This window comes from Escherichia marmotae, from assembly GCF_002900365.1.
In the GTDB taxonomy this organism is placed as follows: Bacteria; Pseudomonadota; Gammaproteobacteria; order Enterobacterales; family Enterobacteriaceae; genus Escherichia; species Escherichia marmotae.
Genome location: NZ_CP025979.1, coordinates 2,756,098 through 2,809,652, shown reverse-complemented (window position 1 = coordinate 2,809,652; position 53,555 = coordinate 2,756,098). Strand labels below are relative to the sequence as shown.

71 protein-coding genes, 1 tRNA gene and 3 rRNA genes (2 of these 75 only partly in view) are annotated in these 53,555 nt (G+C 50.2%); 57 read left to right on the top strand and 18 right to left on the bottom strand.

Translation table 11 applies throughout. The annotated features are described in order from the left end of the window. On the top strand, positions 1 to 101 hold the final stretch of the coding sequence (locus tag C1192_RS14640) for an OsmC family protein (RefSeq protein WP_001148907.1). Its footprint begins 304 nt before the window's first position; only the last 101 of its 405 coding nucleotides appear in the window; its start codon lies off the left edge, out of view; its stop codon occupies positions 99 to 101. Positions 102 to 155: 54 nt separating this feature from the next. Here the strand turns inward: C1192_RS14640 and C1192_RS14635 are convergent, their stop codons facing one another. The 4 genes from C1192_RS14635 to C1192_RS14620 are packed head-to-tail and all read right to left on the bottom strand — an operon-like array spanning position 156 to position 4,226. Then, complete coding sequence (locus C1192_RS14635) at positions 156 to 1,025, bottom strand: phosphoribulokinase (protein WP_001274686.1); 870 nt, start codon at positions 1,023 to 1,025, stop codon at positions 156 to 158. Between the two features lie 53 nt (positions 1,026 to 1,078). Further along, entirely contained in the window at positions 1,079 to 1,297 is a 219-nt protein-coding gene (locus C1192_RS14630) for a YheU family protein (RefSeq protein ID WP_000907082.1), read from the bottom strand. After that, positions 1,291 to 2,313, bottom strand: coding sequence for a hydrolase (locus tag C1192_RS14625; protein WP_038355357.1), 1,023 nt, complete (start codon positions 2,311 to 2,313; stop codon positions 1,291 to 1,293). Before C1192_RS14625 ends, C1192_RS14630 begins: the two co-directional genes overlap by 7 nt. After that, the gene (locus tag C1192_RS14620; protein ID WP_000634831.1) at positions 2,313 to 4,226 is read right to left on the bottom strand and encodes an ABC transporter ATP-binding protein; all 1,914 of its coding nucleotides are present in this window, start codon (positions 4,224 to 4,226) and stop codon (positions 2,313 to 2,315) included. Before C1192_RS14620 ends, C1192_RS14625 begins: the two co-directional genes overlap by 1 nt. A gap of 129 nt (positions 4,227 to 4,355) precedes the next feature. Here C1192_RS14620 and kefG point away from each other — a divergent pair, with 129 nt between their 5' ends. From kefG to slyD, 4 genes are all read left to right on the top strand, one after another. After that, the gene (gene kefG / locus C1192_RS14610; protein WP_001517205.1) at positions 4,356 to 4,907 is read left to right on the top strand and encodes a glutathione-regulated potassium-efflux system ancillary protein KefG; all 552 of its coding nucleotides are present in this window, start codon (positions 4,356 to 4,358) and stop codon (positions 4,905 to 4,907) included. Next, complete coding sequence (gene kefB, locus C1192_RS14605) at positions 4,907 to 6,712, top strand: glutathione-regulated potassium-efflux system protein KefB (protein WP_038355358.1); 1,806 nt, start codon at positions 4,907 to 4,909, stop codon at positions 6,710 to 6,712. The genes kefG and kefB overlap by 1 nt, the downstream gene beginning before the upstream one ends. A gap of 9 nt (positions 6,713 to 6,721) precedes the next feature. Next, positions 6,722 to 6,922, top strand: coding sequence for a YheV family putative zinc ribbon protein (locus tag C1192_RS14600; protein ID WP_001007731.1), 201 nt, complete (start codon positions 6,722 to 6,724; stop codon positions 6,920 to 6,922). A gap of 94 nt (positions 6,923 to 7,016) precedes the next feature. After that, complete coding sequence (slyD, locus tag C1192_RS14595; RefSeq protein WP_000861334.1) at positions 7,017 to 7,607, top strand: peptidylprolyl isomerase; 591 nt, start codon at positions 7,017 to 7,019, stop codon at positions 7,605 to 7,607. Positions 7,608 to 7,655: 48 nt separating this feature from the next. Here slyD and C1192_RS14590 read toward each other — a convergent pair whose 3' ends face one another. Further along, on the bottom strand, positions 7,656 to 7,874 hold the full coding sequence (locus C1192_RS14590; RefSeq protein WP_001153620.1) for a protein SlyX: 219 nt from the start codon (positions 7,872 to 7,874) through the stop codon (positions 7,656 to 7,658). A 219-nt stretch (positions 7,875 to 8,093) separates the two neighbouring features. On the opposite strand from C1192_RS14590, the gene fkpA reads away from it, so the two are divergent. The 11 genes from fkpA (at position 8,094) to bfr (ending at position 16,294) form a co-directional block, all read left to right on the top strand. Continuing rightward, positions 8,094 to 8,906, top strand: a complete 813-nt coding sequence (gene fkpA / locus C1192_RS14585; protein WP_000838277.1) for an FKBP-type peptidyl-prolyl cis-trans isomerase — start codon at positions 8,094 to 8,096, stop codon at positions 8,904 to 8,906. 166 nt (positions 8,907 to 9,072) lie between these two features. Continuing rightward, positions 9,073 to 9,795, top strand: coding sequence for a helix-turn-helix transcriptional regulator (locus C1192_RS14580; RefSeq protein ID WP_000091466.1), 723 nt, complete (start codon positions 9,073 to 9,075; stop codon positions 9,793 to 9,795). After that, a complete protein-coding gene (gene tusD, locus C1192_RS14575) occupies positions 9,795 to 10,181 on the top strand; it encodes a sulfurtransferase complex subunit TusD (RefSeq protein ID WP_001209699.1) in 387 nt (128 codons plus the stop codon). The genes C1192_RS14580 and tusD overlap by 1 nt, the downstream gene beginning before the upstream one ends. Then, positions 10,181 to 10,540: a sulfurtransferase complex subunit TusC gene (gene tusC / locus C1192_RS14570; protein WP_001517204.1), complete on the top strand. Its 360-nt coding sequence runs from the start codon at positions 10,181 to 10,183 to the stop codon at positions 10,538 to 10,540. Before tusD ends, tusC begins: the two co-directional genes overlap by 1 nt. A gap of 7 nt (positions 10,541 to 10,547) precedes the next feature. Then, positions 10,548 to 10,835 (top strand): sulfurtransferase complex subunit TusB, encoded by a 288-nt coding sequence (gene tusB, locus C1192_RS14565; RefSeq protein WP_000903393.1) that lies wholly within the window; start codon positions 10,548 to 10,550, stop codon positions 10,833 to 10,835. A gap of 125 nt (positions 10,836 to 10,960) precedes the next feature. After that, a complete protein-coding gene (gene rpsL, locus C1192_RS14560) occupies positions 10,961 to 11,335 on the top strand; it encodes a 30S ribosomal protein S12 (RefSeq protein ID WP_000246815.1) in 375 nt (124 codons plus the stop codon). A 95-nt stretch (positions 11,336 to 11,430) separates the two neighbouring features. After that, positions 11,431 to 11,901, top strand: coding sequence for a 30S ribosomal protein S7 (gene rpsG, locus C1192_RS14555; protein WP_001138043.1), 471 nt, complete (start codon positions 11,431 to 11,433; stop codon positions 11,899 to 11,901). A gap of 96 nt (positions 11,902 to 11,997) precedes the next feature. Beyond that, on the top strand, positions 11,998 to 14,112 hold the full coding sequence (fusA, locus tag C1192_RS14550; protein WP_000124700.1) for an elongation factor G: 2,115 nt from the start codon (positions 11,998 to 12,000) through the stop codon (positions 14,110 to 14,112). Between the two features lie 70 nt (positions 14,113 to 14,182). After that, positions 14,183 to 15,367, top strand: coding sequence for an elongation factor Tu (gene tuf / locus C1192_RS14545; protein ID WP_000031784.1), 1,185 nt, complete (start codon positions 14,183 to 14,185; stop codon positions 15,365 to 15,367). A gap of 183 nt (positions 15,368 to 15,550) precedes the next feature. Next, on the top strand, positions 15,551 to 15,745 hold the full coding sequence (bfd, locus tag C1192_RS14535; protein ID WP_000289090.1) for a bacterioferritin-associated ferredoxin: 195 nt from the start codon (positions 15,551 to 15,553) through the stop codon (positions 15,743 to 15,745). Between the two features lie 72 nt (positions 15,746 to 15,817). Next, a complete protein-coding gene (gene bfr / locus C1192_RS14530; protein ID WP_001517203.1) occupies positions 15,818 to 16,294 on the top strand; it encodes a bacterioferritin in 477 nt (158 codons plus the stop codon). On the opposite strand, the gene C1192_RS14525 is transcribed toward bfr, so the two are convergent. Then, positions 16,291 to 16,758, bottom strand: a complete 468-nt coding sequence (locus tag C1192_RS14525) for a prepilin peptidase (RefSeq protein ID WP_038354719.1) — start codon at positions 16,756 to 16,758, stop codon at positions 16,291 to 16,293. The two genes, bfr and C1192_RS14525, sit on opposite strands and share 4 nt — an antisense overlap. A gap of 378 nt (positions 16,759 to 17,136) precedes the next feature. Here C1192_RS14525 and rpsJ point away from each other — a divergent pair, with 378 nt between their 5' ends. The 31 genes from rpsJ to arfA all read left to right on the top strand — a co-directional run bounded on the left by rpsJ (position 17,137) and on the right by arfA (position 31,979). Further along, a complete protein-coding gene (gene rpsJ / locus C1192_RS14515) occupies positions 17,137 to 17,448 on the top strand; it encodes a 30S ribosomal protein S10 (protein WP_001181004.1) in 312 nt (103 codons plus the stop codon). 32 nt (positions 17,449 to 17,480) lie between these two features. Then, positions 17,481 to 18,110 carry a 50S ribosomal protein L3 gene (rplC, locus tag C1192_RS14510; protein WP_000579833.1) on the top strand — a complete coding sequence of 210 codons (630 nt, stop codon included), beginning with the start codon at positions 17,481 to 17,483 and terminating at the stop codon, positions 18,108 to 18,110. Between the two features lie 10 nt (positions 18,111 to 18,120). Next, on the top strand, positions 18,121 to 18,726 hold the full coding sequence (rplD, locus tag C1192_RS14505; protein ID WP_000424395.1) for a 50S ribosomal protein L4: 606 nt from the start codon (positions 18,121 to 18,123) through the stop codon (positions 18,724 to 18,726). Next, complete coding sequence (rplW, locus tag C1192_RS14500) at positions 18,723 to 19,025, top strand: 50S ribosomal protein L23 (protein ID WP_000617544.1); 303 nt, start codon at positions 18,723 to 18,725, stop codon at positions 19,023 to 19,025. The genes rplD and rplW overlap by 4 nt, the downstream gene beginning before the upstream one ends. Before the next feature lie 17 nt (positions 19,026 to 19,042). Continuing rightward, the gene (rplB, locus tag C1192_RS14495; protein WP_000301864.1) at positions 19,043 to 19,864 is read left to right on the top strand and encodes a 50S ribosomal protein L2; all 822 of its coding nucleotides are present in this window, start codon (positions 19,043 to 19,045) and stop codon (positions 19,862 to 19,864) included. 16 nt (positions 19,865 to 19,880) lie between these two features. Further along, the gene (rpsS, locus tag C1192_RS14490; protein WP_001138117.1) at positions 19,881 to 20,159 is read left to right on the top strand and encodes a 30S ribosomal protein S19; all 279 of its coding nucleotides are present in this window, start codon (positions 19,881 to 19,883) and stop codon (positions 20,157 to 20,159) included. A gap of 14 nt (positions 20,160 to 20,173) precedes the next feature. Then, positions 20,174 to 20,506, top strand: coding sequence for a 50S ribosomal protein L22 (rplV, locus tag C1192_RS14485; protein ID WP_000447529.1), 333 nt, complete (start codon positions 20,174 to 20,176; stop codon positions 20,504 to 20,506). Positions 20,507 to 20,523: 17 nt separating this feature from the next. Continuing rightward, a complete protein-coding gene (gene rpsC, locus C1192_RS14480) occupies positions 20,524 to 21,225 on the top strand; it encodes a 30S ribosomal protein S3 (RefSeq protein WP_000529945.1) in 702 nt (233 codons plus the stop codon). 12 nt (positions 21,226 to 21,237) lie between these two features. Then, positions 21,238 to 21,648, top strand: a complete 411-nt coding sequence (rplP, locus tag C1192_RS14475) for a 50S ribosomal protein L16 (protein WP_000941212.1) — start codon at positions 21,238 to 21,240, stop codon at positions 21,646 to 21,648. Next, a complete protein-coding gene (gene rpmC, locus C1192_RS14470) occupies positions 21,648 to 21,839 on the top strand; it encodes a 50S ribosomal protein L29 (protein WP_000644742.1) in 192 nt (63 codons plus the stop codon). The genes rplP and rpmC overlap by 1 nt, the downstream gene beginning before the upstream one ends. After that, positions 21,839 to 22,093, top strand: coding sequence for a 30S ribosomal protein S17 (gene rpsQ, locus C1192_RS14465; protein WP_038354718.1), 255 nt, complete (start codon positions 21,839 to 21,841; stop codon positions 22,091 to 22,093). Before rpmC ends, rpsQ begins: the two co-directional genes overlap by 1 nt. Before the next feature lie 164 nt (positions 22,094 to 22,257). After that, positions 22,258 to 22,629, top strand: a complete 372-nt coding sequence (gene rplN / locus C1192_RS14460; protein WP_000613955.1) for a 50S ribosomal protein L14 — start codon at positions 22,258 to 22,260, stop codon at positions 22,627 to 22,629. Between the two features lie 10 nt (positions 22,630 to 22,639). Beyond that, entirely contained in the window at positions 22,640 to 22,954 is a 315-nt protein-coding gene (rplX, locus tag C1192_RS14455; protein ID WP_000729185.1) for a 50S ribosomal protein L24, read from the top strand. 14 nt (positions 22,955 to 22,968) lie between these two features. After that, the gene (gene rplE / locus C1192_RS14450; protein WP_001096200.1) at positions 22,969 to 23,508 is read left to right on the top strand and encodes a 50S ribosomal protein L5; all 540 of its coding nucleotides are present in this window, start codon (positions 22,969 to 22,971) and stop codon (positions 23,506 to 23,508) included. Positions 23,509 to 23,522: 14 nt separating this feature from the next. Further along, on the top strand, positions 23,523 to 23,828 hold the full coding sequence (gene rpsN / locus C1192_RS14445; protein WP_001118930.1) for a 30S ribosomal protein S14: 306 nt from the start codon (positions 23,523 to 23,525) through the stop codon (positions 23,826 to 23,828). Between the two features lie 33 nt (positions 23,829 to 23,861). Further along, positions 23,862 to 24,254, top strand: a complete 393-nt coding sequence (rpsH, locus tag C1192_RS14440) for a 30S ribosomal protein S8 (protein ID WP_000062611.1) — start codon at positions 23,862 to 23,864, stop codon at positions 24,252 to 24,254. Positions 24,255 to 24,266: 12 nt separating this feature from the next. Then, a complete protein-coding gene (rplF, locus tag C1192_RS14435; RefSeq protein WP_000091945.1) occupies positions 24,267 to 24,800 on the top strand; it encodes a 50S ribosomal protein L6 in 534 nt (177 codons plus the stop codon). Positions 24,801 to 24,809: 9 nt separating this feature from the next. Next, the gene (gene rplR / locus C1192_RS14430; protein WP_000358960.1) at positions 24,810 to 25,163 is read left to right on the top strand and encodes a 50S ribosomal protein L18; all 354 of its coding nucleotides are present in this window, start codon (positions 24,810 to 24,812) and stop codon (positions 25,161 to 25,163) included. Positions 25,164 to 25,177: 14 nt separating this feature from the next. After that, positions 25,178 to 25,681 (top strand): 30S ribosomal protein S5, encoded by a 504-nt coding sequence (rpsE, locus tag C1192_RS14425; RefSeq protein ID WP_000940122.1) that lies wholly within the window; start codon positions 25,178 to 25,180, stop codon positions 25,679 to 25,681. Between the two features lie 3 nt (positions 25,682 to 25,684). Next, the gene (gene rpmD / locus C1192_RS14420; RefSeq protein WP_001140433.1) at positions 25,685 to 25,864 is read left to right on the top strand and encodes a 50S ribosomal protein L30; all 180 of its coding nucleotides are present in this window, start codon (positions 25,685 to 25,687) and stop codon (positions 25,862 to 25,864) included. Between the two features lie 3 nt (positions 25,865 to 25,867). After that, positions 25,868 to 26,302: a 50S ribosomal protein L15 gene (gene rplO, locus C1192_RS14415; RefSeq protein WP_001238917.1), complete on the top strand. Its 435-nt coding sequence runs from the start codon at positions 25,868 to 25,870 to the stop codon at positions 26,300 to 26,302. A gap of 7 nt (positions 26,303 to 26,309) precedes the next feature. Beyond that, complete coding sequence (secY, locus tag C1192_RS14410) at positions 26,310 to 27,641, top strand: preprotein translocase subunit SecY (protein ID WP_001118864.1); 1,332 nt, start codon at positions 26,310 to 26,312, stop codon at positions 27,639 to 27,641. A 31-nt stretch (positions 27,642 to 27,672) separates the two neighbouring features. Continuing rightward, entirely contained in the window at positions 27,673 to 27,789 is a 117-nt protein-coding gene (gene rpmJ, locus C1192_RS14405) for a 50S ribosomal protein L36 (protein ID WP_000868187.1), read from the top strand. 146 nt (positions 27,790 to 27,935) lie between these two features. After that, the gene (rpsM, locus tag C1192_RS14400) at positions 27,936 to 28,292 is read left to right on the top strand and encodes a 30S ribosomal protein S13 (protein WP_000090775.1); all 357 of its coding nucleotides are present in this window, start codon (positions 27,936 to 27,938) and stop codon (positions 28,290 to 28,292) included. Positions 28,293 to 28,308: 16 nt separating this feature from the next. Beyond that, a complete protein-coding gene (gene rpsK / locus C1192_RS14395; protein WP_001029684.1) occupies positions 28,309 to 28,698 on the top strand; it encodes a 30S ribosomal protein S11 in 390 nt (129 codons plus the stop codon). A gap of 33 nt (positions 28,699 to 28,731) precedes the next feature. Then, a complete protein-coding gene (rpsD, locus tag C1192_RS14390) occupies positions 28,732 to 29,352 on the top strand; it encodes a 30S ribosomal protein S4 (RefSeq protein WP_000135224.1) in 621 nt (206 codons plus the stop codon). A 25-nt stretch (positions 29,353 to 29,377) separates the two neighbouring features. Continuing rightward, a complete protein-coding gene (locus tag C1192_RS14385) occupies positions 29,378 to 30,367 on the top strand; it encodes a DNA-directed RNA polymerase subunit alpha (RefSeq protein ID WP_038354717.1) in 990 nt (329 codons plus the stop codon). Between the two features lie 40 nt (positions 30,368 to 30,407). Continuing rightward, complete coding sequence (rplQ, locus tag C1192_RS14380; RefSeq protein WP_001216372.1) at positions 30,408 to 30,794, top strand: 50S ribosomal protein L17; 387 nt, start codon at positions 30,408 to 30,410, stop codon at positions 30,792 to 30,794. A 106-nt stretch (positions 30,795 to 30,900) separates the two neighbouring features. Continuing rightward, positions 30,901 to 31,269 carry a DnaJ family domain-containing protein gene (locus C1192_RS14375; protein WP_000266523.1) on the top strand — a complete coding sequence of 123 codons (369 nt, stop codon included), beginning with the start codon at positions 30,901 to 30,903 and terminating at the stop codon, positions 31,267 to 31,269. Between the two features lie 10 nt (positions 31,270 to 31,279). Next, positions 31,280 to 31,705: a Zn(2+)-responsive transcriptional regulator gene (zntR, locus tag C1192_RS14370; protein WP_038354716.1), complete on the top strand. Its 426-nt coding sequence runs from the start codon at positions 31,280 to 31,282 to the stop codon at positions 31,703 to 31,705. A 55-nt stretch (positions 31,706 to 31,760) separates the two neighbouring features. Next, on the top strand, positions 31,761 to 31,979 hold the full coding sequence (arfA, locus tag C1192_RS14365; RefSeq protein ID WP_000092705.1) for an alternative ribosome-rescue factor ArfA: 219 nt from the start codon (positions 31,761 to 31,763) through the stop codon (positions 31,977 to 31,979). Here arfA and mscL read toward each other — a convergent pair. The 5 genes from mscL to def all read right to left on the bottom strand — a co-directional run bounded on the left by mscL (position 31,976) and on the right by def (position 36,726). Next, positions 31,976 to 32,386 (bottom strand): large-conductance mechanosensitive channel protein MscL, encoded by a 411-nt coding sequence (gene mscL / locus C1192_RS14360; RefSeq protein WP_000022446.1) that lies wholly within the window; start codon positions 32,384 to 32,386, stop codon positions 31,976 to 31,978. The two genes, arfA and mscL, sit on opposite strands and share 4 nt — an antisense overlap. Before the next feature lie 129 nt (positions 32,387 to 32,515). After that, the gene (gene trkA, locus C1192_RS14355; protein WP_000691382.1) at positions 32,516 to 33,892 is read right to left on the bottom strand and encodes a Trk system potassium transporter TrkA; all 1,377 of its coding nucleotides are present in this window, start codon (positions 33,890 to 33,892) and stop codon (positions 32,516 to 32,518) included. Positions 33,893 to 33,913: 21 nt separating this feature from the next. Next, positions 33,914 to 35,203 carry a 16S rRNA (cytosine(967)-C(5))-methyltransferase RsmB gene (gene rsmB, locus C1192_RS14350; protein WP_000744787.1) on the bottom strand — a complete coding sequence of 430 codons (1,290 nt, stop codon included), beginning with the start codon at positions 35,201 to 35,203 and terminating at the stop codon, positions 33,914 to 33,916. A 51-nt stretch (positions 35,204 to 35,254) separates the two neighbouring features. Further along, the gene (gene fmt / locus C1192_RS14345) at positions 35,255 to 36,202 is read right to left on the bottom strand and encodes a methionyl-tRNA formyltransferase (RefSeq protein WP_016249270.1); all 948 of its coding nucleotides are present in this window, start codon (positions 36,200 to 36,202) and stop codon (positions 35,255 to 35,257) included. 14 nt (positions 36,203 to 36,216) lie between these two features. Continuing rightward, a complete protein-coding gene (def, locus tag C1192_RS14340) occupies positions 36,217 to 36,726 on the bottom strand; it encodes a peptide deformylase (protein WP_000114984.1) in 510 nt (169 codons plus the stop codon). Positions 36,727 to 36,858: 132 nt separating this feature from the next. Here def and dprA point away from each other — a divergent pair, with 132 nt between their 5' ends. The 6 genes from dprA to C1192_RS14310 are packed head-to-tail and all read left to right on the top strand — an operon-like array spanning position 36,859 to position 40,653. Further along, positions 36,859 to 37,983 (top strand): DNA-protecting protein DprA, encoded by a 1,125-nt coding sequence (gene dprA, locus C1192_RS14335; protein ID WP_000228572.1) that lies wholly within the window; start codon positions 36,859 to 36,861, stop codon positions 37,981 to 37,983. Beyond that, positions 37,955 to 38,428, top strand: a complete 474-nt coding sequence (gene smg, locus C1192_RS14330) for a DUF494 family protein Smg (protein ID WP_000460672.1) — start codon at positions 37,955 to 37,957, stop codon at positions 38,426 to 38,428. The genes dprA and smg overlap by 29 nt, the downstream gene beginning before the upstream one ends. Before the next feature lie 28 nt (positions 38,429 to 38,456). Further along, a complete protein-coding gene (locus C1192_RS14325; protein WP_001517199.1) occupies positions 38,457 to 38,999 on the top strand; it encodes a DNA topoisomerase family protein in 543 nt (180 codons plus the stop codon). 4 nt (positions 39,000 to 39,003) lie between these two features. Continuing rightward, positions 39,004 to 39,576 (top strand): L-threonylcarbamoyladenylate synthase type 1 TsaC, encoded by a 573-nt coding sequence (gene tsaC, locus C1192_RS14320; RefSeq protein WP_001517198.1) that lies wholly within the window; start codon positions 39,004 to 39,006, stop codon positions 39,574 to 39,576. A gap of 4 nt (positions 39,577 to 39,580) precedes the next feature. Next, positions 39,581 to 40,399: a shikimate dehydrogenase gene (gene aroE / locus C1192_RS14315; protein WP_038354720.1), complete on the top strand. Its 819-nt coding sequence runs from the start codon at positions 39,581 to 39,583 to the stop codon at positions 40,397 to 40,399. Then, complete coding sequence (locus C1192_RS14310; RefSeq protein ID WP_001070589.1) at positions 40,396 to 40,653, top strand: DUF1488 family protein; 258 nt, start codon at positions 40,396 to 40,398, stop codon at positions 40,651 to 40,653. Before aroE ends, C1192_RS14310 begins: the two co-directional genes overlap by 4 nt. On the opposite strand, the gene C1192_RS14305 is transcribed toward C1192_RS14310, so the two are convergent. Continuing rightward, complete coding sequence (locus tag C1192_RS14305) at positions 40,629 to 41,183, bottom strand: gamma carbonic anhydrase family protein (protein WP_038354715.1); 555 nt, start codon at positions 41,181 to 41,183, stop codon at positions 40,629 to 40,631. The two genes, C1192_RS14310 and C1192_RS14305, sit on opposite strands and share 25 nt — an antisense overlap. A gap of 471 nt (positions 41,184 to 41,654) precedes the next feature. Here C1192_RS14305 and C1192_RS14295 point away from each other — a divergent pair. The 4 genes from C1192_RS14295 to rrf all read left to right on the top strand — a co-directional run bounded on the left by C1192_RS14295 (position 41,655) and on the right by rrf (position 46,666). Further along, positions 41,655 to 43,196 (top strand): 16S ribosomal RNA (locus tag C1192_RS14295). Positions 43,197 to 43,281: 85 nt separating this feature from the next. Further along, positions 43,282 to 43,357 (top strand) — tRNA-Glu (locus tag C1192_RS14290). Positions 43,358 to 43,552: 195 nt separating this feature from the next. After that, positions 43,553 to 46,457, top strand: a 23S ribosomal RNA gene (locus tag C1192_RS14285). Between the two features lie 93 nt (positions 46,458 to 46,550). Continuing rightward, positions 46,551 to 46,666, top strand: a 5S ribosomal RNA gene (rrf, locus tag C1192_RS14280). Together the 16S, 23S and 5S rRNA genes with 1 tRNA gene alongside form the textbook arrangement of a ribosomal RNA operon. 63 nt (positions 46,667 to 46,729) lie before the next feature. Here rrf and C1192_RS14275 read toward each other — a convergent pair. From C1192_RS14275 to acrF, 6 genes are all read right to left on the bottom strand, one after another. Further along, positions 46,730 to 47,488 carry an amino acid ABC transporter ATP-binding protein gene (locus C1192_RS14275; RefSeq protein WP_000078317.1) on the bottom strand — a complete coding sequence of 253 codons (759 nt, stop codon included), beginning with the start codon at positions 47,486 to 47,488 and terminating at the stop codon, positions 46,730 to 46,732. Positions 47,489 to 47,495: 7 nt separating this feature from the next. Continuing rightward, positions 47,496 to 48,599 (bottom strand): amino acid ABC transporter permease, encoded by a 1,104-nt coding sequence (locus C1192_RS14270; protein ID WP_038355784.1) that lies wholly within the window; start codon positions 48,597 to 48,599, stop codon positions 47,496 to 47,498. A 9-nt stretch (positions 48,600 to 48,608) separates the two neighbouring features. After that, complete coding sequence (locus C1192_RS14265) at positions 48,609 to 49,790, bottom strand: amino acid ABC transporter permease (protein WP_038355785.1); 1,182 nt, start codon at positions 49,788 to 49,790, stop codon at positions 48,609 to 48,611. Between the two features lie 67 nt (positions 49,791 to 49,857). Further along, entirely contained in the window at positions 49,858 to 50,883 is a 1,026-nt protein-coding gene (locus C1192_RS14260; protein WP_038355786.1) for an amino acid ABC transporter substrate-binding protein, read from the bottom strand. 429 nt (positions 50,884 to 51,312) lie between these two features. Next, on the bottom strand, positions 51,313 to 51,534 hold the full coding sequence (locus C1192_RS14250; protein ID WP_000825670.1) for a lipoprotein: 222 nt from the start codon (positions 51,532 to 51,534) through the stop codon (positions 51,313 to 51,315). Positions 51,535 to 51,785: 251 nt separating this feature from the next. Next, a protein-coding gene (gene acrF, locus C1192_RS14245; protein ID WP_038355787.1) for a multidrug efflux RND transporter permease subunit AcrF crosses the window boundary here: on the bottom strand, positions 51,786 to 53,555 show its 3' portion. 1,335 nt of this gene lie beyond the right edge of the window; only the last 1,770 of its 3,105 coding nucleotides appear in the window; its start codon lies beyond the right edge, outside the window; it ends in the stop codon at positions 51,786 to 51,788.

Below are 53,555 nucleotides of genomic sequence, written 5' to 3'. Positions count from 1 at the left end.
CGCGAGCGGTGGATCTCTCTGCCGAGAAGTATTGTTCGGTAGCGCTGATGCTAGAGAAAGCCGTGAATATTACCCACTCCTATGAAGTGATAGCCGCGTGATTTAATGATTAAAATATGATGCCGGATATTATTTTATCCGGCATATAAGAACATTTACTCGATTTTCTTCCCTTCCATCAGTCGTTGTACCAGCGGCAGCATAATTAACTCCATTGCCAGACCCATTTTACCTCCCGGCACCACTAACGTATTGATGTGGGAAATGAATGAGCCTTGTAACATCGCCAGCAGCCAAGGGAAATCGATCCCTTCCAGATTACGAAAATGAATCACCACAAAACTTTCATCCAACGACGGGATGCCTTTTGCAGCGAAAGGGTTAGACGTGTCAACAGTGGGGACGCGCTGGAAGTTGATATGAGTGCGGGAAAACTGCGGCGTGATGTAGTTGATATAGTCTTCCATTGAGCGCACTACCGAGTCCATCACTGCTTCTCGTGAGTGTCCGCGCTCGCCAGTATCGCGGATGAGTTTTTGAATCCACTCCAGGTTAACGATAGGCACGACCCCAACCAATAAATCTACATGCTGCGCGACGTTATGTTGTGGCGTAACCACGCCGCCGTGCAATCCTTCATAAAACAGCACATCGGTCGGTTCTGGCAGCGCCTGCCACGGGGTAAACGTACCGGGCACCTGGTTCCACGGCACGGCTTCATCGTAGGTGTGCAGATATTTGCGCGACTGGCCTTTGCCGCTCAGCCCGTATTCAGTGAAGGTTTGTTCCAGCAGGCCGAAGTCGTTGGCCTCGGGACCGAAGTAGCTGATATGCCGCCCGGCATCGCGCGCTTTGCGGATCGCCATGTCCATTTCCGGGCGGGTGTAACGGTGAAAACTGTCGCCTTCCACCTCGGCTGCATGCAGATTTAACTGCGCGAATATTTTACGAAACGCGAGGCTGGTGGTGGTGGTCCCCGCGCCGCTGGATCCTGTTACTGCAATGACCGGATGTTTGGCAGACATAGTAACTCCATGACCTGGCTATCATTATTATCTTGTCCGCCGACGGTTGCAGGTTATTCGCGAAACTGACTACGCGGCATGATATTGACCGTTTCGTGCAGCTCCGACCATACCAGCACCGCTTCTCCGCATTGTAGCTGGCGTTTGACGTCGGCGGTTTTCTGTTCAAGTGTACGCTCATGTTCACCATAATCTGTGCCTTCGCGTAACACAAAACTTTCAATTAAATTTTCCAGCGTTTCGGGGGAGAGGTCTTGCCAGGGAATCAACATGATTTCGCCTCCAGATACATTGATAACCAGTCAGGAATGCGTGACTCAAGCCACATTTGCGGGTGGAGTAACGTACCGCTAATGAAGCCAACGTGACCGCCATGTTCGGTCAGTTGATACTCCACCTGCGTGGGTAAATTTTCCGGTTTATGGATCACCTGATGATCCATAAACGGATCGTCTTTGGCATGAATAATTAGTGTCGGTTTGGCGATCCGATTGAGCAGCGGCATGGCGCTACACTGACGATAATAGTCGATGGCGTCAGCATAGCCGTGAATTTTGGCGGTGATCAGATCGTCAAATTCGCGGATGCGGCGCACCGATTTCAACTGCGAGAGATCTATCGGCAGTGTTCCGGGGTACGCCTTCAGTTTACGCGCTGCATTGGCTTTTAACAGATTCACCAGGTAACGCTGATAAACGCGGGAGAAGCCTTTATCCATGTGATAGCTACAGGCTTCCAGCATAAACGGCGCGGAGACAATTACCGCCGCCTCAATCGGGACGTTATTGCCTTCTTTAGCCAGCAGACAAGCCAGCATATTACCGCCAAGCGAATAGCCCACGGCAGCCGTTGGCGCATGACCAAATTCGCGTTGCAGCCAGCGTAAAAACCAACTGGCATCTTCCGTCTCACCAGAGTGATAAATGCGGTGCATCCGGTTTGGTTCACCGCTACAACCGCGAAAATGCATCACTACGCCAAGCCAACCACGCTTTTGCGCTGCCTCGACCAGACCATGTGCGTAAGGGCTATTCAGACTGCCTTCGAGACCATGAAAAACCACCAGACGCGGTTTATGTTGCGCTTGTGTGGGATCTTCACTCCACGCGAGATCGACAAAATCACCGTCAGGCAATTCCAGCCGCTGCCAGTGTGGGGTGAATTTCACCTGACGACGAAACAGACGCGGCAGCATGGTTTGCAGATGGCAATTACTGAAGCCACGCATGGGGGTGAATTCAGCACTACTGCTGGCGTCGTTAAGATCGGTCGTCGTTACTTGCGCCATTAGTTGCTTTGGCCTTCCAGCAGCATTTGTTCCAGTTGCTCCTGGGCTTCCAGCCATGCCATTTCGCACTCTTCCAGCCCGGATTTGGCGCTGGCTTGCTGTTGCAGACAAGCGGTCAGTTCTGCTTTACGGCTCTGGTCATATAGCTCGCTGTCGCCCAATTTTTCTTCTGCCTGTGCCAGTTGTGCATTCAGCTTTTCCATCTCTTTTTCCAGACGGGCGATTTCTTTACGTAGCGGCTGGGTTTGCGCACGCAGCTCTGCTTCCCGACGCTTCTGATCTTTACGTGCCTGGGCGCTGTTAGCGTTTTCTTTCGGCGCTTCGTCAGATTGGTTTTCCTGCTTCTGAACGTCGCTCAACCACTGTTGATAATCCTCCAGATCGCCATCGAACGGTTCGACTTTACGATCGTGAACCAGATAGAGATCGTCAGTGGTGGAACGCAGTAAGTGACGGTCGTGCGAAACGACAACCAGTGCGCCTTCAAACTCGATCAACGCTTCGGTTAGTGCCTGGCGCATGTCGAGGTCAAGGTGGTTGGTCGGTTCGTCGAGCAGCAGCAGATTCGGACGCTGCCAGACGATCAGCGCCAGCACCAGCCGTGCTTTTTCCCCACCGGAGAAACGGCGGGTTTCTTCCGTTACTTTATCGCCCTGGAAACCAAAGCCACCGAGGTAGTCTCGCAGTTTTTGTTCCAGCTCTTGCGGTGCTAAACGCGCCAGATGTTGAATGGGCGATTCATCTGCGCGCAGGTATTCCAGTTGATGCTGGGCGAAGTAACCGAGTTTAATCCCTTTCGCCAGGCCAATTTCACCGCTAATCGGCGCAAGTTCACCGGCTAACAATTTGATTAATGTTGATTTACCTGCGCCGTTGCGGCCTAACAGACCAATGCGCGAACCGGGGACCAGATTCAGTTTGATCGAGTCGAGAATAATGCGATCGCCATAACCCGCGCTGACCTTTTCCATCTTCAGCAATGGATTAGGCAGGCTTTCCGGCGCGCGGAAGCTAAAACGGAAAGGGTTATCGACGTGCGCGGGGGCAATCAGCTCCATGCGCTCGAGCATCTTAATGCGGCTCTGGGCTTGCTTCGCCTTGGTGGCTTTGGCGCGGAAACGGTCGATATAACTTTGCAGATGCGCCACGCGCTCCTGCTGGCTTTCGTACATCGCCTGTTGCTGCGCCAGACGGGTGGCGCGCTGCACTTCAAACGAACTGTAGTTGCCGGTGTACTCGAACATGCTTTGTTGTTCGATATGAATGATTTTATCAACGATCGGATCGAGGAAGTCGCGGTCGTGAGAGATAAGGATCAGCGTGCCCTGATAGCTCTTCAGCCATTTTTCCAGCCAGATAACTGCATCGAGATCGAGGTGGTTAGTCGGTTCGTCGAGCAGCAGCAAGTCTGAACGGCAAATCAGTGCCTGGGCGAGGTTAAGGCGCATTCGCCAGCCACCAGAGAAATCGCTCACCGGATACTCCAGTTGCTCATTGCTGAAACCGAGGCCATGCAGCAGGCTGGCGGCGCGGGAGCGAATACTCCACGCGTCGATAGCATCCAGCTTGCCGTGAATGGTCGCAATGGCATGTCCGTCGTTACGTTCGTTAGCATCCTGAAGTTGCGCTTCCAGTTGGCGATATTCGCGGTCGCCATCAATGACATATTCCAGTGCCGCTTGCGGTAGCGCCGGCGTTTCCTGATTCACCCACGCCAGTTGCCAGCTACCAGGAAAGGTGTAGCTGCCGCCGTCGGCGCTGATTTCATTTTTCAGCAATGCCAGTAGGGTAGATTTACCGCAGCCGTTTTTACCCACCAGGCCGACTTTCTGGCCAGGGTTAATAGTGGCGGTGGCATTATCCAGCAGGACGCGCACGCCGCGACGAATTTGTAACGAGGAGAAAACAATCATAAGGCGCCGTATGTTCAGACTATGTTAAATTATCATTATGATAATGTAGTGTATGGGCGAGCTGCCGCTCCGGGCGCAATGGTAGCCCAAAACAGCGACTATACACAAAACCATACCGGGAGGGGGATGATGTCTCAGCCAGCGAAAGTTTTGCTGCTGTATGCCCATCCGGAATCTCAGGACTCGGTGGCAAACCGGGTACTGCTTAAACCGGCCACGCAGCTCAGCAATGTTACCGTGCACGACCTTTACGCGCACTATCCCGATTTTTTTATTGATATTCCCCGTGAGCAGGCATTACTGCGTGAGCACGAGGTGATTGTTTTTCAGCATCCGCTTTATACCTACAGTTGCCCGGCGTTACTGAAAGAGTGGCTTGATCGGGTGTTAAGCCGTGGGTTTGCCAGCGGGCCGGGAGGAAACCAACTGGCGGGAAAGTACTGGCGTAGCGTGATCACCACCGGCGAACCAGAAAGTGCCTACCGTTATGACGCGCTGAATCGTTATCCGATGAGCGATGTTCTGCGCCCCTTTGAACTAGCGGCGGGCATGTGCCGGATGCATTGGTTAAGCCCCATCATTATTTACTGGGCGAGACGGCAAAGCGCACAGGAGCTGGCGAGTCACGCCAGAGCCTACAGCGACTGGCTGGCAAATCCGCTGCCCGTGGGAGGTCGCTGATGGAAGGTTCCGATTTTTTACTTGCAGGAGTGCTGTTTCTCTTCGCGGCGGTGGCTGCGGTGCCACTGGCATCGCGGCTGGGCATTGGTGCGGTGTTGGGATATTTGCTGGCTGGAATTGCGATTGGTCCGTGGGGACTGGGGTTTATTAGCGACGTCGATGAGATCCTCCACTTTTCGGAACTTGGCGTGGTGTTCCTGATGTTTATCATCGGGCTCGAGTTGAATCCTTCCAAGCTCTGGCAATTGCGGCGCTCCATTTTTGGCGTCGGCGCAGCGCAGGTGCTGTTAAGCGCGGCGTTGCTGGCAGGATTATTGATGCTGACGGATTTCGCCTGGCAGGCGGCAGTTGTGGGGGGAATTGGTCTGGCGATGTCTTCAACCGCAATGGCGTTGCAGCTAATGCGCGAGAAAGGGATGAATCGCAGCGAATCCGGTCAGTTAGGTTTCTCGGTGTTGCTGTTTCAGGATCTGGCGGTGATCCCGGCGCTGGCGTTAGTGCCGTTATTGGCGGGATCGGCAGACGAACATTTCAACTGGATGAAGGTCGGCATGAAGGTGCTGGCGTTTGTCGGCATGTTGATCGGCGGGCGCTATTTGCTGCGCCCGGTATTTCGCTTTATTGCGGCTTCAGGTGTGCGGGAAGTATTCACCGCCGCGACGTTACTGCTGGTGCTGGGGTCTGCGTTATTTATGGATGCGCTGGGGCTGTCGATGGCGCTCGGTACGTTTATTGCGGGCGTGTTGCTGGCGGAGAGCGAATATCGCCATGAACTGGAAACGGCTATCGATCCGTTTAAAGGCTTGCTGCTTGGACTGTTTTTTATCTCCGTCGGGATGTCGCTCAACCTTGGGGTGCTTTATACCCATCTTCTGTGGGTGGTGATAAGTGTGGTTGTGCTGGTAGCGGTGAAAATTCTCGTGCTGTATCTGCTGGCGAGGCTGTATGGCGTGCGCAGCTCCGAGCGGATGCAGTTTGCTGGTGTGCTGAGTCAGGGCGGTGAGTTTGCCTTTGTGCTCTTTTCTACAGCCTCTTCACAACGATTGTTTCAGGGCGATCAGATGGCGCTGTTGTTGGTGACAGTTACGCTTTCCATGATAACCACACCGCTGTTGATGAAGCTTGTGGATAAGTGGCTATCCCGCCAGTTCAACGCCCCGGAAGAAGAGGATGAAAAACCGTGGGTAAACGATGATAAACCGCAAGTGATTGTGGTGGGCTTCGGACGTTTTGGTCAGGTGATTGGTCGTTTGCTGATGGCGAATAAAATGCGCATTACCGTGCTGGAGCGGGATATCAGCGCGGTTAACCTGATGCGCAAATATGGCTACAAAGTATATTACGGCGACGCTACGCAAGTTGACCTGTTGCGCTCTGCGGGTGCAGAAGCCGCAGAATCCATCGTCATTACCTGCAATGAACCGGAAGACACCATGAAACTGGTGGAAATATGCCAGCAACACTTCCCGCATTTGCATATTCTTGCGCGAGCGCGCGGACGTGTGGAAGCGCATGAGTTATTACAGGCAGGGGTGACGCAGTTTTCCCGTGAAACATTCTCCAGTGCGTTAGAGCTGGGGCGCAAAACGCTGGTTACGCTTGGGATGCACCCGCATCAGGCACAGCGGGCACAGCTCCATTTTCGTCGCCTGGATATGCGTATGTTGCGGGAGTTAATCCCGATGCATGCCGATACCGTACAAATTTCTCGCGCCAGGGAAGCCCGACGCGAACTGGAAGAGATTTTCCAGCGTGAGATGCAACAAGAACGACGTCAGTTCGACGGCTGGGATGAATTTGAGTAGAGGGTGAATATGGCAATACGAAAACGCTTTATCGCTGGTGCAAAATGTCCAGCCTGTCAGGCGCAGGATTCAATGGCGATGTGGCGCGAAAATAATATTGATATTGTTGAATGCGTTAAGTGCGGACACCAAATGCGGGAAGCGGATAAAGAAGCCCGCGATCACGTTCGCAAAGATGAGCAAGTTATCGGGATTTTTTATCCGGACTAGCGATATGCGCTGAGTTTTTTTAAGCTAGTGAGTACACGGCTGCAGAATTCCGCTACAATCTGCGCCACAATTCTTCCCATGCTCAGGAGATATCATGAAAGTAGCAAAAGACCTGGTGGTCAGCCTGGCCTATCAGGTACGTACAGAAGACGGTGTGTTGGTTGATGAGTCTCCGGTGAGTGCGCCGCTGGACTACCTGCATGGTCACGGTTCCCTGATCTCTGGCCTGGAAACGGCGCTGGAAGGTCATGAAGTTGGCGACAAATTTGATGTAGCTGTTGGCGCGAACGACGCTTACGGTCAGTACGACGAAAACCTGGTTCAGCGCGTTCCTAAAGACGTATTTATGGGCGTTGACGAACTGCAGGTGGGTATGCGCTTCCTGGCTGAAACCGACCAGGGTCCAGTACCGGTTGAAATCACTGCCGTTGAAGACGATCACGTTGTGGTTGACGGTAACCACATGCTGGCTGGTCAGAATCTGAAATTCAACGTTGAAGTTGTGGCGATTCGTGAAGCGACCGAAGAGGAACTGGCTCACGGTCACGTTCATGGTGCGCACGATCATCACCACGATCACGACCACGACGGTTGCTGCGGCGGTCATGGCCACGATCACGGTCATGAACACGGTGGCGAAGGTTGCTGTGGCGGTAAAGGTAACGGCGGTTGCGGTTGCCACTAAGGCAGAACAGGTGACAAAAAAGCGGGGAATTCCCCGCTTTTTTTCGCCTCAATAGTGCGGAGGTGGCGTTTCTTCAGCCTGTGACGCGATGTTCGACGGCTGACTGGCTTTTAACTTCTCGGTCAGCAGACGCAGATGATCGCGCAGTTTTGCCATCTCCATTTCATGAGCGGTCACCGTGACGTTCAGTTCTTCAATGGTGATTTCCTGAAAAGCCAGTCGGCTCTCCAGCTCTGCCAGGCGTGCTTCCATTGATAAATCCTGCATGATTCACCTCTTTTGTCGAATGGTCGCCGCGGATTCTACTTAACTTTGTTGCCAGAGACAGCACTCATTTTGTGGCATCGAAACTAATTTAAACAAAAAGAGTCTGAAAATAGATGATAATAGGGCGTGTCTGTATGTAGATTTATCCGACAACGCTTTATAGTACCCTTCTGATAATAGTTAACCCTGGGGTGAGATGCCCCGATCCTGGAGATATGGATGAAATCACTGTTTAAAGTAACGCTGCTGGCGACCACAATGGCTGTTGCCCTGCATACACCAATCACTTTTGCTGCCGAAGCGGCGAAACCTGCTACAACTGCTGACAGCAAAGCAGCGTTCAAAAATGACGATCAGAAATCAGCTTACGCACTGGGCGCTTCGCTGGGTCGTTACATGGAAAATTCTCTGAAAGAACAAGAAAAGTTGGGCATTAAACTGGATAAAGATCAGCTGATCGCTGGCGTTCAGGATGCATTTGCTGATAAGAGCAAACTTTCCGATCAAGAGATCGAACAGACTCTGCAAGCGTTTGAAGCACGCGTGAAATCCTCCGCTCAGGCGAAGATGGAAAAAGATGCGGCTGATAACGAAGCGAAAGGTAAAGAGTACCGCGAGAAATTTGCCAAAGAGAAAGGTGTGAAAACCTCTTCTACTGGCCTGGTGTATCAAGTCCTGGATGCCGGTAAAGGTGAAGCACCGAAAGACAGCGACACTGTTGTGGTGAACTACAAAGGTACGCTGATCGACGGTAAAGAGTTCGATAACTCTTACACCCGTGGTGAACCGCTCTCCTTCCGTCTGGATGGTGTAATCCCGGGCTGGACTGAAGGTCTGAAGAACATTAAGAAAGGCGGCAAGATTAAGCTGGTTATTCCACCAGAACTGGCTTACGGCAAAGCGGGTGTTCCGGGGATCCCACCGAATTCTACCCTGGTGTTTGACGTAGAGCTGCTGGATGTGAAACCAGCGCCGAAGGCTGATACGAAGCCAGAAGCAGATGCTAAAGCAGCAGATTCTGCTAAAAAATAAGCATTAAAAACCGCCGCCTGACCAGGCGGCGGTTTTTTTATTGCAGGCCGGATATAATTAGTGCTGGAAAGCGGAACCTCCGCTGTATTAATTTAATTACCCGCATCATTAATGAGCCTGCCCTGAAAAGTTAACGACAGGCTCCTGAAAAGGAGTGTTTTTTTTCATGTCCAGGTCGCTTTTAACCAACGAAACCAGTGAGTTGGATTTACTGGATCAACGTCCTTTCGACCAGACCGATTTTGATATTCTGAAATCCTACGAAGCGGTGGTGGACGGGTTAGCGATGCTCATTGGCTCCCACTGTGAAATCGTTTTGCACTCTTTGCAGGATTTAAAATGTTCAGCCATTCGTATTGCCAACGGTGAACATACAGGCCGGAAGATTGGTTCGCCAATTACCGATCTGGCGCTGCGTATGCTGCACGATATGACGGGGGCGGATAGCAGCGTTTCTAAATGCTACTTTACTCGCGCCAAAAGCGGAGTATTAATGAAGTCCCTGACAATCGCCATTCGTAACCGCGAACAGCGAGTGATTGGTCTGCTATGTATCAATATGAATCTTGATGTTCCTTTCTCGCAGATTATGAGCACTTTTGTGCCGCCAGAAACCCCGGATGTCGGTTCAAGCGTCAACTTTGCCTCTTCTGTTGAAGATCTGGTTACCCAAACGCTGGAGTTCACCATTGAAGAAGTGAACGCCGATCGCAATGTTTCTAATAACGCCAAAAATCGCCAGATCGTGCTGAATCTTTACGAGAAAGGCATCTTCGACATCAAAGACGCGATCAACCAGGTGGCTGACCGTCTGAATATCTCCAAACATACTGTCTATCTCTATATCCGTCAGTTCAAGAGCGGTGATTTCCAGGGGCAAGATAAGTAATGCGTTTTGCCATCGTGGTAACCGGGCCAGCATACGGTACGCAACAGGCGAGTAGTGCTTTTCAGTTTGCGCAGGCGCTGATAGCCGAAGGTCATGAGCTGAGTAGCGTCTTTTTCTACCGGGAAGGTGTCTACAACGCCAACCAGTTGACCTCTCCCGCGAGTGATGAATTTGACCTTGTGCGCGGCTGGCAGCAATTGAATACACAACACGGCGTGATGCTGAATATCTGTGTGGCGGCAGCATTACGTCGCGGTATTGTCGATGAAACCGAGGCTGGAAGATTAGGTCTGGCATCAGCTAATCTCCAGCCGGGCTTTACCTTAAGTGGCCTTGGCGCTCTGGCGGAAGCCTCGCTGACCTGCGACAGGGTAGTACAGTTCTGATGAAACGAATTGCGTTTGTCTTTTCTACTGCACCCCACGGCACAGCGGCTGGCCGTGAAGGATTAGATGCATTACTCGCAACCTCCGCATTAACTGACGATATTGCAGTTTTCTTTATTGCCGATGGTGTTTTTCAAATTCTGCCAGGCCAAAAGCCCGATGTAGTGCTGGCGCGTGATTACATCGCTACCTTTAAACTGCTGGGGCTTTACGACATTGAACAGTGTTGGGTTTGTGCGGCTTCACTACGTGAACGCGGGTTAAATCCGGAGACACCATTGGTCGTGGAAGCCACGCCGCTCGAAGCTGAAACATTACGTCGTGAGCTTGGCAATTATGATGTTATTTTAAGATTTTGAGGCGTCCATGCTGCACACATTACATCGCTCCCCCTGGTTGACGGATTTTTCTGCACTGCTGCGTCTGCTCGGTGAGGGCGACGAACTGCTGTTATTGCAGGATGGTGTAACTGCCGCAGTTGACGGTAACCGCTACCTTGAAAGTCTACGTAATGCCCCCATTAAGGTCTATGCCCTGAACGAAGACCTCATTGCTCGCGGTTTGAGTGGTCAAATTTCGAACGATATCATCCGAATTGACTATACTGATTTCGTCAGACTTACGGTTAAGCACACCAGTCAGATGGCCTGGTGACGGCGGGATCGTTGTATATTTCTTGACACCTTTTCGACACCGCCCTAAAATTCGGCGTCCTCATATTGTGTGAGGACGTTTTATTACGTGTTTACGAAGCAAAAGCTAAAACCAGGAGCTATTTAATGGCAACAGTTAACCAGCTGGTACGCAAACCACGTGCTCGCAAAGTTGCGAAAAGCAACGTGCCTGCGCTGGAAGCATGCCCGCAAAAACGTGGCGTATGTACTCGTGTATATACTACCACTCCTAAAAAACCGAACTCCGCACTGCGTAAAGTATGCCGTGTTCGTCTGACTAACGGTTTCGAAGTGACTTCCTACATCGGTGGTGAAGGTCACAACTTGCAGGAACACTCCGTGATCCTGATCCGTGGCGGTCGTGTTAAAGACCTCCCGGGTGTTCGTTACCACACCGTACGTGGTGCGCTTGACTGCTCCGGCGTTAAAGACCGTAAGCAGGCTCGTTCCAAGTATGGCGTGAAGCGTCCTAAGGCTTAATGGTTCTCCGTTAAGTAAGGCCAAACGTTTTAAATTAATGTCAAACTAAACTCGTAGAGTTTTGGACAATCCTGAATTAACAACGGAGTATTTCCATGCCACGTCGTCGCGTCATTGGTCAGCGTAAAATTCTGCCAGATCCGAAGTTCGGATCAGAACTGCTGGCTAAATTTGTAAATATCCTGATGGTAGATGGTAAAAAATCTACTGCTGAATCTATCGTATACAGCGCGCTGGAGACCCTGGCTCAGCGTTCTGGTAAATCTGAACTGGAAGCATTCGAAGTAGCTCTCGAAAACGTGCGCCCGACTGTCGAAGTTAAGTCTCGCCGCGTTGGTGGTTCTACTTATCAGGTCCCAGTTGAAGTCCGTCCGGTTCGTCGTAATGCTCTGGCAATGCGTTGGATCGTTGAAGCTGCTCGTAAACGCGGTGATAAATCCATGGCTCTGCGCTTGGCGAACGAACTTTCCGATGCTGCAGAAAACAAAGGCACTGCAGTTAAGAAACGTGAAGACGTTCACCGTATGGCCGAAGCCAACAAGGCGTTCGCACACTACCGTTGGTAATCCCTTCGGAGTTTTAGTCACCAGGCGGGCGCTTCCAGTAAGCAGCCCGCTTTGGGCTACTTAAATTGAACGCCTAAAAGATAAACGAGGAAACAAATGGCTCGTACAACACCCATCGCACGCTACCGTAACATCGGTATCAGTGCGCACATCGACGCCGGTAAAACCACTACTACCGAACGTATTCTGTTCTACACCGGTGTAAACCATAAAATCGGTGAAGTTCATGACGGCGCTGCAACCATGGACTGGATGGAGCAGGAGCAGGAACGTGGTATTACCATCACTTCCGCTGCGACTACTGCATTCTGGTCTGGTATGGCTAAGCAGTATGAGCCGCATCGCATCAACATCATCGACACCCCGGGGCACGTTGACTTCACAATCGAAGTAGAACGTTCCATGCGTGTTCTCGATGGTGCGGTAATGGTTTACTGCGCAGTTGGTGGTGTTCAGCCGCAGTCTGAAACCGTATGGCGTCAGGCAAACAAATATAAAGTTCCGCGCATTGCGTTCGTTAACAAAATGGACCGCATGGGTGCGAACTTCCTGAAAGTTGTTAACCAGATCAAAACCCGTCTGGGCGCGAACCCGGTTCCGCTGCAGTTGGCGATTGGTGCTGAAGAACATTTCACCGGTGTTGTTGACCTGGTGAAAATGAAAGCTATCAACTGGAACGATGCTGACCAGGGCGTAACCTTCGAATACGAAGATATCCCGGCAGACATGGTTGAACTGGCTAACGAATGGCACCAGAACCTGATCGAATCCGCGGCTGAAGCTTCTGAAGAGCTGATGGAAAAATACCTGGGTGGTGAAGAACTGACTGAAGCAGAAATCAAAGGTGCTCTGCGTCAACGCGTTCTGAACAACGAAATCATCCTGGTAACCTGTGGTTCTGCGTTCAAGAACAAAGGTGTTCAGGCGATGCTGGATGCGGTAATTGATTACCTGCCATCCCCGGTTGACGTACCTGCGATCAACGGTATCCTGGACGACGGTAAAGACACTCCGGCTGAACGTCACGCAAGTGATGACGAGCCGTTCTCTGCACTGGCGTTCAAAATTGCTACCGACCCGTTTGTTGGTAACCTGACCTTCTTCCGTGTGTACTCCGGTGTGGTTAACTCTGGTGATACCGTACTGAACTCCGTGAAAGCTGCACGTGAGCGTTTCGGCCGTATCGTTCAGATGCATGCTAACAAACGTGAAGAGATCAAAGAAGTTCGTGCGGGCGACATCGCTGCTGCAATCGGTCTGAAAGACGTAACCACTGGTGACACCCTGTGTGACCCGGATGCGCCGATCATTCTGGAACGTATGGAATTCCCTGAGCCGGTAATCTCCATCGCAGTAGAACCGAAAACCAAAGCTGACCAGGAAAAAATGGGGCTGGCTCTGGGCCGTCTGGCTAAAGAAGACCCGTCTTTCCGTGTATGGACTGACGAAGAATCTAACCAGACCATCATCGCGGGTATGGGTGAGCTGCACCTCGACATCATCGTTGACCGTATGAAGCGTGAATTCAACGTTGAAGCGAACGTAGGTAAACCGCAGGTTGCTTACCGTGAAACTATCCGCCAGAAAGTTACCGATGTTGAAGGTAAACACGCGAAACAGTCTGGTGGTCGTGGTCAGTATGGTCATGTTGTTATCGACATGTACCCGCTGGAGCCGGGTTCAAACCCGAAAGGCTACGAGTTCATCAACGACATTAAAGGTGGTGTAATCCCTGGCGAATACATCCCGGCCGTTGATAAAGGTATCCAGGAACAACTGAAAGCTGGCCCGCTGGCAGGCTACCCGGTAGTAGACATGGGTATTCGTCTGCACTTCGGTTCTTACCATGACGTTGACTCCTCTGAACTGGCGTTTAAACTGGCTGCTTCTATCGCCTTTAAAGAAGGCTTTAAGAAAGCGAAACCAGTTCTGCTTGAGCCGATCATGAAGGTTGAAGTAGAAACTCCTGAAGAGAACACCGGTGACGTTATCGGTGACTTGAGCCGTCGTCGTGGTATGCTCAAAGGTCAGGAATCTGAAGTTACTGGCGTTAAGATCCACGCTGAAGTACCGCTGTCTGAAATGTTCGGATATGCAACTCAGCTGCGCTCTCTGACTAAAGGTCGCGCATCATACACTATGGAATTCCTGAAGTATGATGAAGCGCCGAGTAACGTTGCTCAGGCCGTAATTGAAGCCCGTGGTAAATAAGCCTCAGGGTTAATACCAAAGTCCCGTGCTCTCTCCTGAAGGGGAGAGCACTATAGTAAGGAATATAGCCGTGTCTAAAGAAAAATTTGAACGTACAAAACCGCACGTTAACGTTGGTACTATCGGCCACGTTGACCACGGTAAAACTACTCTGACCGCTGCAATCACCACCGTACTGGCTAAAACCTACGGCGGTGCTGCTCGTGCATTCGACCAGATCGATAACGCGCCGGAAGAAAAAGCTCGTGGTATCACCATCAACACTTCTCACGTTGAATACGACACCCCGACCCGTCACTACGCACACGTAGACTGCCCGGGGCACGCCGACTATGTTAAAAACATGATCACTGGTGCTGCTCAGATGGACGGCGCGATCCTGGTTGTTGCTGCGACTGACGGCCCGATGCCGCAGACCCGTGAGCACATCCTGCTGGGTCGTCAGGTAGGCGTTCCGTACATCATCGTGTTCCTGAACAAATGCGACATGGTTGATGACGAAGAGCTGCTGGAACTGGTTGAAATGGAAGTTCGTGAACTTCTGTCTCAGTACGACTTCCCGGGCGACGACACTCCGATCGTTCGTGGTTCTGCACTGAAAGCGCTGGAAGGCGATGCAGAGTGGGAAGCGAAAATCCTGGAACTGGCTGGCTTCCTGGATTCTTACATTCCGGAACCAGAGCGTGCGATTGACAAGCCGTTCCTGCTGCCGATCGAAGACGTATTCTCCATCTCCGGTCGTGGTACTGTTGTTACCGGTCGTGTGGAACGCGGTATCATCAAAGTTGGCGAAGAAGTTGAAATCGTTGGTATCAAAGAGACTCAGAAGTCTACCTGTACTGGCGTTGAAATGTTCCGCAAACTGCTGGACGAAGGCCGTGCTGGTGAGAACGTAGGTGTTCTGCTGCGTGGTATCAAACGTGAAGAAATCGAACGTGGTCAGGTACTGGCTAAGCCGGGCACCATCAAGCCGCACACCAAGTTCGAATCTGAAGTGTACATTCTGTCCAAAGATGAAGGCGGCCGTCATACTCCGTTCTTCAAAGGCTACCGTCCGCAGTTCTACTTCCGTACTACTGACGTGACTGGTACTATCGAACTGCCGGAAGGCGTAGAGATGGTAATGCCGGGCGACAACATCAAAATGGTTGTTACCCTGATCCACCCGATCGCGATGGACGACGGTCTGCGTTTCGCAATCCGTGAAGGCGGCCGTACCGTTGGCGCGGGCGTTGTAGCTAAAGTTCTGAGCTAATTACTCGTTAATTAGTTTTGAATTGAAAAGGGCGCTTCGGCGCCCTTTTTGCTGCCCGTAATTTATTCTGGAAATATTTAGTCGTAATTCTTGCTCGCTGTACCGTGGTGCAAATAAAATTGTGCTATTGTAATCATAACTATTCTCATTTACACTTTGCGCAGAATTTGAACGGGAGTAATCATGTACGTTTGTTTGTGTAATGGTGTAAGTGACAAAAAAATTCGTCAGGCGGTACGTCAATTTCATCCTCAGTCTTTTCAACAATTACGTAAGTTTATTCCTGTGGGAAATCAATGTGGTAAGTGCATTCGCGCCGCACGCGAAGTGATGCAGGATGAGTTGATGCAGATGCCCGAATTTAAAGAGATTGCCTGAAGCCCGCGCTTATTTTTTGACATCCCGCTAGCCCCATCTACGCTCTAATAGTGGAAGCGGAGGGACTATAAAATGAAAGGTGATGTTAAAATCATAAATTATCTCAATAAACTATTGGGAAATGAGCTTGTCGCAATCAATCAGTATTTTCTTCATGCCCGGATGTTTAAAAACTGGGGCCTGATGCGCCTTAATAACGTCGAATACCATGAATCCATCGATGAGATGAAACACGCTGATAAATATATCGAGCGTATTTTATTCTTAGAAGGAATCCCCAATTTACAGGATCTGGGTAAGCTGGGAATAGGTGAAGATGTCGAAGAGATGCTGCAGTCCGACCTGCGTTTAGAGTTGGAAGGGGCAAAGGATCTTCGTGAGGCCATCGCCTACGCCGACAATGTCCGTGACTATGTCAGCCGCGATATGATGATCGAAATTCTTGCTGATGAAGAAGGCCATATTGACTGGCTAGAAACTGAACTTGATCTCATTGATAAAATAGGCCTACAGAATTACCTGCAATCACAAATTAAAGTTAATGATTAACTGCCCGTCAGCAGACTATCCCAGCCTACAACGAAACCCGCAGCCGCCAGAAATGGTCCGAAAGGCAGCGGGTTTTTTAATGATGCTTTTCCCCTCATGAGCACACCAATAACAACAGCTCCGCAGGCGAATGACGCAGCAAGAAAAACCAGCCGTGGCAGAAATGCCCATGTATGCCAGGCTCCGAGGGCTGCGAGAAACTTCACATCGCCATAGCCTAATCCTTCTTTATGGCGCAGTATGCGATAACCCCAGTAGATAATGGCGAATGCACCGTAACCGATAATGGCCCCCCATAACGCATCGGCTAAACCGCCAGGGTGACAAATTTGATAAAAAAGAAGCCCGGACCAGAGTAATGGGCAGGTAAACCTGTCAGGCAGCAAGCCATGTTTTGCATCATAGAAAAAAAGCAGGGACGATAAACAAATGTATAAAATCAGAAAAGGAAAGGTGACATCCATAAAGCATCCTCTGTAAATGGAGTATCACCTTCGAATAAGTCCAGATAATCAGCAACAAAGAATTGCCGACTTTGTTAACCTGGTTCCGGCGAAAAATTCTCTCTTCACAACCTTACATATTTGGTGGAATGTAGTTCGCAATATGCTCACTACGATTAATTTCTACGCGATGCTTGCGTCAGGCTCAGATTTACGTATAATGCGCGGGCTTGTCGTAGTTGACAGCAGGTTCAATCTGAACCTCAGTTAGCTGATTTTGGCTACCTAACAATGCTCCCAATCGGGGAGCTACGTAAGAACGGTTACACTCTCCCATCAATCGTAATGGGTCTGAGGAGTAATCATTTTCGTTTATAAAATAATTGGAGCTCTGGTCTCATGCAGAACCAAAGAATCCGTATCCGCCTGAAAGCGTTTGATCATCGTCTGATCGATCAAGCAACCGCGGAAATCGTCGAGACTGCCAAGCGCACTGGTGCGCAGGTCCGTGGTCCGATCCCGCTGCCGACACGCAAAGAGCGCTTCACTGTTCTGATCTCTCCGCACGTCAACAAAGACGCGCGTGATCAGTACGAAATCCGTACTCACTTGCGTCTGGTTGACATCGTTGAGCCAACCGAGAAAACCGTTGATGCTCTGATGCGTCTGGATCTGGCTGCCGGTGTAGACGTGCAGATCAGCCTGGGTTAATCAGGTCATTGAGCGATTGAGAGGTTGAAACAATGATTGGTTTAGTCGGTAAAAAAGTGGGTATGACCCGTATCTTCACAGAAGACGGCGTTTCTATCCCAGTAACCGTAATCGAAGTTGAAGCAAACCGCGTTACTCAGGTTAAAGACCTGGCTAACGATGGCTACCGTGCTATTCAGGTAACCACCGGTGCTAAAAAAGCTAACCGTGTGACCAAGCCTGAAGCTGGCCACTTTGCTAAAGCTGGCGTAGAAGCTGGCCGTGGTCTGTGGGAATTCCGCCTGGCTGAAGGCGAAGAGTTCACTGTAGGTCAGAGCATTAGCGTTGAACTGTTTGCTGACGTTAAAAAAGTTGACGTAACTGGCACCTCTAAAGGTAAAGGTTTCGCAGGTACCGTTAAGCGCTGGAACTTCCGTACCCAGGATGCTACTCACGGTAACTCCTTGTCTCACCGCGTACCGGGTTCTATCGGTCAGAACCAGACTCCGGGCAAAGTGTTCAAAGGCAAGAAAATGGCAGGTCAGATGGGTAACGAACGTGTAACCGTTCAGAGCCTTGACGTAGTACGCGTTGACGCTGAGCGCAACCTGCTGCTGGTGAAAGGTGCAGTCCCGGGTGCAACCGGTAGCGACCTGATCGTTAAACCAGCTGTGAAGGCGTAAGGAGATAGCAATGGAATTAGTATTGAAAGACGCGCAGAGCGCGCTGACTGTTTCCGAAACTACCTTCGGTCGTGATTTCAACGAAGCGCTGGTTCACCAGGTTGTTGTTGCTTATGCAGCCGGTGCTCGTCAGGGTACTCGTGCTCAGAAGACTCGTGCTGAAGTAACTGGTTCCGGTAAAAAACCGTGGCGCCAGAAAGGCACCGGCCGTGCGCGTTCTGGTTCTATCAAGAGCCCGATTTGGCGTTCTGGTGGCGTGACCTTCGCTGCTCGTCCGCAGGACCACAGTCAAAAAGTTAACAAGAAGATGTACCGCGGCGCGCTGAAAAGCATCCTGTCCGAACTGGTACGTCAGGATCGTCTGATCGTTGTCGAGAAGTTCTCTGTAGAAGCACCGAAAACTAAGCTGCTGGCACAGAAACTGAAAGACATGGCTCTGGAAGATGTGCTGATCATCACCGGTGAGCTGGACGAGAACCTGTTCTTGGCTGCGCGCAACCTGCACAAGGTTGACGTACGCGATGCAACTGGTATCGACCCGGTTAGCCTGATCGCCTTCGACAAAGTCGTAATGACTGCTGATGCTGTTAAGCAAGTTGAGGAGATGCTGGCATGATTCGTGAAGAACGTCTGCTGAAGGTGCTGCGTGCACCGCACGTTTCTGAAAAAGCGTCTACTGCGATGGAAAAATCTAACACCATCGTGCTCAAAGTTGCTAAAGACGCGACCAAAGCAGAAATCAAAGCTGCTGTGCAGAAACTGTTTGAAGTCGAAGTCGAAGTCGTTAACACCCTGGTTGTTAAAGGGAAAGTTAAACGTCACGGACAGCGTATCGGTCGTCGTAGCGACTGGAAAAAAGCTTACGTCACCCTGAAAGAAGGCCAGAACCTGGACTTCGTTGGCGGCGCTGAGTAAGTCGGAGGAGTAATACAATGGCAGTTGTTAAATGTAAACCGACATCTCCGGGTCGTCGCCACGTTGTTAAAGTGGTTAACCCTGAGCTGCACAAGGGCAAACCTTTTGCTCCGTTGCTGGAAAAAAACAGCAAATCCGGTGGTCGTAACAACAATGGCCGTATCACCACTCGTCATATCGGTGGTGGCCACAAGCAGGCTTACCGTATTGTTGACTTCAAACGCAACAAAGACGGTATTCCGGCAGTTGTTGAACGTCTTGAGTACGATCCGAACCGTTCCGCGAACATCGCGCTGGTTCTGTACAAAGACGGTGAGCGCCGTTACATCCTGGCCCCTAAAGGCCTGAAAGCTGGCGACCAGATTCAGTCTGGCGTTGATGCTGCAATCAAACCAGGCAACACTCTGCCGATGCGCAACATCCCGGTTGGTTCTACTGTTCACAACGTAGAAATGAAACCAGGTAAAGGCGGTCAGCTGGCACGTTCCGCTGGTACTTACGTTCAGATCGTTGCTCGCGACGGTGCTTATGTCACCCTGCGTCTGCGTTCTGGTGAAATGCGTAAAGTAGAAGCAGACTGCCGCGCTACTCTGGGCGAAGTTGGCAATGCTGAGCATATGCTGCGCGTTCTGGGTAAAGCAGGTGCTGCACGCTGGCGTGGTGTTCGTCCTACCGTTCGCGGTACGGCGATGAACCCGGTAGACCACCCACATGGTGGTGGTGAAGGTCGTAACTTTGGTAAGCACCCGGTAACTCCGTGGGGCGTTCAGACCAAAGGTAAGAAGACCCGCAGCAACAAGCGTACTGATAAATTTATCGTACGTCGCCGTAGCAAATAATTTTAGAGGATAAGCCATGCCACGTTCTCTCAAGAAAGGTCCTTTTATTGACCTGCACTTGCTGAAGAAGGTAGAGAAAGCGGTGGAAAGCGGAGACAAGAAGCCCCTGCGCACTTGGTCCCGTCGTTCAACGATCTTTCCTAACATGATCGGTTTGACCATCGCTGTCCATAATGGTCGTCAGCACGTTCCGGTATTTGTAACCGACGAAATGGTTGGTCACAAACTGGGTGAATTCGCACCGACTCGTACTTATCGCGGCCATGCTGCTGATAAAAAAGCGAAAAAGAAATAAGGTAGGAGGAAGAGATGGAAACTATCGCTAAACATCGCCATGCTCGTTCTTCTGCTCAGAAGGTTCGCCTTGTTGCTGACCTGATTCGCGGTAAGAAAGTGTCGCAGGCTCTGGATATTCTGACCTACACCAACAAGAAAGCGGCTGTACTGGTCAAGAAAGTTCTGGAATCTGCCATTGCTAACGCTGAACACAACGATGGCGCTGACATTGACGATCTGAAAGTTACGAAAATTTTCGTAGACGAAGGCCCGAGCATGAAGCGCATTATGCCGCGTGCAAAAGGTCGTGCAGATCGCATCCTGAAGCGCACCAGCCACATCACTGTGGTTGTGTCCGATCGCTGAGACTCTGGAGACTAGCAATGGGTCAGAAAGTACATCCTAATGGTATTCGCCTGGGTATTGTAAAACCATGGAACTCTACCTGGTTTGCGAACACCAAAGAATTCGCTGACAACCTGGACAGCGATTTTAAAGTACGTCAGTACCTGACTAAGGAACTGGCTAAAGCGTCCGTATCTCGTATCGTTATCGAGCGTCCGGCTAAGAGCATCCGTGTAACCATTCACACTGCTCGCCCGGGTATCGTTATCGGTAAGAAAGGTGAAGACGTAGAAAAACTGCGTAAGGTCGTAGCGGACATCGCTGGCGTTCCTGCACAGATCAACATCGCCGAAGTTCGTAAGCCTGAACTGGACGCAAAACTGGTTGCTGACAGCATCACTTCTCAGCTGGAACGTCGCGTTATGTTCCGTCGTGCTATGAAGCGTGCTGTACAGAACGCAATGCGTCTGGGCGCTAAAGGTATCAAAGTTGAAGTTAGCGGCCGTCTGGGCGGCGCGGAAATCGCACGTACCGAATGGTACCGCGAAGGTCGCGTACCGCTGCACACTCTGCGTGCTGACATCGACTACAACACCTCCGAAGCGCACACCACTTACGGTGTAATCGGCGTTAAAGTGTGGATCTTCAAAGGCGAGATCCTGGGTGGTATGGCTGCTGTTGAACAACCGGAAAAACCGGCTGCTCAGCCTAAAAAGCAGCAGCGTAAAGGCCGTAAATAAGGAGCGTCGCTGATGTTACAACCAAAGCGTACAAAATTCCGTAAAATGCACAAAGGCCGTAACCGCGGTCTGGCGCAGGGTACGGATGTTAGCTTCGGCAGCTTCGGTCTGAAAGCTGTTGGCCGTGGTCGTCTGACTGCACGTCAGATCGAAGCAGCACGTCGTGCTATGACCCGTGCAGTTAAGCGTCAAGGTAAGATCTGGATCCGTGTGTTCCCGGACAAACCGATCACTGAAAAGCCGCTGGCAGTGCGTATGGGTAAAGGTAAAGGTAACGTGGAGTATTGGGTTGCCTTGATTCAGCCGGGTAAAGTCCTGTATGAAATGGACGGTGTTCCGGAAGAGCTGGCCCGTGAAGCATTCAAGCTGGCAGCAGCGAAACTGCCGATTAAAACCACCTTTGTAACTAAGACGGTGATGTAATGAAAGCAAAAGAGCTGCGTGAGAAGAGCGTTGAAGAGCTGAACACCGAGCTGCTGAACCTGCTGCGTGAGCAGTTCAACCTGCGTATGCAGGCTGCAAGTGGCCAGCTGCAACAGTCTCACCTGTTGAAGCAAGTGCGTCGCGATGTCGCACGCGTTAAGACTTTACTGACTGAGAAGGCGGGTGCGTAATGACCGATAAAATCCGTACTCTGCAAGGTCGCGTTGTTAGCGACAAAATGGAGAAATCCATTGTTGTTGCTATCGAACGTTTTGTGAAACACCCGATCTACGGTAAATTCATCAAGCGTACGACCAAACTGCACGTACATGACGAGAACAACGAATGCGGTATCGGTGACGTGGTTGAAATCCGCGAATGCCGTCCGCTGTCCAAGACCAAATCCTGGACGCTGGTTCGCGTTGTAGAGAAAGCGATTCTGTAATACAGTACACTTTCTCGATACGAATAAACGGCTCAGCGATGAGCCGTTTATTTTTTCTACCCTTATCGTTGAAGCGGTGTTATAATGCCGCGCCCTCGATATGGGGCTTTTTAACGGCCTGATTTTCGGGTCTCAGTAGTAGTTGACATTAGCGGAGCACTAAAATGATCCAAGAACAGACTATGCTGAACGTCGCCGACAACTCCGGTGCACGTCGCGTAATGTGTATCAAGGTTCTGGGTGGCTCGCACCGTCGCTACGCAGGCGTAGGCGACATCATCAAGATCACCATCAAAGAAGCAATTCCGCGTGGTAAGGTCAAAAAAGGTGATGTGCTGAAGGCGGTAGTGGTGCGCACCAAGAAGGGTGTTCGTCGCCCGGACGGTTCTGTCATTCGCTTCGATGGTAATGCTTGTGTTCTTCTGAACAACAACAGCGAGCAGCCTATCGGTACGCGTATTTTTGGGCCGGTAACTCGTGAGCTTCGTAGTGAGAAGTTCATGAAAATTATCTCTCTGGCACCAGAAGTACTCTAAGGAGCGAATCATGGCAGCGAAGATCCGTCGTGATGACGAAGTTATCGTGTTAACCGGTAAAGATAAAGGTAAGCGCGGTAAAGTTAAGAATGTCCTGTCTTCCGGCAAGGTCATTGTTGAAGGTATCAACCTGGTTAAGAAACACCAGAAGCCAGTTCCGGCTCTGAACCAACCGGGTGGCATCGTTGAGAAAGAAGCCGCTATTCAGGTTTCCAACGTAGCAATCTTCAATGCGGCAACCGGCAAGGCTGACCGTGTAGGCTTTAGATTCGAAGACGGTAAAAAAGTCCGTTTCTTCAAGTCTAACAGCGAAACTATCAAGTAATTTGGAGTAGTACGATGGCGAAACTGCATGATTACTACAAAGACGAAGTAGTTAAAAAACTCATGACTGAGTTTAACTACAATTCTGTCATGCAAGTCCCTCGGGTCGAGAAGATCACCCTGAACATGGGTGTTGGTGAAGCGATCGCTGACAAAAAACTGCTGGATAACGCAGCAGCAGACCTGGCAGCAATCTCCGGTCAAAAACCGCTGATCACCAAAGCACGCAAATCTGTTGCAGGCTTCAAAATCCGTCAGGGCTATCCGATCGGCTGTAAAGTAACTCTGCGTGGCGAACGCATGTGGGAGTTCTTTGAGCGCCTGATCACTATTGCTGTACCGCGTATCCGTGACTTCCGTGGCTTGTCCGCTAAGTCTTTCGACGGTCGTGGTAACTACAGCATGGGTGTCCGTGAGCAGATCATCTTCCCAGAAATCGACTACGATAAAGTCGACCGCGTTCGTGGTTTGGATATTACCATTACCACTACTGCGAAATCTGACGAAGAAGGCCGTGCTCTGCTGGCTGCCTTTGACTTCCCGTTCCGCAAGTAAGGTAGGGTTACTAAATGGCTAAGCAATCAATGAAAGCACGCGAAGTAAAACGCGTAGCTTTAGCTGATAAATACTTCGCGAAACGCGCTGAACTGAAAGCGATCATCTCTGATGTGAACGCTTCCGACGAAGATCGTTGGAATGCTGTTCTCAAGCTGCAGACTCTGCCGCGTGATTCCAGCCCGTCTCGTCAGCGTAACCGCTGCCGTCAAACAGGTCGTCCGCATGGTTTCCTGCGGAAGTTCGGGTTGAGCCGTATTAAGGTCCGTGAAGCCGCTATGCGCGGTGAAATCCCGGGTCTGAAAAAGGCTAGCTGGTAATTGTCACCAATTGAATCACGGGAGTAAAGACAGATGAGCATGCAAGATCCGATCGCGGATATGCTGACCCGTATCCGTAACGGTCAGGCCGCGAACAAAGCTGCGGTCACCATGCCTTCCTCCAAGCTGAAAGTGGCAATCGCCAACGTGCTGAAGGAAGAAGGTTTTATTGAAGATTTTAAAGTTGAAGGCGACACCAAGCCTGAACTGGAACTGACTCTTAAGTATTTCCAGGGCAAAGCTGTTGTAGAAAGCATTCAGCGTGTCAGCCGCCCAGGTCTGCGCATCTATAAACGTAAAGATGAGCTGCCGAAAGTTATGGCGGGTCTGGGTATCGCAGTTGTTTCTACCTCTAAAGGTGTTATGACTGATCGTGCAGCGCGCCAGGCTGGTCTTGGTGGCGAAATTATCTGCTACGTAGCCTAATCGGAGGAAAAAATGTCTCGTGTTGCTAAAGCACCGGTCGTTGTTCCTGCCGGCGTTGATGTAAAAATTAACGGTCAGGTTATTACGATCAAAGGTAAAAACGGCGAGCTGACTCGTACTCTCAACGATGCTGTTGAAGTTAAACATGCAGATAATACCCTGACCTTCGGTCCGCGTGATGGTTACGCAGACGGTTGGGCACAGGCTGGCACTGCGCGTGCCCTGCTGAACTCAATGGTTATCGGTGTTACCGAAGGCTTCACTAAGAAGCTGCAGCTGGTTGGTGTAGGTTATCGTGCAGCGGTTAAAGGCAATGTGATTAACCTGTCTCTGGGTTTCTCTCATCCTGTTGACCATCAGCTGCCTGCGGGTATCACTGCTGAATGTCCGACTCAGACTGAAATCGTGCTGAAAGGCGCTGATAAGCAGGTGATCGGCCAAGTTGCAGCGGATCTGCGCGCCTACCGTCGTCCTGAGCCTTATAAAGGCAAGGGTGTTCGTTACGCCGACGAAGTCGTGCGTACCAAAGAGGCTAAGAAGAAGTAAGGTAACACTATGGATAAGAAATCTGCTCGTATCCGTCGTGCGACCCGCGCACGCCGCAAGCTCCAGGAGCTGGGCGCAACTCGCCTGGTGGTACATCGTACCCCGCGTCACATTTACGCACAGGTAATTGCACCGAACGGTTCTGAAGTTCTGGTAGCTGCTTCTACTGTAGAAAAAGCTATCGCTGAACAACTGAAGTACACCGGTAACAAAGACGCGGCTGCAGCTGTGGGTAAAGCTGTCGCTGAACGCGCTCTGGAAAAAGGCATCAAAGATGTATCCTTTGACCGTTCCGGGTTCCAATATCATGGTCGTGTCCAGGCACTGGCAGATGCTGCCCGTGAAGCTGGCCTTCAGTTCTAAGGTAGAGGTGTAAGATGGCTCACATCGAAAAACAAGCTGGCGAACTGCAGGAAAAGCTGATCGCGGTAAACCGCGTATCTAAAACCGTTAAAGGTGGTCGTATTTTCTCCTTCACAGCTCTGACTGTAGTAGGCGATGGTAACGGTCGCGTTGGTTTTGGTTACGGTAAAGCGCGTGAAGTTCCAGCAGCGATCCAGAAAGCGATGGAAAAAGCCCGTCGCAATATGATTAACGTCGCGCTGAATAACGGCACTCTGCAGCACCCTGTTAAAGGTGTTCATACGGGTTCTCGCGTATTCATGCAGCCGGCTTCCGAAGGTACTGGTATCATTGCCGGTGGTGCAATGCGTGCCGTTCTGGAAGTCGCTGGAGTTCATAACGTTCTGGCTAAAGCATATGGTTCTACCAACCCGATCAACGTGGTTCGTGCAACTATTGATGGCCTGGAAAATATGAGTTCTCCAGAAATGGTCGCTGCCAAGCGTGGTAAATCCGTTGAAGAAATTCTGGGGAAATAAACCATGGCAAAGACTATTAAAATTACTCAAACCCGCAGTGCAATCGGTCGTCTGCCGAAACACAAGGCAACGCTGCTTGGCCTGGGTCTGCGTCGTATTGGTCACACCGTAGAGCGCGAGGATACTCCTGCTATTCGCGGTATGATCAACGCGGTTTCCTTCATGGTTAAAGTTGAGGAGTAAGAGATGCGTTTAAATACTCTGTCTCCGGCCGAAGGCTCCAAAAAGGCGGGTAAACGTCTGGGTCGTGGTATCGGTTCTGGCCTCGGTAAAACCGGTGGTCGTGGTCACAAAGGTCAGAAGTCTCGTTCTGGCGGTGGCGTACGTCGCGGTTTTGAGGGTGGTCAGATGCCTCTGTACCGTCGTCTGCCGAAATTCGGCTTCACTTCTCGTAAAGCAGCGATTACAGCCGAAGTTCGTCTGTCTGACCTGGCTAAAGTAGAAGGCGGTGTTGTAGACCTGAATACGCTGAAAGCGGCTAACATTATCGGTATCCAGATCGAGTTCGCGAAAGTGATCCTTGCTGGTGAAGTTACAACTCCGGTAACTGTTCGTGGCCTGCGTGTTACTAAAGGCGCTCGTGCTGCTATCGAAGCTGCTGGCGGTAAAATCGAGGAATAAGTAGCAGATGGCTAAACAACCGGGATTAGATTTTCAAAGTGCCAAAGGTGGCTTAGGCGAGCTGAAACGCAGACTGCTGTTTGTTATCGGTGCGCTGATTGTGTTCCGTATTGGCTCTTTCATTCCGATCCCTGGTATTGATGCCGCTGTACTTGCCAAACTGCTTGAGCAACAGCGAGGCACCATCATTGAAATGTTCAACATGTTCTCTGGTGGTGCTCTCAGCCGTGCTTCTATCTTTGCTCTGGGTATTATGCCGTACATTTCGGCATCAATTATTATCCAGTTGCTGACGGTGGTCCATCCAACGCTGGCAGAAATTAAGAAAGAAGGGGAGTCTGGTCGTCGTAAGATCAGCCAGTACACCCGCTACGGTACTCTGGTGCTGGCAATATTTCAGTCGATCGGTATTGCTACCGGTCTTCCGAATATGCCTGGTATGCAAGGCCTGGTTATGAATCCGGGCTTTGCATTCTACTTCACCGCTGTTGTAAGTCTGGTCACAGGAACAATGTTCCTGATGTGGTTGGGTGAACAGATTACTGAACGTGGTATCGGCAACGGTATCTCAATCATTATCTTCGCCGGTATTGTCGCGGGACTCCCGCCAGCCATTGCCCATACTATCGAGCAAGCGCGTCAAGGCGACCTGCACTTCCTCGTGTTGCTGTTGGTTGCAGTATTAGTATTTGCAGTGACGTTCTTTGTTGTATTTGTTGAGCGTGGCCAACGCCGCATTGTGGTAAACTACGCGAAACGTCAGCAGGGTCGTCGTGTCTATGCTGCACAGAGCACACATTTACCGCTGAAAGTGAATATGGCGGGGGTAATCCCGGCAATCTTCGCTTCCAGTATTATTCTGTTCCCGGCAACCATTGCGTCATGGTTCGGGGGCGGTACTGGTTGGAACTGGCTGACAACAATTTCGCTGTATTTGCAGCCTGGGCAACCGCTTTATGTGTTACTCTATGCGTCTGCAATCATCTTCTTCTGTTTCTTCTACACGGCGTTGGTTTTCAACCCGCGTGAAACAGCAGATAACCTGAAGAAGTCCGGTGCATTTGTACCAGGAATTCGTCCGGGAGAGCAAACGGCGAAGTATATCGATAAAGTAATGACCCGCCTGACCTTGGTTGGTGCGCTGTACATTACCTTTATCTGCCTGATCCCGGAGTTCATGCGTGATGCAATGAAAGTACCGTTCTACTTCGGTGGAACCTCACTGCTTATCGTTGTTGTCGTGATTATGGACTTTATGGCTCAAGTGCAAACTCTGATGATGTCCAGTCAGTATGAGTCTGCATTGAAGAAGGCGAACCTGAAAGGCTACGGCCGTTAATTGGGCGCCCGAGAAGTTACGGAGAGTAAAAATGAAAGTTCGTGCTTCCGTCAAGAAATTATGCCGTAACTGCAAAATCGTTAAGCGTGATGGTGTCATCCGTGTGATTTGCAGTGCCGAGCCGAAGCATAAACAGCGCCAAGGCTGATTTATTCGCATATTTTTCTTGCAAAGTTGGGTTGAGCTGGCTAGATTAGCCAGCCAATCTTTTGTATGTCTGTGCGTTTCCATTTGAGTATCCTGAAAACGGGCTTTTCAGCATGGAACGTACATATTAAATAGTAGGAGTGCATAGTGGCCCGTATAGCAGGCATTAACATTCCTGATCATAAGCATGCCGTAATCGCATTAACTTCGATTTATGGCGTCGGCAAGACCCGTTCCAAAGCCATCCTGGCTGCAGCGGGTATCGCTGAAGATGTTAAGATCAGTGAGCTGTCTGAAGGACAAATCGACACGCTGCGTGACGAAGTTGCCAAATTTGTCGTTGAAGGTGATCTGCGCCGTGAAATCAGCATGAGCATCAAGCGCCTGATGGATCTTGGTTGCTATCGCGGTTTGCGTCATCGTCGTGGTCTCCCGGTTCGCGGTCAGCGTACCAAGACCAACGCACGTACCCGTAAGGGTCCGCGCAAACCGATCAAGAAATAATCGGGGTGATTGAATAATGGCAAAGGCACCAATTCGTGCACGTAAACGTGTAAGAAAACAAGTCTCTGACGGCGTGGCTCATATCCATGCTTCTTTCAACAACACCATCGTGACTATCACTGATCGTCAGGGTAACGCGTTGGGTTGGGCAACTGCCGGTGGTTCCGGTTTCCGTGGTTCTCGCAAATCCACTCCGTTTGCAGCTCAGGTTGCAGCAGAGCGTTGCGCTGACGCCGTGAAAGAATACGGCATCAAGAATCTGGAAGTTATGGTTAAAGGTCCGGGTCCAGGCCGCGAATCTACTATTCGTGCTCTGAACGCCGCAGGTTTCCGCATCACTAACATTACTGATGTGACTCCGATCCCTCATAACGGTTGTCGTCCGCCGAAAAAACGTCGCGTATAACGCTTCGTTTTCCAGGTTTGTTGGAGAAAGAAAATGGCAAGATATTTGGGTCCTAAGCTCAAGCTGAGCCGTCGTGAGGGCACCGACTTATTCCTTAAGTCTGGCGTTCGCGCGATCGATACCAAGTGTAAAATTGAACAAGCTCCTGGCCAGCACGGTGCGCGTAAACCGCGTCTGTCTGACTATGGTGTGCAGTTGCGTGAAAAGCAAAAAGTTCGCCGTATCTATGGTGTGCTGGAGCGTCAGTTCCGTAACTACTATAAAGAAGCAGCACGTCTGAAAGGCAACACCGGTGAAAACCTGTTGGCTCTGCTGGAAGGTCGTCTGGACAACGTTGTATACCGTATGGGCTTCGGTGCCACTCGTGCAGAAGCACGTCAGCTGGTTAGCCACAAAGCAATTATGGTAAACGGTCGTGTTGTTAACATCGCTTCTTATCAGGTTAGTCCGAATGACGTTGTAAGCATTCGTGAGAAAGCGAAGAAGCAGTCTCGCGTGAAAGCCGCTCTGGAGCTGGCTGAGCAGCGTGAAAAGCCAACCTGGCTGGAAGTTGATGCTGGCAAGATGGAAGGTACGTTTAAGCGTAAGCCGGAGCGTTCTGATCTGTCTGCGGACATTAACGAACACCTGATCGTCGAGCTTTACTCCAAGTAAAGCTTAGTACCAAAGAGAGGACACAATGCAGGGTTCTGTGACAGAGTTTCTAAAACCGCGCCTGGTTGATATCGAGCAAGTGAGTTCGACGCACGCCAAGGTGACCCTTGAGCCTTTAGAGCGTGGCTTTGGCCATACTCTGGGTAACGCACTGCGCCGTATTCTGCTCTCATCGATGCCGGGTTGCGCGGTGACCGAGGTTGAGATTGATGGTGTACTACATGAGTACAGCACCAAAGAAGGCGTTCAGGAAGATATCCTGGAAATCCTGCTCAGCCTGAAAGGGCTGGCGGTGAGAGTTCAGGGCAAAGATGAAGTTATTCTTACCTTGAATAAATCTGGCATTGGCCCTGTGACTGCAGCCGATATCACCCACGACGGTGATGTCGAAATCGTCAAGCCGCAGCACGTGATCTGCCACCTGACCGATGAGAACGCGTCTATTAGCATGCGTATCAAAGTTCAGCGCGGTCGTGGTTATGTGCCGGCTTCTACCCGAATTCATTCGGAAGAAGATGAGCGCCCAATCGGCCGTCTGCTGGTCGACGCATGCTACAGCCCTGTAGAGCGTATTGCCTACAATGTTGAAGCAGCGCGTGTAGAACAGCGTACCGACCTGGACAAGCTGGTCATCGAAATGGAAACCAACGGCACAATCGATCCTGAAGAGGCGATTCGTCGTGCGGCAACCATTCTGGCTGAACAACTGGAAGCTTTCGTTGACTTACGTGATGTACGTCAGCCGGAAGTGAAAGAAGAGAAACCAGAGTTCGATCCGATCCTGCTGCGCCCTGTTGACGATCTGGAATTGACTGTCCGCTCTGCTAACTGCCTTAAAGCAGAAGCTATCCACTATATCGGTGATCTGGTACAGCGTACCGAGGTTGAGCTTCTTAAAACGCCTAACCTTGGTAAAAAATCTCTTACTGAGATTAAAGACGTGCTGGCTTCCCGTGGACTGTCTCTGGGCATGCGCCTGGAAAACTGGCCACCGGCAAGCATCGCTGACGAGTAACCGGATCACAGGTTAAGGTTTTACTGAGAAGGATAAGGTCATGCGCCATCGTAAGAGTGGTCGTCAACTGAACCGCAACAGCAGCCATCGCCAGGCTATGTTCCGCAATATGGCAGGTTCACTGGTTCGTCATGAAATCATCAAGACGACTCTGCCTAAAGCGAAAGAGCTGCGCCGCGTAGTTGAGCCGCTGATTACTCTTGCCAAGACTGATAGCGTAGCTAATCGTCGTCTGGCATTCGCCCGTACTCGTGATAACGAGATCGTGGCAAAACTGTTTAACGAGCTGGGCCCGCGTTTCGCGAGCCGCGCCGGTGGTTACACTCGCATTCTGAAGTGTGGCTTCCGTGCAGGCGACAACGCGCCGATGGCATACATCGAGCTGGTTGATCGTTCTGAATCGAAAGCAGAAGCTGCTGCAGAGTAATCTGAAGCAACGTAAAAAAACCCGCCCCGGCGGGTTTTTTTATACCCGTCGCATCCCCACTTATCTACAATAGCTGTACTCTTTTTGTTCATCCCCTGGAGTATTTATGTGGTTACTTGACCAGTGGGCAGAGCGCCATATATCAGAAGCGCAAGCGAAAGGTGAGTTTGATAACCTACCAGGTAGCGGCGAACCATTGATACTGGATGATGATTCCCATGTGCCACCGGAATTACGTGCGGGGTATCGCTTGTTGAAGAATGCCGGTTGTTTACCGCCAGAACTTGAGCAGCGGAGGGAAGCAATTCAGCTTCTGGATATTCTTAAAAGCATTCGTCAGGACGATCCACAATATCAGGAAGTTAGCCGCAGGTTATCTTTGCTAGAGTTAAAACTGCGACAAGCAGGTTTGAGCACAGAATTTTTACATGGCGAATATGCAGGTAAGCTTCTGAATAAAATTAATGACAACTGAGAGAGCGTTTATGTATCGCATTGGTGAGCTGGCAAAATTGGCGGAAGTGACGCCTGACACTATTCGTTATTATGAAAAGCAGCAGATGATGGATCATGAAGTACGTACCGAAGGTGGTTTTCGTCTTTATACCGAAAGCGATCTCCAACGTTTGAAGTTTATTCGGCATGCCAGACAGCTCGGTTTTAGTCTTGAGTCGATCCGTGAGTTGTTGTCGATCCGTATCGATCCTGAACATCATACCTGCCAGGAATCAAAAGGCATTGTGCAGGAAAGACTACAGGAAGTGGAAGCACGAATAGCTGAGTTGCAGAGTATGCAACGTTCACTGCAACGACTTAATGATGCCTGCTGCGGAACAGCCCATAGCAGCGTTTATTGCTCAATTCTCGAAGCTCTTGAGCAAGGTGCAAGTGGTGTGAAAACAGGCTGTTGATTTATTGCACTGGCAGGATTACACTCGCGCGGTTAAATAACCAACAGGAGTTTTTATGAGTCGATATCAGCATACTAAAGGGCAGATAAAGGATAATGCGATTGAAGCATTACTGCATGATCCCTTGTTCAGACAACGAGTTGAGAAAAATAAGAAAGGGAAAGGAAGTTACATGCGTAAAGGCAAACAGGGTAACCGGAATAACTGGGAGGCCAGTGGCAAGAAAGTAAATCACTTTTTTACCACTGGCCTTCTGCTTTCAGGCATTTGTTAAGAGCGGTTATTTTGCTCTTTCAACAAATCGCGAATCTCTGTCAGTAACACTTCTTCTTTAGTTGGTGCTGGTGCCGCTGCCGGTTCTTCTTTTTTACGATTCAGTTTGTTGATTAGCTTAATCGCCATAAAGATGGCAAAGGCAACAATCAGAAAATCAAATACGTTTTGAATGAAGACACCGTAATGCATGACAACAGCGGGTACATCCCCCTGCGCATCGCGTAACGTGACAGCAAACTGTTTAAAGTCGATCCCACCAATTAACAAACCTAGCGGCGGCATGATGATATCGGCAACCAGTGAAGAGACAATCTTACCGAAGGCCGCACCGATAATGACACCCACAGCCAAATCCACCACATTCCCGCGCATCGCAAATTCGCGAAATTCTTTAATAATGCTCATCTTATTCTCCCTATGAAGCTGACATTTATAAGTCTAACAAATGTTAAGTCATTTTCCTGTCAGGAATGAATTTAATTAAACCTTGAAAAACAAAAGGAAATAATAAGGCGCCACAAGACGCCTCATGAATTACAAGAAGAAAGGGCTTGGCTGGAAGAGGCGTTCAACGTCGGTAATAAACTTTTTATCTGTCAGGAACATAATCACGTGATCGCCTTGCTCAATGCGCAAATTATCATTGGCTATCATGACATCATTTCCACGAACCACAGCACCGATAATTGTTCCCGGCGGCAGTTTAATTTCATCTATAACCCTACCGACAACACGAGAAGTACTTTCATCCCCGTGAGCAACGGCTTCAATAGCTTCAGCTACACCGCGGCGTAATGAGGAAACACCAACGATATCTGCTTTTCGTACGTGACTGAGTAGCGCAGAAATGGTTGCCTGTTGCGGTGAAATCGCAATATCGATCACGCTTCCTTGAACCAGATCCACATAAGCGCGACGCTGGATCAACACCATTACCTTTTTCGCACCCATGCGTTTAGCAAGCATGGCCGACATGATATTGGCCTCGTCATCGTTGGTGACGGCGATGAACAGATCAACTTGATCAATATGTTCTTCGGCCAACAGTTCTTGATCTGATGCATCACCAAAAAAGACGATCGTATTTTGCAATTTTTCTGCCAGCTCGGCGGCACGTTGCTGATTACGTTCGATGAGTTTGACGCTGTAATCTTTTTCCAGTCGACGCGCCAACCCGGCACCGATATTACCGCCACCAACCAACATAATGCGTTTATACGGTTTTTCCAGGCGCTGTAATTCACTCATCACTGCGCGGATATGTTGCGAAGCGGCAATAAAGAACACTTCATCGCCAGCTTCAACGATGGTTGATCCTTGTGGACGAATGGGGCGATCGTGACGGAAGATGGCCGCTACACGGGTATCGATATGTGGCATATGCTCGCGCATGGTCGAAAGCGCATTACCAATCAGCGGGCCGCCATAATAGGCTTTGACTACTGCCAGGCTGACTTTGCCTTCTGCGAAGTTCACCACCTGTAATGCGCCGGGATATTCAATCAGCCGGTAAATATTATCGATAACCAACTGCTCTGGTGCTATCAGATGATCAATTGGTACAGCGTCTGAATGAAAGAGCTTATCGGCATCCCGGACGTAATCTGGTGAACGGATGCGAGCGATACGGTTAGGGGTGTTGAAAAGCGAGTAGGCTACCTGACAGGCAACCATATTGGTTTCATCTGAACTGGTTACTGCAACCAGCATATCGGCGTCATCGGCACCGGCCTCTCGCAAGACCCGTGGGTGAGAGCCATGACCCTGAACGACTCGCAGGTCAAATTTATCCTGCAAGGTTCGCAGACGCTCACCATTGGTATCGACAACGGTAATATCGTTATTTTCGCCTACCAGGTTTTCCGCCAGCGTGCCACCAACCTGGCCGGCACCCAGAATGATAATTTTCATCAGTCGCGACCCGTTATCTCATCACTTTTTAATTAGCTTAGCGTAAAAGAAGCCGTCACCTTCTTCGGCGTCGGGCAGATTTTGTTTACCCGGTTGCTCTGGTGTTCCTGTTTCGCAAAGCATTGCATCTTCAGTGCGTTGCAGGAAGGCTTTAATCTGTTGGCTATTCTCTTCCGGTAACACCGAACAGGTGGCATAAACTAGCGTTCCACCTGATTTTAGATGCGGCCAGACGGCATCGAGGATTTCTGCCTGTAACTGAGCCAGTTCGGCAATATCGCGATCGCGACGCAGCCATTTTATATCCGGATGGCGACGAATCACACCGGTAGCGGAACAAGGTGCATCTAATAAAATGCGATCGAACTGTTGGCTACCACACCATTGTGCAGGATAGCGACCATCACCTTGTTTCACGGTTGCCTTCATACCGAGACGTTTTAAATTGTCGTAAACGCGAGAGAGGCGCTGTTCGTCAATATCAACCGCCAGAACTTGCGCTTCTGGTGCCACCTCAAGGATATGCGTTGTTTTACCGCCGGGGGCGGCGCAGAGGTCTAAAATATTCTCACCGTTTTGTGGATCCAGATAAGTTACGCAACCTTGCGCCGATGCATCCTGAACGGTGATCCATCCTTCTTCAAAACCGGGTAGTGCATGAACAGGCGTGGGTGTTTCCAGGCGTACTGCATCCAGGTAAACCGCATGTGGGAAGCCGTTCATGCCAGCTTCTTCCAGAAGTGCAATCCAGCTATCGCGGGAATGATGTGTACGGTTAACGCGTAGCCACATTGGCGGGCGTTGGTTATTGGCTTCGACGATGGATTGCCACTGCTCTGGATATGCTTTTTGCAGACGTTTTAATAGCCAGGATGGATGCAGATAGCGCGCATCACTGGCATTAAACTCAGCTAATAACTCATCTTGCTGACGTTGGAACTGGCGTAACACGCCATTAATCAACCCCTTAAGTTGTGGACGCTTAATTGCGACTGCGCCTTCAACCGTTTCGGCCAACGCGGCATGAGGTGGAATACGGGTATAAAGCAGTTGATACAAACCAACCATAATCAGGTAATGCACGGTCCGCTGTTTGCCAGTCATCGGACGGGCCATTAACTTATTAATCAGCCAGTCTAACTGTGAGAGCGTACGCAGTACGCCAAAACACAACTCCTGCAGAAGTGCTTTATCTTTATCAGAAACTTTTTGCTGGAGCGGTGGCAGAATGTTGCTTAATGATTGCCCTTGCTCAACGACTTGTTCAACGGCCTGGGCCGCCATGCTACGTAAATTACGTTGTTTTTTCATAAGTATAAAAATAAAAATGCCCGGCAAGACCGGGCTTAGAAGAGTGGACTATCAGGCCAGACGGTTGCCCGGAACAAACCATTCCCGACGAGAATTCAGGAGGTCTTGTGCGCTCATCGCTTTCTTACCCGCAGGTTGTAACGAGAGCAGGTTCAGGATTCCATCACCGGTTGCAACCTGGATACCTTGTTTGTTGGCTTCAAGGATCGTTCCTGGCGCAGCTTTGGTCGTCGTATCAATGACCGACGCTTTCCAGACCTTAACAGGCTGGTCTTCAATTTCCAGCCAGCTCATCGGCCAGGGATTGAAAGCACGAATGCAGCGTTCAAGCTGCGCTGCTGAAAGCGACCAGTCAATACGCGCTTCTTCTTTACTCAACTTTTCGGCGTAAGTGACAAGTGTTTCGTCCTGAACCTCCGGTTTTGCCGTGCCGTCTGCCAGTTGTTTCAGCGTGGCGATAAGCCCTTGTGGACCAAGCCCTGCCAGTTTGTCATACAACGTACCACTAGTATCTTCTGTGGTAATCGGGCAGGAGAGCTTATAGAGCATGTCGCCAGTGTCTAAACCGACATCCATTTGCATAATCGTTACGCCGGTTTCTGCATCGCCCGCCCACAGCGAGCGTTGAATCGGGGCGGCACCGCGCCAGCGTGGCAGCAACGAACCATGAACATTGATGCAACCTAAACGCGGCATCTCCAGCACGGCTTTGGGCAGAATCAGACCATAGGCAACGACAACCATGACATCAGCCTGCAGATCAGCGACCAGTTGCTGGTTTTCTTGTGGACGCAGGGAGACGGGCTGAAAAACGGGTAGACCTTTTTCTTCAGCCAGAACTTTGACCGGGCTGGGCATTAGTTTTTTACCGCGTCCTGCCGGTCGGTCTGGTTGGGTGAACACGCCAACGACGTTATGGCCAGAAGACAACAGCGCGTCGAGATGACGCGCTGCAAAGTCAGGTGTACCCGCAAAAATAATACGTAGTGATTCTGACACGTTAGTTCTTATCCTTAAGCCCGGGCTTTCAGACGATCCAGTTTTTCAACTTTCTGACGAATACGTTGTTGTTTCAGCGGTGACAGATAATCCATAAACAGTTTGCCAACCAGGTGATCCATCTCGTGCTGAATACAGATTGCCAACAGACCGTCTGCTTCCAGTTCGAATGGTTTACCGTCGCGGTCCAGGGCGCGAATTTTAACTTTCTCTGCGCGCGGTACTAAAGCTCGTTGTTCAGGGATCGACAGGCAACCTTCTTCAATGCCTGTTTCGCCGCTTTTTTCTAAAAGCTCCGGATTGATTAATACCAACCGTTCGTCGCGGTTTTCCGAAACATCAATAACAATGATACGTTGGTGGATATCAACCTGGGTTGCTGCCAGGCCAATACCTTCCTCTGCGTACATCGTCTCGAACATATCATCGACGATACGCTGAATTTCTGCATTCACTTCTTCTACCGGTTTAGCAACTTTGCGAAGCCGCTCGTCCGGAATATGTAACACTTGCAAAACTGACATAAATCTCCAGAGATGTGTTCAGGAGTTAGAAAGATTATTTCTTCTATTCTAGACAAATCCCCCTCTGATTGACAGCATCACTGACCAATCGCAAAGATTGCTAAGGCTGCTTATGGCAAGGGGATGATAAGGATGGTCGACACAGAAATTTGGCTGCGTCTGATGAGTGTGAGTACCTTGTACGGCGATGATATGGTTCGTATTGCTCACTGGTTGGTAGAACAGCCGCATATTGATGCTGTTGTATTGCAGCAAACAGGACTTTCATTGCGGCAGGCACAACGCTTTCTTTCATTTTCGCAGAAGAGTATCGAAAGTTCACGCCGTTGGCTGGAACAACCAAACCATCATTTAATCCCTGCGGACAGCGAATTTTATCCTCCTCAACTTCTTGCGACGACAGATTACCCCGGCGCACTGTTTGTTGCTGGAGAGTTGCACGCGTTGCAATCATTTCAGCTTGCCGTAGTGGGGAGTCGGGCACATTCATGGTATGGCGAACGCTGGGGGCGGCTGTTTTGCGAGTCGCTGGCGGTGCGAGGTGTAACAATTACCAGCGGGTTGGCGCGTGGAATTGATGGAGTGGCGCATAAAGCGGCATTGCAGGTGAATGGCGTCAGTATTGCTGTACTGGGGAATGGACTCAATACCATTCATCCTCGTCGCCATGCCCGACTGGCTACCAGTCTGCTTGAACATGGCGGCGCTCTCGTCTCGGAATTTCCTCTCGATGTTCCACCTCTTGCTTATAATTTTCCGCGAAGAAATCGCATTATAAGTGGTCTAAGTAAAGGGGTACTGGTGGTGGAAGCGGCTTTGCGCAGTGGTTCACTGGTGACTGCGCGTTGTGCGCTTGAGCAGGGGCGTGAAGTTTTTGCCTTACCCGGTCCATTAGGTAGCCCCGGTAGTGAAGGGCCCCATTGGCTCATTAAACAAGGTGCGATTCTTGTGACGGAACCGGAAGAAATTCTGGAAAATTTGCAATATGGATTGCACTGGTTGCCAGATGCTCCTGAAAATTCATTTTATTCACCAGATCACGAAGATGTGGCATTGCCATTTCCTGAGCTCCTGGCTAACGTAGGAGATGAGGTAACACCTGTTGACGTCGTCGCTGAACGTGCCGGCCAACCTGTGCCAGAGGTAGTTACTCAACTACTCGAACTGGAGTTAGCAGGGTGGATCGCAGCAGTACCCGGCGGCTATGTCCGATTGAGGAGGGCATGCCATGTTCGACGTACTAATGTATTTGTTTGAAACCTATATTCACACTGAAGCCGAGTTACGTGTGGATCAAGACAAACTTGAACAGGATCTTACCGACGCAGGATTCGATCGAGAAGATATCTACAATGCCCTGCTTTGGCTGGAAAAGCTTGCGGATTATCAGGAAGGATTGGCAGAGCCGATGCAACTGGCCTCTGATCCTCTTTCCATGCGTATTTACACCCCGGAAGAGTGTGAAAGACTGGATGCCAGTTGCCGTGGGTTCCTGCTTTTCCTCGAGCAGATTCAGGTGCTCAACCTTGAAACTCGTGAAATGGTGATAGAGCGAGTGCTCGCGCTGGATACCGCGGAGTTTGACCTGGAAGATCTGAAATGGGTGATCCTGATGGTGTTGTTCAACATTCCGGGCTGCGAAAATGCGTACCAGCAAATGGAAGAATTACTCTTTGAGGTGAATGAAGGTATGCTGCATTAATCATTTCTTTAATTCAGCATAAGTTGTTATGGCAAAATCAGCACTGTTCACGGTGCGTAATAATGAGTCCTGTCCAAAGTGTGGGGCTGAATTGGTTATTCGATCCGGGAAACATGGGCCGTTTCTCGGGTGTTCACAGTATCCGGCATGTGACTATGTCCGTCCCCTGAAATCATCTGCGGACGGCCATGTTGTCAAAGTTCTGGAGGGGCAGGTTTGCCCTGTATGTGACGCAAACCTTGTGTTACGTCAGGGGCGCTTCGGTATGTTTATTGGTTGCAGTAACTACCCTGAATGCGAGCATACCGAAATTATCGATAAACCGGACGAAACGACAATTACATGCCCTCAATGTCGGACGGGCCATCTGGTCCAGCGCCGCTCTCGTTATGGTAAAACGTTTCACTCCTGCGATCGCTACCCGGAGTGTCAATTTGCTATTAACTTCAAACCTATAGCCGGTGAGTGTCCTGAGTGTCACTATCCGCTACTCATCGAAAAGAAAACCGCGCAGGGTGTAAAACATTTCTGTGCCAGTAAACAATGTGGAAAGCCGGTTTCGGCGGAATAATAACGTGAATAATAACCTGCAAGAAGATGCTATCGCGACTGCGGTAGATGTCCTCAATGAAGAACGAGTCATCGCTTACCCAACGGAAGCCGTTTTCGGTGTCGGGTGTGATCCTGATAGTGAAACAGCAGTAATGCGACTGTTGGAGTTAAAACAGCGTCCGGTTGATAAGGGGCTGATTTTAATCGCGGCAAGTTACGAGCAGCTCAAACCTTATATTGATGACAGCATGCTGACGGACGCGCAGCGTGAAACCATTTTTTCTCGCTGGCCAGGTCCTGTCACCTTTGTCTTTCCCGCGTCTGCGGCAACGCCGCGCTGGTTGACAGGGTGCTTTGATTCGCTTGCTGTCCGAGTCACCGACCATCCGTTGGTGGTTGCTTTGTGCGAGGCTTATGGTAAACCGCTGGTTTCTACCAGTGCCAACTTGAGTGGGTTGCCGCCCTGTCGAACAGTAGAAGAAGTTCGCAGACAATTTGGTGCGGAGTTCCCGATTGTGCCAGGTGAAACGGGCGGTCGTTTAAATCCTTCAGAAATTCGCGATGCCCTGACGGGTGAACTGTTTCGACAGGGGTAACATGATGCAAACCTATGTTGTTTTTGGTAATCCGATAGCCCACAGCAAATCGCCATTCATTCATCAGCAATTTGCACAGCAACTGAATATTGAACATCCCTATGGACGCGTACTGGCGCCAATCAATGATTTCATCAACACATTGAATGCTTTCTTTAGTGCTGGTGGTAAAGGTGCGAATGTGACGGTGCCTTTTAAAGAAGAAGCTTTTGCCAGAGCAGATGAACTTACTGAGCGGGCGGCGTTGGCTGGGGCGGTTAATACACTCAAGCGGTTAGAAGATGGACGCCTGCTGGGTGACAATACTGATGGCGTAGGTTTGTTAAGCGATCTGGAACGCCTGTCTTTTATCCGCCCCGGTTTGCGTATTTTGCTCATTGGCGCTGGTGGGGCATCTCGGGGTGTATTACTGCCACTTCTTTCTCTGGATTGTGCGGTGACAATCACTAACCGAACGGTTTCTCGCGCGGAAGAGTTGGCTAAATTATTTGCGCATACTGGTAGTGTTCAGGCCTTGAGCATGGACGAACTGGAGGGGCACGAGTTCGATCTCATTATTAATGCGACATCCAGTGGTATTAGTGGCGATGTTCCGGCGATTCCGGAATCACTCATTCATCCAGGAATTAGTTGTTATGACATGTTCTACCAGAAAGGGAAAACGCCTTTTCTGGTATGGTGTGAGCAGCACGGTTCAAAGCGTAATGCTGATGGTTTAGGAATGCTGGTGGCGCAGGCAGCGCATGCTTTCCTTCTTTGGCATGGTGTTCTGCCCGACGTGGAACCGATCATTAAACAATTGCAACAGGAGCTGTCCGCGTGAATCAGGCAATCCAGTTTCCAGACAGGGAAGAGTGGAGCGAAAGTAAAAAATGCGTATGTTTTCCTGCTATTGTGAATGGTATGCAATTGACTTGTGCTATTACTGGTGAGAGTCTGGCGCATCGTTTTGCCGGAGATACGCCAGAACATTGGTTAGCGAATTTTCGTCAACATCGCTGGGATCTGGAAGAAGAAGCTGAAAGCTTGATTCAGGATCAAGGCGAAGATGATCAAGGTTGGGTTTGGTTACCCTGATCCAGATACTCGTCTTTCCATTTCACGTAGTTATTAGCTGAATAGCGTAACGCAGATTTTTCTTCATCAGTTAACGGGCGGATCTGTTTGACGGGGCTACCGAGATACAGATATCCGCTCTCCAGGCGTTTATTTTGTGGGACCAGACTACCCGCTCCAACCATCACATCATCTTCTATTACAGCGCCATCAAGTAAAATTGAGCCCATCCCAACCAGTACACGATTCCCAATGGTGCATCCATGAAGCATGACTTTATGCCCAACTGTAACATCATCCCCCACGATCAATGGATTACCTTGAGGATTGGCCGTCGATTTATGGGTCACGTGTAGGACACTGCCATCTTGTATATTCGTTCGGGTGCCAATCTGAACATGATTCACATCACCACGAATCACGACGAGCGGCCAGATCCCCACATCATCAGCCAGACGAACATCACCAATAACCACACTACTGCTGTCGATCATGACTCGTTGACCGATTTGTGGAAAAAGATCCCGGTATGGGCGTAGAGCGTCAGACATACTTACCTCAGCGAAAAATGATTTAACTATGACTTTGGGTGCTTTATTAGCCTTAAGCAAGTGTTTTGCTATGTAAAAATGCGCCATTTTGCATGCGAATGCAGCAAAAAGGCTGAAAAAACAACAAACAGAAAAAAAGATCAAAAAAGTACTTGTGCAAAAAAATGGGATCCCTATAATGCGCCTCCGTTGAGACGACAACGTGAAACACTTCACAAGATGGTCGAAACGACACAGAGAAAAATCCTGAAATTCGGGGTTGACTCTGAAAGAGGAAAGCGTAGTATACGCCACCTCGCGACAGTGAGCTGAAAGCCGCGTCGCAACTGCTCTTTAACAATTTATCAGACAATCTGTGTGGGCACTCGAAGATACGGATTCTTAACGTCGCAAGACGCTAAATGAATACCAAGTCTCAAGAGTGAACACGTAATTCATTACGAAGTTTAATTCTTTGAGCATCAAACTTTTAAATTGAAGAGTTTGATCATGGCTCAGATTGAACGCTGGCGGCAGGCCTAACACATGCAAGTCGAACGGTAACAGAAAGAAGCTTGCTTCTTTGCTGACGAGTGGCGGACGGGTGAGTAATGTCTGGGAAACTGCCCGATGGAGGGGGATAACTACTGGAAACGGTAGCTAATACCGCATAACGTCGCAAGACCAAAGAGGGGGACCTTCGGGCCTCTTGCCATCGGATGTGCCCAGATGGGATTAGCTAGTAGGCGGGGTAACGGCCCACCTAGGCGACGATCTCTAGCTGGTCTGAGAGGATGACCAGCCACACTGGAACTGAGACACGGTCCAGACTCCTACGGGAGGCAGCAGTGGGGAATATTGCACAATGGGCGCAAGCCTGATGCAGCCATGCCGCGTGTATGAAGAAGGCCTTCGGGTTGTAAAGTACTTTCAGCTGGGAGGAAGGGAGTAAAGTTAATACCTTTGCTCATTGACGTTACCCGCAGAAGAAGCACCGGCTAACTCCGTGCCAGCAGCCGCGGTAATACGGAGGGTGCAAGCGTTAATCGGAATTACTGGGCGTAAAGCGCACGCAGGCGGTTTGTTAAGTCAGATGTGAAATCCCCGGGCTCAACCTGGGAACTGCATCTGATACTGGCAAGCTTGAGTCTCGTAGAGGGGGGTAGAATTCCAGGTGTAGCGGTGAAATGCGTAGAGATCTGGAGGAATACCGGTGGCGAAGGCGGCCCCCTGGACGAAGACTGACGCTCAGGTGCGAAAGCGTGGGGAGCAAACAGGATTAGATACCCTGGTAGTCCACGCCGTAAACGATGTCGACTTGGAGGTTGTGCCCTTGAGGCGTGGCTTCCGGAGCTAACGCGTTAAGTCGACCGCCTGGGGAGTACGGCCGCAAGGTTAAAACTCAAATGAATTGACGGGGGCCCGCACAAGCGGTGGAGCATGTGGTTTAATTCGATGCAACGCGAAGAACCTTACCTGGTCTTGACATCCACAGAACATTCCAGAGATGGGATGGTGCCTTCGGGAACTGTGAGACAGGTGCTGCATGGCTGTCGTCAGCTCGTGTTGTGAAATGTTGGGTTAAGTCCCGCAACGAGCGCAACCCTTATCCTTTGTTGCCAGCGGTCCGGCCGGGAACTCAAAGGAGACTGCCAGTGATAAACTGGAGGAAGGTGGGGATGACGTCAAGTCATCATGGCCCTTACGACCAGGGCTACACACGTGCTACAATGGCGCATACAAAGAGAAGCGACCTCGCGAGAGCAAGCGGACCTCATAAAGTGCGTCGTAGTCCGGATTGGAGTCTGCAACTCGACTCCATGAAGTCGGAATCGCTAGTAATCGTGGATCAGAATGCCACGGTGAATACGTTCCCGGGCCTTGTACACACCGCCCGTCACACCATGGGAGTGGGTTGCAAAAGAAGTAGGTAGCTTAACCTTCGGGAGGGCGCTTACCACTTTGTGATTCATGACTGGGGTGAAGTCGTAACAAGGTAACCGTAGGGGAACCTGCGGTTGGATCACCTCCTTACCTTAAAGAAGCGTTCTTTGAAGTGCTCACACAGATTGTCTGATAGAAAGTGAAAAGCAAGGCGTCTTGCGAAGCAGACTGATACGTCCCCTTCGTCTAGAGGCCCAGGACACCGCCCTTTCACGGCGGTAACAGGGGTTCGAATCCCCTAGGGGACGCCACTTGCTGGTTTGTGAGTGAAAGTCGCCGGCCACTGTATCTCAAAACTCACTTACGAGTGATGTTTGAGATATTTGCTCTTTAAAAATCTGGATCAAGCTGAAAATTGAAACACTGAATAGTCGAAAGATTATTCGTGAGTCTCTCAAATTTTCGCAACACGATGATGGTTCGAAAGAAACATCTTCGGGTTGTGAGGTTAAGCGACTAAGCGTACACGGTGGATGCCCTGGCAGTCAGAGGCGATGAAGGACGTGCTAATCTGCGATAAGCGTCGGTAAGGTGATATGAACCGTTATAACCGGCGATTTCCGAATGGGGAAACCCAGTGTGATTCGTCACACTATCATTAACTGAATCCATAGGTTAATGAGGCGAACCGGGGGAACTGAAACATCTAAGTACCCCGAGGAAAAGAAATCAACCGAGATTCCCCCAGTAGCGGCGAGCGAACGGGGAGGAGCCCAGAGCCTGAATCAGTGTGTGTGTTAGTGGAAGCGTCTGGAAAGGCGTGCGATACAGGGTGACAGCCCCGTACACAAAAATGCACATGCTGTGAGCTCGATGAGTAGGGCGGGACACGTGGTATCCTGTCTGAATATGGGGGGACCATCCTCCAAGGCTAAATACTCCTGACTGACCGATAGTGAACCAGTACCGTGAGGGAAAGGCGAAAAGAACCCCGGCGAGGGGAGTGAAAAAGAACCTGAAACCGTGTACGTACAAGCAGTGGGAGCCTCTTTAATGGGGTGACTGCGTACCTTTTGTATAATGGGTCAGCGACTTATATTCTGTAGCAAGGTTAACCGAATAGGGGAGCCGAAGGGAAACCGAGTCTTAACTGGGCGTTAAGTTGCAGGGTATAGACCCGAAACCCGGTGATCTAGCCATGGGCAGGTTGAAGGTTGGGTAACACTAACTGGAGGACCGAACCGACTAATGTTGAAAAATTAGCGGATGACTTGTGGCTGGGGGTGAAAGGCCAATCAAACCGGGAGATAGCTGGTTCTCCCCGAAAGCTATTTAGGTAGCGCCTCGTGAATTCATCTCCGGGGGTAGAGCACTGTTTCGGCAAGGGGGTCATCCCGACTTACCAACCCGATGCAAACTGCGAATACCGGAGAATGTTATCACGGGAGACACACGGCGGGTGCTAACGTCCGTCGTGAAGAGGGAAACAACCCAGACCGCCAGCTAAGGTCCCAAAGTCATGGTTAAGTGGGAAACGATGTGGGAAGGCCCAGACAGCCAGGATGTTGGCTTAGAAGCAGCCATCATTTAAAGAAAGCGTAATAGCTCACTGGTCGAGTCGGCCTGCGCGGAAGATGTAACGGGGCTAAACCATGCACCGAAGCTGCGGCAGCGACACTATGTGTTGTTGGGTAGGGGAGCGTTCTGTAAGCCGTTGAAGGTGTGCTGTGAGGCATGCTGGAGGTATCAGAAGTGCGAATGCTGACATAAGTAACGATAAAGCGGGTGAAAAGCCCGCTCGCCGGAAGACCAAGGGTTCCTGTCCAACGTTAATCGGGGCAGGGTGAGTCGACCCCTAAGGCGAGGCCGAAAGGCGTAGTCGATGGGAAACAGGTTAATATTCCTGTACTTGGTGTTACTGCGAAGGGGGGACGGAGAAGGCTATGTTGGCCGGGCGACGGTTGTCCCGGTTTAAGCGTGTAGGCTGATTTTCCAGGCAAATCCGGAGAATCAAGGCTGAGGCGTGATGACGAGGCACTACGGTGCTGAAGCAACAAATGCCCTGCTTCCAGGAAAAGCCTCTAAGCATCAGGTAACATCAAATCGTACCCCAAACCGACACAGGTGGTCAGGTAGAGAATACCAAGGCGCTTGAGAGAACTCGGGTGAAGGAACTAGGCAAAATGGTGCCGTAACTTCGGGAGAAGGCACGCTGATATGTAGGTGAAGCGACTTGCTCGTGGAGCTGAAATCAGTCGAAGATACCAGCTGGCTGCAACTGTTTATTAAAAACACAGCACTGTGCAAACACGAAAGTGGACGTATACGGTGTGACGCCTGCCCGGTGCCGGAAGGTTAATTGATGGGGTCAGCCGCAAGGCGAAGCTCTTGATCGAAGCCCCGGTAAACGGCGGCCGTAACTATAACGGTCCTAAGGTAGCGAAATTCCTTGTCGGGTAAGTTCCGACCTGCACGAATGGCGTAATGATGGCCAGGCTGTCTCCACCCGAGACTCAGTGAAATTGAACTCGCTGTGAAGATGCAGTGTACCCGCGGCAAGACGGAAAGACCCCGTGAACCTTTACTATAGCTTGACACTGAACATTGAGCCTTGATGTGTAGGATAGGTGGGAGGCTTTGAAGTGTGGACGCCAGTCTGCATGGAGCCGACCTTGAAATACCACCCTTTAATGTTTGATGTTCTAACGTTGACCCGTGATCCGGGTTGCGGACAGTGTCTGGTGGGTAGTTTGACTGGGGCGGTCTCCTCCTAAAGAGTAACGGAGGAGCACGAAGGTTGGCTAATCCTGGTCGGACATCAGGAGGTTAGTGCAATGGCATAAGCCAGCTTGACTGCGAGCGTGACGGCGCGAGCAGGTGCGAAAGCAGGTCATAGTGATCCGGTGGTTCTGAATGGAAGGGCCATCGCTCAACGGATAAAAGGTACTCCGGGGATAACAGGCTGATACCGCCCAAGAGTTCATATCGACGGCGGTGTTTGGCACCTCGATGTCGGCTCATCACATCCTGGGGCTGAAGTAGGTCCCAAGGGTATGGCTGTTCGCCATTTAAAGTGGTACGCGAGCTGGGTTTAGAACGTCGTGAGACAGTTCGGTCCCTATCTGCCGTGGGCGCTGGAGAACTGAGGGGGGCTGCTCCTAGTACGAGAGGACCGGAGTGGACGCATCACTGGTGTTCGGGTTGTCATGCCAATGGCACTGCCCGGTAGCTAAATGCGGAAGAGATAAGTGCTGAAAGCATCTAAGCACGAAACTTGCCCCGAGATGAGTTCTCCCTGAGACTTTAAGTCTCCTGAAGGAACGTTGAAGACGACGACGTTGATAGGCCGGGTGTGTAAGCGCAGCGATGCGTTGAGCTAACCGGTACTAATGAACCGTGAGGCTTAACCTTACAACGCCGAAGATGTTTTGGCGGATGAGAGAAGATTTTCAGCCTGATACAGATTAGATTAGCCGGCGAAAGCGGGTTAATAAACAGAATTTGCCTGGCGGCAGTAGCGCGGTGGTCCCACCTGACTCCATGCCGAACTCAGAAGTGAAACGCCGTAGCGCCGATGGTAGTGTGGGGTCTCCCCATGCGAGAGTAGGGAACTGCCAGACATCAAATAAAGCAGAAGGCCATCCGAAAGGATGGCCTTTTTGCATTTTGAAACCATATCCAATTTAATGGATTACCTGCGATAAAAACGCCTGCGTGCGTTCCGATTTCGGATGTGCAAAAAACTCATCCGGCGCGGCCTGCTCAACAATCTCTCCGCGATCCATAAAAATGACCTTGTCAGCAACAGTGCGGGCAAATCCCATCTCATGCGTTACACACAGCATTGTCATACCCGACTGTGCCAGTCCAATCATCGTATCCAGCACTTCTTTCACCATCTCCGGATCGAGCGCCGACGTGGGTTCATCAAACAACATGATCTTGGGTTTCATGCAGAGTGAACGAGCTATGGCAACGCGTTGCTGCTGACCACCGGATATCTGCCCGGGAAACTTCTGTGCATGTTCGGCAATTCGTACTCTCTCAAGGTAATGCATCGCCAGAGCTTCAGCCTCTTTCTTCGGCATCTTGCGTACCCAAATCGGCGCCAGGGTACAGTTCTGTAAAACGGTCAGATGTGGGAAGAGATTGAAATGCTGAAAGACCATTCCTACTTCTTGCCTGACACGCTCAATATTGCGGATATCTTCGTTAAGTTCGATGCCATCCACTACGATTCTTCCCTGTTGATGTTCTTCCAGGTGATTAATACAACGGATGGTTGTCGATTTCCCGGAACCAGAAGGGCCACACAGAACGATTCGTTCCCCCGGTTGCACGATTAAATTTATATTCTTCAGGACATGGAATTGCCCATACCATTTGTTAACATTTTCCAGCGTAATCATCGCGTTAGCAGGTTGCAGTAAAATTTGGCTCATAGTGTCCTCAATGCGGTGTACGCTCGGTGTTAAAACGTTTTTCCAGATGTTGGCTATAACGCGACATACTGAAACAGAAGATCCAATAGATCAGTGCAGCGAAGACGTACCCTTCGGTCGACATGCCCAACCAGGCGGGATCAACGGTTGCCTGCTGAACGCTACTGAAAAGATCGAACAACCCGATAATGATCACCAGACTGGTATCTTTGAATAGTGCGATGATGGTGTTTACCAGCCCTGGAATAACCAGTTTCAGTGCCTGTGGCAGAATAACCAGCCCTTGGGTTTTCCAGTAACCCAACGCCAGCGACTCTGCAGCTTCATATTGACCTTTGGGGAGCGCCTGCAATCCACCTCGCACCACTTCCGCAACATAAGCGGACTGGAACAGGATCACTCCGACTAATGCACGGATCAGTTTGTCGATGCTGGTGCCTTCTGCCATAAATAACGGCAGCATCACTGACGACATAAACAACACGGTGATCAGCGGTACGCCACGCCAGAACTCGATAAAAATGACGGATAAGATACGCACAATCGGCATATGAGAACGGCGGCCTAACGCCAATAAAATCCCCCACGGCAGCGCCCCTGCAATCCCAACTGATGCAATAATCAAAGTAAGTGTTAGCCCACCCCATTGCCGGGTTTCAACTCGCTCAAGACCAAGAAAACCACCATACATTAGCCACCAGACAATAAGCGGGTAAATCATCGCCCATACCGCAATATAGCGACCGCGATGCGAGAGTATTTTCCAGAACATTGGTGCAATCGAAATCAGGCCAATCAGTAATGCCAGATTAATTCGCCAGCGTTGGTCGTGTGGGTAAAGCCCATACATAAACTGGCCAAATCGCTCGTGGATGAAGACCCAGCAGGCACCTGCTTTTGTACAGTCTGCGCGGGTTGACCCAACCCAGTTAGCCTGCAAAAAAGCCCAGTTCAGCAACGGTGGAATCAATTCCCACATCAGCCACAGGCAACCAATGGTCAGCAGACTATTACTCCAGCTTGAGAACAGATTTTTGCGCGCCCAAACTATAACGCGGCTTGGGTTATGGTTCGCCGGGCGCGGGGGATGAGACAGCAATACTTTCGTCATCATGACTCCTTAGCGTTCAACGATTGCGATACGGCGGTTATAGATATTCATCAGCAGTGAGATAGTCAGGCTGATAATCAGATAGACCGACATGGTCATGGCTATCGTCTCGATGGCCTGCCCGGTCTGGTTAAGCACGGTGCCGGCAAACAGTGAAACCATATCCGGATAGCCAATAGCGGCGGCAAGAGAAGAGTTTTTGACGATGTTGAGATACTGGCTGGTTAACGGAGGAATAATCACCCGCAGCGCCTGCGGAATAATCACCTGACGTAGTGTGACAGTATTGGGTAATCCCAGCGATCGGGCTGCTTCGTGTTGGCCATAAGGCACAGCCTGAATCCCTGCGCGGATAATCTCAGCGATAAATGCAGAGGTATAGACCGAAAGCGCCAACGTTAAGGCAGCCAGTTCAGGGATCAGCACCATACCACCGCGGAAGTTAAACCCTTGTAGGGCTGGAATGTTCCAGTGAAGTGCTGTGCCAAAAAGCCATTGCGCCAGCAAAGGTAAACCAATGATCATCACAGCGGCGACAGGCCATGTGCGACGTAGTTGACCGGTTTTTATCTGGTACGTTTTGTTGAAGCGAAATAGCCCAACAGAAATGGCTATAGCCATCACAACGGTCACGATAAACGCAAGAAATCCATCTCCCAGTTGCGGTGAGGGAATGTAAAGCCCGCGATTGCTCAAAAAGGCCAGATCAAACGCACTCACTGCCTGTCGCGGTCCGGGCAAATTGCGCAACACGGCAAAGTACCAGAAGAAGATTTGCAACAGCGGCGGAATATTACGGAAGATCTCAATATAAATTGTGGATAACTTTCGCAGTAACCAGTTCTCTGAAAGTCGCGCTAATCCAATAAAGAAGCCCAGAACAGAAGCGAACACAATACACAATGCTGAAACCAGTAGCGTATTGAGCAAACCGACAATAAAAACGCGTCCGTAGGTATCGCCCTGCTGGTAATCGATCAAATGCTGGACGATACCGAAGCCAGCGTCACGATCAAGAAAGGCAAACCCTGATGTAATGCCACGATTGCTTAGATTCGTCACGGTATTGTGAAATAGCCAACTAACAATGCCGACGACGGCAACAACGGCAAGGATTTGGAATAACCAGGCGCGAACCACAGGGTTGGCAAAGGAGAGTGAGCCTTTAACAGTTGGGCGGCGATGAGACATAGAAACCTCGAAAACCATAACGCTAAAGAGAGCGCCGCTGTAGCGACGCTCGTTACCTCACACTTACTTAACGCACGGGCGGTGCATATTGGATGCCACCGTTATTCCAGAGGTTATTTTGACCCCGTTTAATTTTCAGCGGACTTTCGGAGCCGACGTTGCGCTCAAAAATTTCCGAGTAATTACCTACCTGTTTGATGATGTTGTAGGCCCACTTGTTATCCAGTTTCAGATCCTTACCGTAATCGCCTTCTTTACCCAGCAGGTGCGCCATATCTGGTGTTGCCGGATTTGCTGCTTTTTCATCGACGTTCTGTGAATTAACGCCCATCTCTTCAGCATTCAGCATGGCGAACAGGGTCCAGCGAACAATAGAAAACCATTCGTCATCGCCACGACGAACCACCGGGCCAAGCGGTTCTTTAGAGATAACTTCCGGCAGAACAATCCATTCGGCAGGGTTACTTAATTTGATACGCAAGGCATACAGTTGTGATTGATCCGAAGCCAGAGTATCGCAGCGACCAGACTCCAGTGCCTTCGCGGATTCGTCAGAGCGATCGAAAGTCACTGGCGTGTACTTCATATTGTTTGCCTTGAAGTAATCGGCAACGTTGAGTTCAGTATCCGTACCCGCCTGAATACAGACAGTTGCGCCATCAAGTTCCTTCGCGCTTTTTAACCCTGCTTTGTCATGTGTCAGGAAACCAATGCCGTCGTAATAAGTGACGGCAGTAAATACCATTCCCATGCCTGCGTCGCGAGATGAAGTCCAGGTCGTATTACGGGAGAGTAAGTCCACTTCTCCGGATTGCAATGCAGTAAAGCGTTCTTTTGCGGTGAGCGGCGTATATTTCACTTTCGTGTCGTCGCCAAATACAGCAGCGGCAACACCACGACAAACATCAACATCAATACCAGAAAACTTACCGTCTGCATCAGCATAAGAGAACCCCGGTAATCCGTCGCTGATCCCGCATTGCACAAAACCTTTTTTCTTTACAGCATCGAGCGTCGCGCCAGCATGCGCCTGATTTGCAACGGCAAGCAGCACGCTGGCGGCAGCCAGTGTGGCTATCATCATCTTTTTCATAATGCTTCCTGTAAGGCGAAAATTATCGTTATAGAACGTTTGGGAAACGTTTTTTACCTGTCTGTGGCCATCCTCTTATAAGCAAAAGTAGTGCCAGTTTTTGCGCACGATTCCGCGACGCAATAAGCAGAGTGTAGACAGGAAATAATAGAAACAGCGCCCCGCAATGGTGCGAAAATGAAACATGCGCCACATTTTGGCGCAAAATATTTACGCGTATTTTACTAAGCAGAATAATGATTATTAGCGTGAGTATCAGAAGGGATGATGTTATTGAAAAATAAATTCATGCGTTATTTCGATAGAAAGGCAAGCGACGAGATAAAATGCTTAATTAAAAGGGAATTAGCCAGCGGAATATAGCAATGTTTAACGTATAGAAAGATTCTGTATCGTTAAACAGAGCGCGGAAGTCCGCGCTCTGTTCAGTTATTTTGACAGAGCAATAATCCCCATTGTCAGGCCAGCGACAGCCGCTGCCCCGCCAGCAATAGCTCCGGCAGTTTCCCAGTTATCCTGCGTCGTACCTTTCATACAGGTATTGGTGTGAACCAGACGGCCCTGATCGTCATAAACCGGAACGCAAGGGGAATCGTGAGCACAACCCGCCAGCAATGCGGTGAGCAATGCCACAGAAATTAATCTTTTCATGATGTTACCTCAATAATAACGCTATCGCGTAATAAGTGAATTCTCTTATTAACGATCTGGATATTATTTTATCATTGGTAGTTATAATTCTTTTAGGATGAATAATGACAAATTATGTGAATTGTAAAAATAGTGAAGGGAGAAGGTGCAAATGAGTTGCTGGTTATAGAAAAAATAATGCTTATCCTATTAATTATTCTCATTTTTCCAGAAAATTTAAAAGGCGTCGAAGACGCCTTTATGTTTCTGATTTACCCTTTGAAGCAACGGCGGATCACGACAAAGAACACCGGCACGAAGAAAATAGCCAGCAATGTTGCAGAGACCATGCCACCCATTACACCGATACCCACTGCGTTCTGAGCGCCGCTCCCGGCACCGTTACTGATAGCCAGCGGCAACACGCCGAGTATAAATGCGAGGGATGTCATCAGGATAGGTCGCAGACGCATGCGCACCGCCATTAGCGTTGCTTCGATAACGCCTTTACTTTCTTTCTCCATCAGGTCTTTGGCGAACTCAACAATCAAAATGGCGTTTTTGGCTGATAAGCCAATTGTCGTTAACAAGCCCACCATAAAATAAACGTCATTTTTCTGATTAAAGAGTGTTGCAGCCAGCAGTACGCCGACAATCCCTAATGGCACGACCAGCATAACCGAGACGGGAATTGACCAGCTTTCATAGAGCGCCGCAAGGCACAGGAAAACCACCAGGAAGGAGATTGCTACCAGGGCAGGAGCCTGGTTACCCGATAAGCGTTCCTGATACGACATCCCCGTCCAGTCATAACCAATGCCGGCAGGTAATTTTGACGCAAGATTTTCCATCAGCGCCATCGCATCACCGGAACTGGTTCCTGGCGCGGCTTCCCCCTGAATCTCCATTGAAGGCAGGCCGTTGTAGCGTTCCAGTCGCGGAGAACCATACACCCAATGTGCAGTGGTAAAGGCAGAGAATGGCACCATTTCACCGTTGGCGCTGCGGACATAAAGTTTATCGACATCTTCTGGCAGCATACGGAATTTTGCATCAGCCTGAACGTACACTTTTTTTACTCGTCCACGGTCGATGAAGTCGTTAACGTAAGTTCCGCCCAACGCCGTAGAAATGGTCTGATTGATATCAGAAAGCGAAACGCCTAATGCCTGTGCCTTTTCTTGGTCAACTTCAAGTTTGAACTGCGCGGTATCTTCCAGACCATTGGGACGTACACTGACTAAGCTGTCAGGATGTTGCGCCGCCATACCAAGCAACTGGTTGCGGGCCTGGGTTAGGGCATCGTGCCCCAGACCGGCCTGATCGATTAACTCAAAGTCGAATCCCGTTGCTGTGCCCAGTTCAACAATGGCTGGCATATTGAACGGAATGACAAAACCGTCGCGGATCTTGCCCAGCTCCATTTTGGCGCGGTGGATAACTGCTTCCGCGCTGTTTTCATCGCCACCACGCTTTTCCCACGGTTTCAGGCTAACGAAGGCCATCCCGGCGTTTTGTGCCTGGCCGCTGAAGCTAAATCCGTTAACCGTAAAGACGCTTTCAACGTTCGCTTTCTCGTTCTTCAGATAGTAATCCGTCACTTGATCCAACACTTTTTGCGTCCGCTCTTGCGTCGCGCCAGCAGGAAGTTGAATCATGGTCAGAAAGACCCCCTGATCTTCTTCCGGCAAAAAGGAAGAAGGGAGACGTAAAAACAACACTACCATTCCGGCAACTATCAGCGCATAGATCAGTAAATATCGCCCTGTGGAACCGAGGATTTTGCCAACGCTATTGGTATAGTGGTTAACGCTATGATCGAAAGTGGTATTAAACCAGCCGAAGAAACCGCTCTTTTTATCGTGATGTTCGGCAGAGACTGGTTTGAGTAGCGTTGCGCATAATGCAGGGGTGAGAATCAATGCCACCAGTACGGAAAGCGCCATTGCCGAAACAATGGTGATAGAAAACTGGCGATAAATTGCCCCTGTGGAACCGCCGAAGAATGCCATCGGAATAAAAACCGCTGACAGCACCATCGC

Bases quoted from the DNA above. Each gene is read 5' to 3' on its own strand.
- C1192_RS14635 (WP_001274686.1), bottom strand. From the start codon at position 1,025: ATGTCTGCCAAACATCCGGTCATTGCAGTAACAGGATCCAGCGGCGCG.
- C1192_RS14630 (WP_000907082.1), bottom strand. From the start codon at position 1,297: ATGTTGATTCCCTGGCAAGACCTCTCCCCCGAAACGCTGGAAAATTTA.
- C1192_RS14625 (WP_038355357.1), bottom strand. From the start codon at position 2,313: ATGGCGCAAGTAACGACGACCGATCTTAACGACGCCAGCAGTAGTGCT.
- C1192_RS14620 (WP_000634831.1), bottom strand. From the start codon at position 4,226: ATGATTGTTTTCTCCTCGTTACAAATTCGTCGCGGCGTGCGCGTCCTG.
- kefG (WP_001517205.1), top strand. From the start codon at position 4,356: ATGTCTCAGCCAGCGAAAGTTTTGCTGCTGTATGCCCATCCGGAATCT.
- kefB (WP_038355358.1), top strand. From the start codon at position 4,907: ATGGAAGGTTCCGATTTTTTACTTGCAGGAGTGCTGTTTCTCTTCGCG.
- C1192_RS14600 (WP_001007731.1), top strand. From the start codon at position 6,722: ATGGCAATACGAAAACGCTTTATCGCTGGTGCAAAATGTCCAGCCTGT.
- slyD (WP_000861334.1), top strand. From the start codon at position 7,017: ATGAAAGTAGCAAAAGACCTGGTGGTCAGCCTGGCCTATCAGGTACGT.
- C1192_RS14590 (WP_001153620.1), bottom strand. From the start codon at position 7,874: ATGCAGGATTTATCAATGGAAGCACGCCTGGCAGAGCTGGAGAGCCGA.
- fkpA (WP_000838277.1), top strand. From the start codon at position 8,094: ATGAAATCACTGTTTAAAGTAACGCTGCTGGCGACCACAATGGCTGTT.
- C1192_RS14580 (WP_000091466.1), top strand. From the start codon at position 9,073: ATGTCCAGGTCGCTTTTAACCAACGAAACCAGTGAGTTGGATTTACTG.
- tusD (WP_001209699.1), top strand. From the start codon at position 9,795: ATGCGTTTTGCCATCGTGGTAACCGGGCCAGCATACGGTACGCAACAG.
- tusC (WP_001517204.1), top strand. From the start codon at position 10,181: ATGAAACGAATTGCGTTTGTCTTTTCTACTGCACCCCACGGCACAGCG.
- tusB (WP_000903393.1), top strand. From the start codon at position 10,548: ATGCTGCACACATTACATCGCTCCCCCTGGTTGACGGATTTTTCTGCA.
- rpsL (WP_000246815.1), top strand. From the start codon at position 10,961: ATGGCAACAGTTAACCAGCTGGTACGCAAACCACGTGCTCGCAAAGTT.
- rpsG (WP_001138043.1), top strand. From the start codon at position 11,431: ATGCCACGTCGTCGCGTCATTGGTCAGCGTAAAATTCTGCCAGATCCG.
- fusA (WP_000124700.1), top strand. From the start codon at position 11,998: ATGGCTCGTACAACACCCATCGCACGCTACCGTAACATCGGTATCAGT.
- bfd (WP_000289090.1), top strand. From the start codon at position 15,551: ATGTACGTTTGTTTGTGTAATGGTGTAAGTGACAAAAAAATTCGTCAG.
- bfr (WP_001517203.1), top strand. From the start codon at position 15,818: ATGAAAGGTGATGTTAAAATCATAAATTATCTCAATAAACTATTGGGA.
- C1192_RS14525 (WP_038354719.1), bottom strand. From the start codon at position 16,758: ATGGATGTCACCTTTCCTTTTCTGATTTTATACATTTGTTTATCGTCC.
- rpsJ (WP_001181004.1), top strand. From the start codon at position 17,137: ATGCAGAACCAAAGAATCCGTATCCGCCTGAAAGCGTTTGATCATCGT.
- rplC (WP_000579833.1), top strand. From the start codon at position 17,481: ATGATTGGTTTAGTCGGTAAAAAAGTGGGTATGACCCGTATCTTCACA.
- rplD (WP_000424395.1), top strand. From the start codon at position 18,121: ATGGAATTAGTATTGAAAGACGCGCAGAGCGCGCTGACTGTTTCCGAA.
- rplW (WP_000617544.1), top strand. From the start codon at position 18,723: ATGATTCGTGAAGAACGTCTGCTGAAGGTGCTGCGTGCACCGCACGTT.
- rplB (WP_000301864.1), top strand. From the start codon at position 19,043: ATGGCAGTTGTTAAATGTAAACCGACATCTCCGGGTCGTCGCCACGTT.
- rpsS (WP_001138117.1), top strand. From the start codon at position 19,881: ATGCCACGTTCTCTCAAGAAAGGTCCTTTTATTGACCTGCACTTGCTG.
- rplV (WP_000447529.1), top strand. From the start codon at position 20,174: ATGGAAACTATCGCTAAACATCGCCATGCTCGTTCTTCTGCTCAGAAG.
- rpsC (WP_000529945.1), top strand. From the start codon at position 20,524: ATGGGTCAGAAAGTACATCCTAATGGTATTCGCCTGGGTATTGTAAAA.
- rplP (WP_000941212.1), top strand. From the start codon at position 21,238: ATGTTACAACCAAAGCGTACAAAATTCCGTAAAATGCACAAAGGCCGT.
- rpmC (WP_000644742.1), top strand. From the start codon at position 21,648: ATGAAAGCAAAAGAGCTGCGTGAGAAGAGCGTTGAAGAGCTGAACACC.
- rpsQ (WP_038354718.1), top strand. From the start codon at position 21,839: ATGACCGATAAAATCCGTACTCTGCAAGGTCGCGTTGTTAGCGACAAA.
- rplN (WP_000613955.1), top strand. From the start codon at position 22,258: ATGATCCAAGAACAGACTATGCTGAACGTCGCCGACAACTCCGGTGCA.
- rplX (WP_000729185.1), top strand. From the start codon at position 22,640: ATGGCAGCGAAGATCCGTCGTGATGACGAAGTTATCGTGTTAACCGGT.
- rplE (WP_001096200.1), top strand. From the start codon at position 22,969: ATGGCGAAACTGCATGATTACTACAAAGACGAAGTAGTTAAAAAACTC.
- rpsN (WP_001118930.1), top strand. From the start codon at position 23,523: ATGGCTAAGCAATCAATGAAAGCACGCGAAGTAAAACGCGTAGCTTTA.
- rpsH (WP_000062611.1), top strand. From the start codon at position 23,862: ATGAGCATGCAAGATCCGATCGCGGATATGCTGACCCGTATCCGTAAC.
- rplF (WP_000091945.1), top strand. From the start codon at position 24,267: ATGTCTCGTGTTGCTAAAGCACCGGTCGTTGTTCCTGCCGGCGTTGAT.
- rplR (WP_000358960.1), top strand. From the start codon at position 24,810: ATGGATAAGAAATCTGCTCGTATCCGTCGTGCGACCCGCGCACGCCGC.
- rpsE (WP_000940122.1), top strand. From the start codon at position 25,178: ATGGCTCACATCGAAAAACAAGCTGGCGAACTGCAGGAAAAGCTGATC.
- rpmD (WP_001140433.1), top strand. From the start codon at position 25,685: ATGGCAAAGACTATTAAAATTACTCAAACCCGCAGTGCAATCGGTCGT.
- rplO (WP_001238917.1), top strand. From the start codon at position 25,868: ATGCGTTTAAATACTCTGTCTCCGGCCGAAGGCTCCAAAAAGGCGGGT.
- secY (WP_001118864.1), top strand. From the start codon at position 26,310: ATGGCTAAACAACCGGGATTAGATTTTCAAAGTGCCAAAGGTGGCTTA.
- rpmJ (WP_000868187.1), top strand. From the start codon at position 27,673: ATGAAAGTTCGTGCTTCCGTCAAGAAATTATGCCGTAACTGCAAAATC.
- rpsK (WP_001029684.1), top strand. From the start codon at position 28,309: ATGGCAAAGGCACCAATTCGTGCACGTAAACGTGTAAGAAAACAAGTC.
- rpsD (WP_000135224.1), top strand. From the start codon at position 28,732: ATGGCAAGATATTTGGGTCCTAAGCTCAAGCTGAGCCGTCGTGAGGGC.
- C1192_RS14385 (WP_038354717.1), top strand. From the start codon at position 29,378: ATGCAGGGTTCTGTGACAGAGTTTCTAAAACCGCGCCTGGTTGATATC.
- rplQ (WP_001216372.1), top strand. From the start codon at position 30,408: ATGCGCCATCGTAAGAGTGGTCGTCAACTGAACCGCAACAGCAGCCAT.
- C1192_RS14375 (WP_000266523.1), top strand. From the start codon at position 30,901: ATGTGGTTACTTGACCAGTGGGCAGAGCGCCATATATCAGAAGCGCAA.
- zntR (WP_038354716.1), top strand. From the start codon at position 31,280: ATGTATCGCATTGGTGAGCTGGCAAAATTGGCGGAAGTGACGCCTGAC.
- arfA (WP_000092705.1), top strand. From the start codon at position 31,761: ATGAGTCGATATCAGCATACTAAAGGGCAGATAAAGGATAATGCGATT.
- mscL (WP_000022446.1), bottom strand. From the start codon at position 32,386: ATGAGCATTATTAAAGAATTTCGCGAATTTGCGATGCGCGGGAATGTG.
- trkA (WP_000691382.1), bottom strand. From the start codon at position 33,892: ATGAAAATTATCATTCTGGGTGCCGGCCAGGTTGGTGGCACGCTGGCG.
- rsmB (WP_000744787.1), bottom strand. From the start codon at position 35,203: ATGAAAAAACAACGTAATTTACGTAGCATGGCGGCCCAGGCCGTTGAA.
- def (WP_000114984.1), bottom strand. From the start codon at position 36,726: ATGTCAGTTTTGCAAGTGTTACATATTCCGGACGAGCGGCTTCGCAAA.
- dprA (WP_000228572.1), top strand. From the start codon at position 36,859: ATGGTCGACACAGAAATTTGGCTGCGTCTGATGAGTGTGAGTACCTTG.
- smg (WP_000460672.1), top strand. From the start codon at position 37,955: ATGTTCGACGTACTAATGTATTTGTTTGAAACCTATATTCACACTGAA.
- C1192_RS14325 (WP_001517199.1), top strand. From the start codon at position 38,457: ATGGCAAAATCAGCACTGTTCACGGTGCGTAATAATGAGTCCTGTCCA.
- aroE (WP_038354720.1), top strand. From the start codon at position 39,581: ATGCAAACCTATGTTGTTTTTGGTAATCCGATAGCCCACAGCAAATCG.
- C1192_RS14305 (WP_038354715.1), bottom strand. From the start codon at position 41,183: ATGTCTGACGCTCTACGCCCATACCGGGATCTTTTTCCACAAATCGGT.
- C1192_RS14275 (WP_000078317.1), bottom strand. From the start codon at position 47,488: ATGAGCCAAATTTTACTGCAACCTGCTAACGCGATGATTACGCTGGAA.
- C1192_RS14270 (WP_038355784.1), bottom strand. From the start codon at position 48,599: ATGACGAAAGTATTGCTGTCTCATCCCCCGCGCCCGGCGAACCATAAC.
- C1192_RS14265 (WP_038355785.1), bottom strand. From the start codon at position 49,790: ATGTCTCATCGCCGCCCAACTGTTAAAGGCTCACTCTCCTTTGCCAAC.
- C1192_RS14260 (WP_038355786.1), bottom strand. From the start codon at position 50,883: ATGAAAAAGATGATGATAGCCACACTGGCTGCCGCCAGCGTGCTGCTT.
- C1192_RS14250 (WP_000825670.1), bottom strand. From the start codon at position 51,534: ATGAAAAGATTAATTTCTGTGGCATTGCTCACCGCATTGCTGGCGGGT.